Source organism: Neobacillus vireti, assembly GCF_001026695.1.
GTDB lineage: Bacteria > Bacillota > Bacilli > Bacillales > Cytobacillaceae > Neobacillus > Neobacillus vireti.
Genome location: NZ_LDNB01000015.1, coordinates 137,897 through 184,377, shown reverse-complemented (window position 1 = coordinate 184,377; position 46,481 = coordinate 137,897). Strand labels below are relative to the sequence as shown.

Sequence of the window (46,481 nt, the reverse complement as noted above, 5' to 3'; positions counted from 1 at the left end):
ATATTTGACATAACAAAATTTGGTTGAAAACATTGTTTAGCAAATTTACACAAAATCAAGGACTTGACTCAAAAAATAGACTTCTTTCTCAAAATAATAAAGGAAATTACCTGTGCCAGGCTAATCGCCTGGCTTTTAGTCTATCTAGGAGGTGAATCGGAAGGGTATACGGGTAAAAGGAGAAAAGTGACGGGTAAATCAGCAAAATAGACGTATAAATCTTGAATTTAGAAGGATAAATTCGGTAAATTATCCAATGCGACGGATAACGTAGACCCCATCCTAAAAGGGCAACTAAAATTCATAAATCAGTCACAATTAATGTCGATTTTTGCAGGAATATGAAAGATAAAAACGGAAATATGGTGTAAATAAGAAAGGAGTGGGTGTTTTTGATCGCTCAAGAAATTTGTCTAACACCGAGAATGGAAAAGCTGGAGGCTCTTATCAGGAGATTATTTACTTCTCATCCAAAATGGGCAGAGGCAGCAGCAGAATATAAAAGGAGAATGGCTGGATACCGAGGAGAGAAATCGCTGGACTTCCATTTAAGTATGCTTCCTGACACTCAATACCTTATTTTTCATGGACTTCGTTTATTATACGGGGGATTCTACTTCCAAATTGATATCCTTCTTCTATGTTCAACTTTTGCGGTAGTCCTTGAGGTCAAAAATATGTTTGGCGAAATATCTTTTGAAAAGGATTTTAATCAGACCAAATGGAAAAAAAACGGTGCAGAAGAAAGAATAAAAAACCCAGTTTTACAAGCAAAGTTGCAGGCAAGAAAGCTGCGACATTGGCTGCAGGAACACAATTGTACCGAGGTTCCAATTCATTATTTTTTTGTAAATAGTAATGAAAAAACAATCATAAAAACGGAATCTAGAAACGAACAGCTTATTCAGCACATTTGCAACAGCGAAAATGTTTTAGAGAAAATAGAACAAATAGCAAAATATTATAAAACCGATAAATTAGACAAAAAAGAGTTAAAAAAAATAAAACGACTTCTTTTAACAAACCACACTCCAGATAACCCAGATATCCTTAAAGCCTTCAATTTAACTCCAAAAGATATCCCTACCGGCGGCCAATGCCCAGAATGCAACACCATACCAATGGTTTATATAAAAGGAAAATGGTGTTGTTCAAAATGCAAAACAATCTCCAAAACAGCACATATTCAAGCCGTCAAGGATTATTTTCTTTTAGTAAAACCTACGATAACGAATGCGGAACTCTGCCTATTTCTTCATATTGACTCCCCTAATGTAGGATATAAAATCCTAAAATCGATGAATTTGCCGTACTCAGGAACGTTTAAAAACCGGGTGTATCACCAGCCTGAAAAACAATGGGACATTCCACAGCGCGGTGCCAAGTCGAGAAAATTGCCGACTTCGTTTGTATAACATGTTTGCCAAAGAAACTTTTATCAAACATAGCGTTACAATTAAATTACCATTTGGGATTTTCTTGTTACTTTCAAAAAAAACTGCCTATTTAGTAGGGCAAACTAATATTCAGACCTAGACGAATCAAACAGCCAGCAAAAAATAAATTTTGCTGGCTGTTTCTTACGCAGTAAATTTAGTAACGACAGTTTTTTTAATAAAAAACGAAACGATGATTAAAAAGCCAATCGTTACAATGCTTACCGAAGAACCGATGACGTTATTTGAATTTAACAAAAATCCAATAAAGATAACGCTCAAAGATAGAATAGCGAAAATGGTGGTATATGGGAACCATCTCACTTTAAAAGCTGGTTGGTTTTTGTATAGCGGTCGCAGCTTCAACTGTGCGGCACAAATACTAATCCAAATGAACATGACGGTAAAACCTGGAATCGTCATGAGATAGCCGATTACCTCACTTGGTGTCAGATAGGCTAAGTAAAGGCCGGCTAAAATACAGACACTCGTGATGATAATCCCAGTTAGCGGGATTCCCTTTGAGGATACTTTTGCTAACTTTTTAGGTGCAACACCGCTTTGTGCCATTGAAAACAACGTTCGTGATGTTGCATAAATTCCGGAATTTGCGGCCGAAAGCACTGCTGCCAACAGGACAAAGTTCATAATATGGGCCGCTCCTGGCAACCCGGTGCTGCTGAAAACCTGAACAAACGGACTGTCTGCACCTGTGACCTGGTCCCAAGGCATGATGCCACAAATAATGAGAATTGGTAAAATATAAAAAATGATAACGCGCCAAACAGCTCCTTTAATAATCGTTGGCAAAACGCGCTCCGCATCTTTTGTCTCAGTTACAGCTACCCCGATTAATTCTGCCCCGCCATAAGAAAACATGACTACTAAAAAGGCGCTGAACGTTCCAGCGAATCCGTGTGGGAAGAAGCCGCCATGTGCTGTGTAGTTCGAAAATGGATCGTGTACCGTACTAGGAATCAAACCAAATAGCAGCATGCAGCCCAAAATGATAAAAGCAACTAAGGCAATTATTTTAATCCCAGCAAACCAAAATTCCATTTCCCCGTAATATTTTACTTGAAATAAATTGATGCCAACGATAATAACCGCGCAGAGAAAGCTAAGTAGCCATAACGGAATCGAAGGAAACCAGAATTGCAGGAAGCTACCCGCTGCTAATAGTTCAACGACGGTTACGATAATCCAGTTAATCCAGTAAAGCCATCCGACGAGAAAGGAAACCTGGAAGCCAAATGCTTTGTTTACTAAATGTTGCACATTTAAATTTGGAAAGGCTAAGGCCATTTCCCCTAAGGCAGCCATAATAATAAATAGCAAAAGCCCGCCAATTAAATAGGCAACGACAACACTTGGTCCGGCAATATTTAACGTGTCAGAGCTCCCTTTAAAAATCCCTGTTCCAATCATGCCTGCTAAAGCGATGAACTGAACATGCCGCGGCAATAATCCCTTTTTTAATTCCTGATGCTTATTTTCCATGATGAACCAACTCTCTATTTTACTTAGACGCTTTTAAGCGCTAAAGTATTTTTATACTAATATAGCATAAATTGAATGGCTGTCAATTAGAATTGAGATTCACAATAGTTTTTTGAAAAATACAAAATAGCACGCGTTTGGCTCGCGTGCTATTTCTATGTTTATATTCAGATTTTGTAGTAGGTTTTAAGAGGACATCTTCACTTTCTTTTGTGTTGTCGTCCATTTTCCGCGGCTTGGGCTTTTGACCAAGTCATTATAGGCTAAGACATTTAAATCTCGTTGTATGGTGCGAGGAGTGATACCAAATTCCTCTACAAGTTCCTGGGTCGTGACAGTGCCGTTATTGCGAATAAACATGTAGATACATTTGATGCGGTTTAACATCCGGTTAGTCGAAGGTTTCAAAGAACCACTCCCTATCCTTTTTTCAAACCTATGGCAAAATCCTGCTACCGACAGCCTTTTTGAAGAATACTCTTCAAGAATATGTAGTTTTCTTTTCCGCGCAGCCATCTCCTTTTTGTTGGATGGAATGAAGTGAGTACTTTATTGTCTACCTCTAATCATATTGTACCCACAATTTTCAAAAATTTCTACCACTATAGTAAGAAATTAAAATAAACTTAACAATCTTATACAAAATAGGTGGATTCATCTCCTTTTTTTATTATTCTCATACTATAAGTTATGGTGTTGAATGTTTGTTTTATGATAAATTGTTTGAATTTTTAGTAAAGAGATTTCTTTAATTTTTGCATAATTGTAATTTTATTAAGAAGTTCAAGAAAAATTGCTTAGCTAATTGCAATAATGATATTGTTAAAGATGGATAAATATCTTGTTAGGGGGGGAATAAAATTGACACAGGTTAATTGGATAAGTGAAGTGGAAAAACGAAAAGAGGCCCTAATTAAGGACACACAGGATTTATTACATATTAAAAGTCTTTTGGATGAACAACATGCAACGGATGATGCACCGCTCGGGAAAGGTGTAAAAGAGGCTTTGGATTTTATGCTTGAGCTCGGTGAAAAGGATGGGTTTACCCAGAAAAACGTCGGGAACTTGGCGGGGCATCTTGAGTTTGGTGAAGGAAAGGAGCTGCTCGGAATCCTTTGCCATGTGGACGTCGTTCCAGAAGGCGATGGCTGGACAAGTGATCCTTTTGGAGCGGAAATTCGTGACGGAAAAATTTTTGCCCGCGGTGCGTTGGATGACAAAGGGCCGACAATGGCAGCGTATTATGCAATGAAAATTGTGAAAGAGCTTGGTCTGCCGCTTAAGAAGCGTGTTCGTATGATTATTGGCACCGACGAAGAAAGCAAATGGCGTTGTGTCGATCATTATTTTAAGCACGAAGAAATGCCGTCGTTAGGATTTGCCCCAGATGCTGACTTTCCAATCATTAATGCAGAAAAAGGAATTGCTGATTTTGATATGGTTCAGAAGGCGCCAGTGAAGGATTCAGCTGAGGCAAATCTAGAAGTCCAGAGCTTTGTATCCGGAAAAAGATATAATATGGTTCCAGACCACGCCAAAGCTGTCATTTCGGTTATGGCAAACCAAAATGAAGTGATCGAACAATTTATCTCTCATATGAAAGAATATGAGCTGGAATATAGTTACCAAACTGAAAATGGAAAATTAATTTTAGAAGTAGTAGGCGTTTCGGCACATGGGTTGGAACCGAGGAATGGCAAGAATGCAGGTTTGTTTTTAGCTGAATTTCTTTCTAAACGCAGTTTGGATGCAAAATCAGCTCATTATTTCCACTTCTTAACCCATTATTTCTTTAACGATTCAAGAGGTGTAAACCTGGGAGTGGCTTATTCTGATGAAATTTCCGGTGAATTAACGATCAACCCTGGAAAACTTGCTTATTCTAAGGAAGCTGGCGGCATTATCGGAATGACCTGCAGATATCCTGTAACAAACAAAATGGAAGATACGAAGGAGAAGTTGGATGCGCTTTTACTCGATGAAGGATTTGCGATTGAAAACTTTTCTGATTCTAAACCGCATCACGTCGATGAAAAAGAATTCCTGATTCAAACCTTGAAAAAGGTATATGAAGAGCAAACAGCTGAAAAGGCAGAACTTATTGCGATTGGCGGAGGAACGTACGCTCGTTCTCTGGAAGCTGGAGTGGCTTTTGGTCCGTTATTTCCCGGAAGGCCTGATATCGCCCATCAAAAAGACGAATATATGTATATTGAAGATTTACTGAAAGCTACGGCTATTTATGCACAAGCGATTTATGAATTAGCTAAAACAGAATAAATAATTCAAAGGGGAAATGGGAGCATGGGATTTGCAATATTAAACGGAAACATTATTGATCGTTCAGAAGCGAAAGTGGATGTCGAGGACCGTGGTTACCAATTTGGCGACGGGGTGTATGAAGTCATCCGTGTTTATAACGGAAAAATGTTTACCGGCGCGGAACATTTGGAGCGTTTTGGTAAGAGTTCAGACAGTATCGGTATTTCTCTCCCATACAGAACAGAGGAATTATTGGCTTTACTAGAAGAGCTGATTGAGAAAAACAATCTGCAGCTGGGGATTATTTATATGCAGCTTACGAGAGGAGTGTCTCCTCGTAATCATGCTTTTCCAATTGAGAAGGTCGCTCCTGTTCTAACAGCTTATACGAAGGAGTTCGCAAGACCTGATGAAAGCATGAAAAAGGGTGTGCCGGCGATTCTGACAGAGGATATCCGCTGGCTTCGCTGTGATATAAAAAGCTTAAATTTGTTGGGCAATTTATTAGCCAAACAAAAAGCAGCGGAAGCAGGCTGCTTTGAGGCTATCCAGCATCGCGGCGAAAATGTGACTGAAGGAAGCTCGTCAAATATCTATATCGTCAAAAACGGTGTGGTGATCACGCATGAATCCAATAATCTTATTTTAAAAGGGATTACTAAAGACGTGATTCTCGAATTGTGCTTGGAAAATAATATCCCCGTAGAAGAGCGGACCTTCACGCTTGAAGAGCTGGCAAATGCGGATGAAGTGTTCCTTTCCAGCACCACTTCAGAGGTTATGCCGATTGTGGAAATAGACGATAAAAAAGTAACCGAAGGCCAACCAGGCCCAGTAACAAAAAAACTACAAAAACTATTCCAACTAGAAATCGAAAACCAATGCGGCAAACTGAAATAAGACTAGGTGTCAGGCACCATGTGAAAAATTCACATGGTGCCTGACACCCTTTTTTACATTAAGATGGATACAATTTGGGAAACATAGACTAAAATTAAGTAAAGGAATGAGAATGATATGGAGCAGCGAAACCACTTTTTCTTTGCTGTGAAAATTCCGGAAGAAACGAAATTGATTATGAAGGATCATCTGAATCAATTAAAAGAAAAGATCCCTTTTAGCCGTTGGGTCCACCATCAGGACCTCCATATTACATTGGCCTTTCTTGGTGCTGCAGCAGATGAAAAACGTATTGCAGCAGAAAAAAACGTTAATGAGGCGCTTAAGGAGGCAGCAGCATTAACTTTGAATATTAACAAACTTGGTTTTTTCGGGATGGAGAATGCCCCGCGGGTGTTTTGGGCTGATACCGAGGAAAGCGCTGAGCTGAAGAATATCAGGGAAAAGGTGTTTTCTGCCTGCGTGAGGGCGGGATTTCAACTGGAAACAAGACCCTTCCGTCCTCATATTACCCTTGCCCGCAAGTGGAATGGAACCACTACTTTTCAAAAGGAATGGCTGGAAGTATGGCAAGAACTTCAGCCTGCACCTCTTCCATTTCAAGCAAATGAGGTCGTATTGTACCAAACGCATCTTCACCAAACACCAAAATATGAAGTCATTAATCAATTCAACTTACAGGCTTAGAATATGTTTAGATAAAGGTTGGTTTTATGAAGCACATCTACTTTATTATTAATCCAAAAGCGAAAAACGGACATTGTTTGAAAATTTGGGACAAAATTGAAGCAAGGCTAAAAATGGAACAAATTTCCTATCTAGCCTTTTTCACTGAATTTCCCGGTCATGCAAAAAAACTCGCCCATCAAATTGCCGACAACAAGAATGAAGCTGATAAAATCATTATTGCTGTTGGCGGCGATGGCACGATCCATGAGGTCATGAATGGAATAATCAAGCATAAAAATATAACACTTGGATTTATTCCCGGCGGTTCAGGCAACGATTTTTCACGGGGATTTCAGATTCCGTCAGACCCGTTAGAAGCCTTAAAGGTGTTATTAAGGCTTATGAAGCAGGAACCAGCTTTTATTGATGCCGGGAAAATGACGCTCGAAGATCAATCGGAACATTATTTTATTAACAATATGGGGGCAGGATTTGATGCAGTTATTGCTTATAAAGTTAATCATTCTCGGATAAAGGCTTTGTTAAATAAGCTATCCCTTGGCCGCCTGGTTTACGTATATTTTCTGTTAAAAGAATTATTTACTTATAAGACAGCCACAATTGATTTATCAATTGATGGGCAAAAGCATATATTTGAAAAGACATGGTTTGTAACCGTCTCCAATCAACCCTACTATGGCGGCGGTATGAAGATAGCTCCAGGAGCCGAGCCGGATGATGGCCAGCTAGATATTACCGTTGTCCACCAGTTAGCGAGATGGAAGCTCTTACTTGTGTTCATTAGTGTTTTTTGGGGGAGACACATCCATTTTAAAGAAGTAAAAACATTTAAAGGAAGGGTAGTTTCCATCCAATCGGCGACACCGTTGTATGTTCATGGAGACGGGGAACATATTGGCTATACCCCCTTAAACATAGAGATTCAGGTAAAGGGATTGCAGGTGTTAACGAGAAGAGGCCGGAAAGAAAACCTTGATTTGAAAGAGAGGGGAGCGAATGATAGCTACTGACAGAAATTTCCTTGCCTACTTGGATGAGCTGACCATCATTACGATACTGCTTCCGCTTTCATATCATCAAGGGGTGTCAGCCTCATTTTATCTCATCGATCATTCCGGGAAGAGCCCGTTGTCAATCCTTAGTATTAACCAGATTGAAAAAAATCAAAAATATATTTGCCGGCTTGAAGTTGACATTTCATTTGGTAAGCAATATTGGATAATGGATGAACATGGGGGCAAAACAGACCTGCAAATAGGTGCAGTGATTCGAACGGAGTCATTTGATCATCTATTTTATTATGAGGGGAATGATCTGGGTGTGACCTATGATGCGAATCTGACCCGCTTTAAACTTTGGGCGCCAACAGCCACTCAAGTGAAACTTAAACTATTTCTGCCCAACAGTCATTTTTCAGAAATCATCAAGATGAAACGGGAAGACTTCGGTGTATGGTCTGTTGGTATCTACCGTGAGCTAGAGTCCTTTCAATATCGTTTTCTCGTTCAAGTCAATCAGGAATGGCGTGAGGCAGTTGACCCGTATGCTAAGGCTGTGACGGTTAATGGAGAGAAAGGTGTAATTGTAAAACTCGAGAAAACCCGCAAAACGAAACCCGTGTTACCGCCTATCGAAAGTCCAGTGGATATGATTATTTATGAAACCCACATCAGAGACTTTACCATCCATGAAAATAGCGGAATCATCGATAAAGGACTTTACCTAGGAGCCGGAGAGCTGAACACGAAGGGAAAAGGCGGAGGGAAAACCGGGTTATCCTATGTAAAAGATTTAGGTATAACCCATATTGAATTTCTTCCTTTTAATGATTTTGCTGGTATCGATGAACAAGAACGAAATAAATCCTATAATTGGGGATATAATCCGCTTCACTTCAATGCTCCTGAAGGCAGCTTTTCCACAGACCCCTTAAATCCATATGCAAGAATTATTGAGTTAAAACAATTAATTGAAAAAATTCATCAGAGCGGTCTTCGCGTTATAATGGACGCAGTTTATAATCATGTCTACATTCGTGAAACTTCCTCATTTGAAAGCATAGTACCTGGCTATTATTTTCGCCATAATGAGATGGGATTGCCTTCTAACGGAACAGGAGTCGGAAATGATATTGCTTCCGAACGGAAAATGGTTAGGAAATTTATCGTTGATTCGCTTCGCTATTGGCAGGAGGAATATGGTATTGATGGCTTTCGGTTTGATTTAATGGGGATATTGGATGTAACGACTATATCGGAGGTATGTGAGAGTTTACGTCAGGGAACAATCCTTCTAGGCGAGGGCTGGAACTTGAATACCCCCCTTCCTCCAGAACAAAAAGCAATGATAGCCAATCATGCGAAAATACCCCGAGTAGCCATGTTCAATGACAAATTTCGCGATACGATTAAAGGCAGCACCTTCAATTTGTTTGATAAAGGGTTTGCCTTAGGGAATGAACATCACATTGAAACGGCACTCGAGGTCATTACAGGTAGTATAGGTTTTAAAAAGCATGAAAACCGGCTTTTTAACGAACCCTATCAATCAGTAAATTATATTGAATGTCATGATAATCATACACTATGGGATAAACTTCTCTCTTGCCTGCCAGATGCAAATGACTTAACGCGCATGAAATATCACCGCCTTGCTACAGGGATTGTCCTATTGTCTCAAGGAATTCCTTTTCTTCATAGCGGGCAAGAGTTTTTCCGAACAAAACAAGGTGATGGAAATAGCTATCGCTCCTCTAACGAGATTAATCAACTAGATTGGGACCGAAAATCGGAGTTTATTGAAAATGTAAATTATCTTAAAGGGCTGATTCAAATTCGAAAATCATTTTCATGTTTCCGAATGAGAACTGCTGGGGAAATCCGCAGCCAGATTCAACCATTATCAACAGCTCCACCGCTTTTAGGCTGCTTACTAAACAAGGACTCTAATGAGTTGATTTTGTTGATAAATCCCTCTCTTAAACAGCAAACTGTTTCCCTTCCTGAGGGAGATTGGTCCATTTTGGCTGATCACGATTATGCGGGGATTTCGTCCAAAGCCGCCACTGTAAAGGAAGAACTCACGATAGATTCTGTATCACTTAATGTTTTGCTAAAAAAATAGTTTTCCAAGATGACTTGACGAAAAAAGGCAATTGGAGATAAAATTTAATAAGATGGCTATTGTATGGAATGGTTTCAATAGCTTTTTTTTATTTTTAAAAAAGTCCAAGCTGTTGATTTGAATGTGGTAAAATTAAACCTTCGGCAGCATAGACGTTACCTCTGGATAAGATGGGCAGCGAAGCTCGTTAGAACGGCATAAATTGAAGGTGAACAATTTTGGAACATATATTAGGACAAGAATGGGAGATAATCCCTGCTGGGGGCGCAACGGGAGAGGCCTTTTATGCAAGCTATGAGGATCAAAGGCTTTTTTTAAAGCGGAATTCATCTCCCTTCCTTGCTGTTCTTTCGGCAGAGGGAATCGTCCCAAAGCTTGTTTGGACGAAACGCTTGGAAAACGGGGATGTTATCTCGGCACAACAATGGTTAGAAGGCCGTGAATTAAAACCTAATGAGATGAATCATGAGGCTGTAGCTAGGTTATTAAAGAAAATTCACTGCTCAGACCCAATGCTTGGGATGCTTAGCCGGTTAGAAACGTCCCCATTGCTTCCGGAGACTTTTTTTCAAGCTGTGGTAAATGAGTTGGATGAACAAGTGCTTTCTTTGATGGAAGTGCAAAAGGCGATGAACTTTTTAAAAAAGGAAGCTAAAAATGTTTATTGTGAGGAAAAAGTCGTTTGCCACGGCGATGTGAACCATAACAACTGGCTGCTTGCGGAAGACAACCAGTTGTACTTGATTGATTGGGATGGGGCGATGATTGCCGACCCTGCAGTTGACTTAGGATTACTGCTTTATTGGTATATCCCTGAAGAAAACTGGCAAGATTGGCTAAACATGTACGGAAAAAGCTTTACCGATCATTTAAGGTTACGAATGAAATGGTATGTTGCACTGCAAACCTTAACTTCGATTCAATGGTATAAGAGTAAAAACCGCCTGGAAGAAATGAACAAATGGATAAAGTTTTTGGGCGATATTCTTTAACTAAACTGATCAATGTTGTTTACCCATTGCGATAGATTATCTTGGTTAGATGAAATATGCTGATCTAAATCAGCAGTCTGCGCACCGTGCTGGCTGTACTGATAAACCTCCTGTAAAATGTTTTTGACATTTTCATCAACTTGAGTGTTGACCATCAGTGATTTTACAAGTCTTTCTATTTGTTCGCATTCTGCTACAGATCCACAGCAATCGGCCTGGTGGTTGTTTAAAATATCTTTTAATAAAGTAACCTGGTCATCATGACTTAACGGCATGAAAACACGCCCTTTCAACGTGGGAATTTAAAAAAGAATTCACAGTTAGGATGTGAATTCTTTTTTTTGTTTATACGTCACTTTACTTTCCAGCAAGAATTACTTGCATGGGAACAGTTTTTAGTGATATGGTTTGAACGATAATTTTTTTAGGAGTGTCATAAATGAGACTGAGGAATAAGCCTTGGGCAAAGGATAAAATAGAGCAGCATCCACAATATATTGTCGCAAATCCCGAAATGTACAGGGGAAAATGGCATGAAGTATTTGGCAACGAGCAGCCGCTTCATATTGAAGTCGGAACGGGAAAAGGCCAATTTGTCACCGAAATGGCCAAAGCGAATCCAGGCATTAATTATATCGGGATTGAATTGTATGATAGTGTCATCGTTGCGGCGTTAGACCGTTTAATTGAAGCTGATTTACCGAATCTCAGACTGTTAAATGTTAATGCAGCTGATTTAGAGAAATATTTTGCTAAGAATGACGTTGACAGAGTTTATTTGAATTTTTCTGATCCATGGCCAAAAGTCCGTCATGAAAAAAGAAGATTAACGTACAAAGATTTCTTAAAGCTTTATGAGGATATTTTGGTCGACAAAGGCGAAATTCATTTTAAAACCGATAATCAGGGTTTATTTGAATACTCCCTTATGAGCTTTTCCGAGTATGGATTATTGTTAAAGTATGTAAGCCTTGATTTTCATAAAAGTGATTATCAAGGAAACATCATGACAGAGTACGAAGAGAAATTCTCCGAAAAAGGGAATCGGATTTATCGCTGTGAAGTTAAATATCAGAATTAATTGGATGGACAGTTCTTTACCAGGACTGTCCTTTTTTGTTTTCTAAATAATCAGCTAATGGTAAAATGGGGGAAAAGAGGAGGTTGGATGATGGAGACCTTACAGATTGGGAATGTTTCACTGACATGGTTATCAGGAGGGGTAACAAACCTAGACGGCGGCGCGATGTTTGGGGTCGTTCCGAAAGGGTTATGGTCGAAAAAATACCCTTGTAATGAAAAAAATCAAATCGAATTGCCTACAGATCCAATTTTAATTCAGATGGATGGAAAGAATATATTAGTCGAATCTGGACTAGGAAAAGGGAAATTAACTGAAAAACAATTAAGAAATTTCGGTGTTGCTAGGGAATCAGAGCTTGAAGATTCGTTAGAAACATTAGGCTTGAGTGTGGAAGAAATTGACTATGTCCTTATGACTCATTTGCATTTTGATCATGCCGGTGGTCTGACAAAACTTGAAGAGGGACAATATGTATCAACCTTCCCAAATGCAAAAATTATTGCATCACAAGTGGAATGGGACGAAATGCGCAATCCTAATATTCGTTCAAAAAATACATACTGGAAAGAAAACTGGGAAGCAATTGAATCACAGGTAATCCCTTTTAAGGAGAAGTGGAATTTAGGGGCCATCACGATGATTCATACCGGCGGGCATAGTGATGGACATTCAATCTTGGTTATTGAAGACGGTGGAGAAATGTCCATCCACATGGCAGACTTGATGGCAACGCATGCCCACCAGAATGTTTTATGGGTGATGGCCTATGATGATTACCCGATGGATTCAATCGCGGCAAAGGAAAAGTGGCTGCCATATGGATTGGGGAAAAATGCCTGGTTTACTTTTTATCATGATGCCTTTTACCGGGCCGTTAAATGGGACTCTGATGGTAAACAAATAACAGAGAGCATTAAGCGGGAAAGATAAAAGCGGAAGTTTATGTTGCGCGGCGTATGGACAGGAGCGATTATTAATATTTTCTAAACTACAAAAAATAGCCGTATCATTTTAAAGATACGGCTATTTTCGTGACTATGATATTAGTTCATCTGATAAAGGGCGTATATCCAAAAGGGTTCCAGTCTGGGCATCAGCGATGAATTCAAATTGTTCATTCGAGCCGTTGTTATTTTTCGAAATGCCGCCCTTGTAAACTTTATAGTGAATTTGGTGTTTTTCATACGGCTCTTCTTCCATATGTATCCATGAACCACTAATAGGTCCATTCTGTTTAAATTGTTTCTTAACCTGCTCTAATACCTTTTCAGGTGAAACCTTTAACTTGTTATTTAGGACTTCATGAGCAGCATACCCGCCAATAATACCAGCTGCTGCACCCAAGATAAACGACTTCCAGTTCATTTGAAAACCCCCAAATATAAAATTGGAAAAGATTACATTTACCATTCTTATCTTTAGTATATCGTATTTATAAAGAAGTAGGTAATATTACTAAAAATGAAATGAAATAATGGTAAGCGGTCAAAAATTTCTGTAAAATAAACAGTATACATAAATTCAAGATTAGAAGGAGCCGCATAATGAACGAACAAACCTTAAAGCTTTTTCAAACGTTAACAGAGCTGCCCGGTGCACCCGGAAATGAGCATTTAGTAAGAAATTTTATGAGGGAACAACTTTCTCAATATTCTGATGAAATTATCCAAGATAAATTAGGCAGCATTTTCGGTGTAAAAAAAGGAAATGGATCTGGACCGACCGTTATGGTTGCTGGACATATGGATGAAGTGGGATTCATGGTGACAGCCATTACGGACAATGGCATGCTTCGTTTTCAAACGCTTGGCGGTTGGTGGAGCCAGGTTCTTCTAGCACAACGTGTCCAAGTAATGACCAAAAATGGCCCGGTTATTGGTGTCGTTGGCTCGATTCCACCACATCTATTAGACGAATCGAAGAAGAACAAACCAATGGAAATCAAAAATATGCTTATTGATATTGGTGCTGATAATCGGGAGGATGCGGAACGGATTGGAATCAAGCCTGGTCAGGCTATTTTGCCGATTTGTCCATTTACACCGATGGCAAATCCGAAGAAAATTTTAGCTAAAGCTTGGGATAACCGATACGGCTGTGGTTTAGCAATTGAGTTGCTTCAGGAATTAAAAGATGAGACATTGCCAAATATCCTTTATTCCGGGGCGACTGTTCAGGAGGAAGTAGGATTACGCGGTGCGCAGACGGCGGCCAATATGATTAATCCTGATATCTTTTTTGCCCTTGATGCAAGTCCGGCCAATGATATGAGTGGAGACAAAAATGAATTTGGTCAATTAGGAAAAGGGACATTACTTCGCATCCTTGACAGGTCGATGGTGACCCATCGTGGTATGCGTGAGTTTGTCCTCGATACAGCAGAATCAAACAATATTCCTTATCAATATTTTGTTTCACAAGGCGGAACAGATGCAGGCCGCGTTCATTTATCGAATGAGGGTGTTCCAAGTGCTGTCATCGGTATTTGTTCGCGTTATATTCATACCCATGCTTCCATCGTTCATATTGATGACTACGCAGCCGCAAAAGAACTAGTCGTTAAACTTGTCAAAGCTTGCGACCAAACAACGGTGGATACCATTAAATCAAACAGCTAATATGTTAGGGGGCATTTAAAATGCCTCCTTTTAATGTTTAAAAAGGAGATACATTTATGAAAATTATCATCGGCTCAAAAAATCCAGCAAAAATAAATGCAGTCAAGAATAGTTTTTCCCAACAAGAAGCGGAATTTATTTCGCTTGATATACCATCAGGTGTGAACGCACAGCCATTTTCGGATGAAGAAACAATCCAAGGAGCAATCAATCGAGCTGTAGGTGCATTAAATCAAGGAAGCGGCAATATTGGGATTGGTCTTGAGGGCGGCGTTCATGAAACAAGCCTTGGATTGCTTCTGTGCAACTGGGGAGCAATTGCCACTCACAACATGGAACCGATTATCGCCGGCGGTGCCAGATTCCTTCTTCCTGAGGAGATAGCTGCAAGGCTTAGAGTGGGAGAAGAGCTTGGTCCAGTTATGGATGATTACGCAAAAATGAAAAATGTTAGAAAACACGAAGGCGCGGTTGGAATTTTTACAAATGGCATGATTAACCGCATGGAAATGTTCACGCATGTTACAACACTTCTAGCAGGACAATATACCTATCGCCAAAATCAAATTAGAAGATAAATCTTTCTTTTTCGATAGCAATAATTGACAAAGGCCTTGTCATTCGAATATTCGGATGGGTATTATATGGATAGGACTTTGTTCATATTGTGAGGAGGCGGAAAATCTGAAATTCTTCAAAACTGTTACTTTGTTCATGGTATCTATCCTGTTACTAACTGCGTGTAACAATGCTTCGTTTAAAGATGAAAGTAAGGCATCGGTAAAAACAGCAAAGGAAACTTTCAATGAACAGGAAAAAAAGCCAAATCAAAAGAGTGGGAAAACTCATTTTTACTTACCTTCTGGTTACAGTATAAAAGATAAATCACCTAATAATATCATTTTACAAAATGGCGCTGACACCTATATTCTGTTCATTAATCCGCAAGAAGACAGCTCAAGTGATGTTGTTTATAAAGCAACGGTCGACCAATACCAGAAACTCGATACGAACGAGAAGTTTACAAATGATAATAAACTTGGCTTTTTAATAATAAAGCAGTTGAAGGATAACAGCTTGAATGAATTAACCATCGGTGTCGGCGGGGCAAAAATAACGACGCAAGCCAAAACAAGTAATTTGAATGATGATGCCAGAGTAATGATGGAAATTGTCAATTCAGTTGAAACCGAAAAATAAAACGGAGGGTTGCCCCCTTCGTTTTTTTGCTATGTTGGACTGAATAAGGTTAAATATAAACCATCTTTGGGAACAATGAGAGTGAACGACTGGCTTTTGTCAACAATCCCCCCTAGTGCATATCATTGGACGGTGAAGCCGCGTGACTGCTATCATTTGGGAAGAATATAACAACAATAGTGAATCGGAGGCGTTGAATTTGAAAAACTTAGAGTCAATGGAGCAATTTGAACAACTTCGTGACGGATCTAAAACGATCTTTATGTTTTCAGCAAACTGGTGCGGGGATTGCCGCTTTATCGAACCTGTGCTGCCGGAAATAGAAGCTAAATTTACTGAATATACGTTTATTCATGTGGACCGCGATCAATTTATTGATTTATGCCAACAGGTAGATGTTTATGGCATTCCAAGCTTTATCGCCTATGAAAACGGAAAAGAGCTTGGCCGCTTTGTCAGCAAAGACCGGAAAACGCAAGAAGAAATCGAAGGATTCATTTCAGGTTTAAAATAATTTAGCCTTAACCCTCTCTCTTCTTTTGAGATGAGGGTTTTTTTAATGTACAATAGAAAAAGCAGCTCCTGGAATTGGAGGATTACCAAGTGAAAATGGATAGCAAAAAAATGAAACGAGAATTAGAAGCGCGGCTGGCCGGGAAAAACAGAGTCATTTCTTACGACCGTGAAAAAGATCAGCTCCGCATTGAAAGTGAATTAGTCGGTAAAGGAATTACCATCTCATTGCCTGGAATCGTGGCTAAATGGCATGTCAATAAAGACAATGCCATTGATGAAATCGTTTATTACGTGGAGGAAGGACTCCGAGCGATGGAGGAGCCTATTCAACTGACAGACCACGAACGAAAAATATTTCCTATCATCCGCTCCACTTCGTTCCCGTCTGAAGCTGAAGAAGGGATTCCGTTTTTGAGTGAAGAACATACGGCAGAAACCAAGATTTATTATGCCTATGATATGGGTAAAACCTATCGGTTGATTGACACTAGGATGATGGAAAAAGAGGGCTGGGAACCTAAGCGGATAAAGGAGATTGCCCTTTTTAATGTCAGGTCCCTTTCAACGCCATTAAAAGAAGACCAAGTTGCCGGGAATACGTTTTATTTTCTCAATACGAATGATGGATACGATGCTAGCAGGATATTAAATAAAGGTTTCCTCGCTGATTTTGAAAAGAAAATGACGGGGACAATGGTTGTTGCAGTTCCCCATCAAGATGTGCTGATTATTGCCGATATTCAGAACGACCGAGGCTATGATGTTATGGCACAAATGGCAATGAGTTTTTTTGCCAATGGGCATGTGCCAATTACGGCATTATCATTCATATATGAAAATGGGGAATTAGAACCGATTTTTATTATGGGAAAAAATAAATAACACCTCATTCGAAAAAGGATCACAGAAAAAGTGGTCTTTTTTCCTTACCGCTACTATACAGTTAGAAGATATTTTGACTCATTCTCAAGAATTATGTCGAAAAAATAATTTTTACTGATAAAATAGATTGATAGATTAAGTAGAAAGAGTGATAGTTTTGAGTTGGATTCAAGACTTGTTCCAAAAATTCAAACGAGATGATGAAGAAAAGTACGAAGATAATAGCCTGCATAATCATAAACCTGAAAATCCCCCGTTTCTTAACCAATATGAAAGTCTAAAGGATTTAGATGCGAAAGTATCTTATCAGTATCCAAAGGGCAGTGTTCGTCCTTCTGTTGTGCCGCAGGAAAAGCAAAAAGCAATGGAAACGACAGTACGCCAAAATAGATCTAAGAAGCTTAACCAGGAAAGAAGAAAGATAGAACAACAGGAAGCTCCACCAGTAAAAAAAGAAGTGCCCAAAACGAAGTATGAACCAATATCAAGAAGCCGAGGGCCGTTTCAGCCCACTGAAATTCCCTCACCGGTTTTTGGATTCAACCGGCCGAAAAAAACAGACTCAGTCGTGGAGCATGAATTGAGCCACTTTTTAGAAGAGGATTTTGATAATCAACTGGATGAGTTAGTTCTTCAAAAAGAGTCAGCACCAATAGTTTCAGTTCAAAAAGAGCCAGCATTAATAACTCCAATTCAGGAAGAGCAATCGCTAATAGTTTCAGTTAAAGAAAAGCCAATGCCAATGACAACTCCAGTGCAGGAAGTGTCAAATGAACTGATTGTTGCAGATGAAGTAGAGGTAATTAATACAGCTACTAAAGCTATAGAAATCATTCAGAATCAAAAGATCATCCCTCTTGCGGAAGAGCTAGCTGATGCTCACAATGAAGCAATGGAAGAGGCTTCGCCTGGACTAGAGCTTGAATTGGAGTCTGAATCAAATCTTGAAGAACCCGATCCGCCAGCACCAAAGCGGTCCCATTTGCCTTTCAATGTCATGATGTTAAAGCAGGATAAACAAAAATGGGAAGAACGAAAACGAAGAAGTGAAAGGGAAGAACAGCGAGTTATTTCAACCGAAATCAAACCTGTCGAAAACGTTCAGCAGATTAATCAGCATACTCCTGACATAGTGGAGGAAATCCAGCATAAGATGGATGATGGATTATATGAACTCCCGAAATCCAGTTTGTTAAATCCGCCTGTTACCGAGGTGATGGATACCAAATGGCTGCTAGAACAAGAAGAGCTTTTAAACCTTACGTTACAAAACTTTAATGTTGGCGCAAGTGTTGTCCATGTGACCCAAGGTCCGTCAGTTACCCGCTTTGAGGTACAGCCAGAGCCGGGAGTAAAAGTAAATAAAATTACTAATTTAAGTGATGATATTAAACTAAGTCTTGCAGCAAGAGATATTCGGATTGAAGCTCCAATCCCAGGGAAACATACGATTGGGATTGAGGTTCCTAATCAAAAGTCACGGCCTGTACTCATCAATGAAATTATCCAGACAAGTGTTTTTGCAGAATCAGTTTCACCGTTAACCGCGGTCCTTGGCCTTGATATTGCCGGAAAGCCGATTGTTACTGACCTAAAGAAAATGCCGCACGGCTTAATTGCCGGGGCGACAGGTTCAGGAAAAAGTGTATGTATTAACTCGATTTTAGTAAGCTTGATATTCAAAGCAAAACCTGAAGATTTAAAGCTTTTATTGATTGATCCAAAAATGGTGGAACTTGCGCCATATAATCGCATTCCCCACCTAGTCAGCCCGGTTATCACGGATGTAAAGGCAGCAACCGCTGCATTAAAATGGGCAGTCGATGAAATGGAGCGGCGTTACGAGCTATTTGCCCATACAGGGGTTCGCGATATTAACCGGTTTAATGAACTGGCAATGCAGCATAAACGTTATTCTGATAAGCTTCCGTTTATTGTCATCGTAATTGATGAGTTAGCTGATTTAATGATGATGTCACCAGCAGATGTAGAAGAGGCCATCTGCAGGATTGCCCAAAAAGCAAGGGCTTGCGGAATACATTTAATTGTTGCAACGCAGAGACCATCAGTTGATGTAATCACCGGTCTAATTAAGGCCAATATTCCAACTCGAATTGCCTTTTCGGTATCTTCCCAGGTTGACTCGCGGACAATAATCGATATAGGTGGCGCTGAAAAGTTGCTTGGCCGCGGTGATATGCTGTTTTTAGAAAATGGTTCTTCAAAGCCTGTCCGGTTGCAAGGAACATATGTATCTGATGAGGAAATCGATCTTGTTGTTGCCCATGTTAGAGAGCAGCGGGAGCCCGAATACTTGTTTGAACAAGAAGAGTTATTGAAAAAGGCCCAAGTAACGGAAGAGGAAGATGAACTTTTCTACGAGGCCTGTGAATTTATTATTGAGCAGGGTGGTGCCTCCACCTCAAGCCTGCAGCGGCGCTTTAAAATTGGCTATAACCGGGCGGCAAGGCTAATGGATATGCTTGAAACGAATGGATATATCACCGGTGCAAACGGCAGCAAGCCGCGTGATGTATTAATAACGGAGGCCGATTTAGAAGCGATTCAAGACTAGGACTATCTAATTATCTTTAGTATTATTTATAGACAGTGACAAAGAATAAATAGTACACTGATTGAACGGATTTAACCCTTAAAGGTTATCAAATAGTTTTTCTTATGGAACAATGTTATAATAATGAAATGATTTTTATATACGTAAATAAACCTTATTCTATTTTTCAGTAAGGGTATAAATAATGTCAAATACAGACAGATATCATATACTGTTTACAGTATTACGTTCGTTGGAGGTTCTTCTATGACTATTTACCATTTTGTAGGTATAAAGGGGTCTGGAATGAGTGCACTTGCACAAGTTCTACACGATATGAAATTTGAAGTGCAAGGCTCTGATTATGAAAAGCATTTTTTTACTCAGGATGCTCTTGAACAATCAGGGATCACAATCCTTCCCTTTCAAAAGGAAAATATCAAGCCAGGATTGACGCTTATTGCAGGGAATGCTTTTCCTGATACCCATGAGGAAATTCAAGAAGCGATGAAGCTTGGGCTTCCTATTGTACGTTACCATCGCTTTTTAGGCGATTTTATGCAAAACTTTACAAGTGTGGCGATTACCGGTGCACACGGAAAAACGTCCACAACTGGACTGCTTTCACATGTAATTGAGGGAGCTAAGCCCACTTCTTATTTAATTGGCGACGGAACAGGCAAGGGTCAAGAAGGTGCGGAATATTTTGTGTTTGAAGCATGCGAATACAGAAGGCACTTCCTATCCTATTTTCCAGACTATGCCATCATGACAAATATTGATTTTGATCACCCTGACTATTTTGCCAACATTGAGGATGTTTTTTCAGCCTTTCAAGAAATGGCCATCCAAGTGAAAAAAGGGATATTTGCTTATGGTGATGATGAGCAGTTGCAAAAAATTCAGGCAAAAGTTCCTGTTTTGTTCTACGGATTTGGTGAAGAAAATGATTATCAAGCCAAAAATCTTGTCAAAACCACAAATGGAACAAGCTTTGATGTTTTTATTCGTAATACATTTTTTGATACCTTTTCGATTCCGGCCTTTGGCGACCATAGTGTCTTAAATGCACTGGCCGTTATCGGTTTATGTCATTATGAAGAAATAAATGTGGATGTCGTTAAGGAACTATTAACAACGTTCCAAGGTGTGAAACGAAGATTCACTGAAAAAAGAATCGGAACACAAATATTAATTGATGATTATGCCCATCATCCAACAGAAATTAAAGCTACCATTCAGGCAGCTAAACAGAAATATCCTGATCAAAAGATTGTCGCTGTCTTCCAGCCGCATACATTTACGCGCACCCAAGCCTTCTTAGAGGATTTTGCCGAAAGTTTACGCTTGGCGGATAAAACGTATTTATGTGAGATCTTTGGTTCGGCACGTGAAAATCATGGAAAGTTATCAATTAAGGACTTACAAGATAAAATCGCTGAATCTGAAATTATTACAGAAGAACATACATCCGTCTTAAATGAACATAGCAACAGTGTCATTATTTTTATGGGCGCTGGAGACATCCAAAAGTTTCAGGAATCTTATGAAAAACAGATGATCTAATTAAAAAGGATGCCGGCACTTTGCCCGGCATCCTTTTACTGTTGGCATAAATAAACTCCAGTGTGAATTTTTTAACACAAATGGCAGGAAAACAAGACAAAGATAGGGAACTAATATAAGATAATTAGTGTGGTTTATATCCATCTGAGATGGGTAATACATAATGATAGAATTAAGGCGGGGGTGCATTATGCAAATTATTTTATACTTAAGCGTAGCCTTGATTGCGATTGCGTTTTTAGTGCTTGTTATTTACTTAGCAAAAACGCTTAGATCACTTCAAGGTACATTGACAAGCGTTTCACAAACTTTAACAGGATTGGAAAAACAACTGGATGGTGTGACAAGTGAAACAACGTTGCTATTGCAGAAAACAAACGCACTAGCTGAAGATATTCAGCATAAATCCGAAAGTTTAAATAGTGTGGTTGATGCAGTAAAGGATGTTGGGACAACAGTCTCTAAATTTAATGGCACACTTAAGAACATTACGAATTCAGTTGATGTGCAGGTAGAGGAAAATAAGGAGAAAATTTCTCAAATTGTTCAATGGAGTAATGTCCTGCTTGAACTAAAGGACAACTGGAAGGCAAGAAAAGAAGCGAAAACTAAAATAAGCCCAGCTGAGGGCAAGAAGGTAAGAGCACATTAGGAAATTCTGGGAGGTTAGTAATTAATGGCCAATAGAGAATATGAATCACGCGAAACGAATCAAGCTCGGAATGAGGGGTCTTCCAATAGCTTTTTACTAGGAGCCCTAATCGGCGGTATAGCAGGTGCTGCTACAGCGCTGTTTTTGGCGCCTAAAACGGGAAAAGAGCTTCGAAATGCAGTAACAAATCAAGCTGGTTCTATAATGGATAAAACGATTCAATTGCGGGGAAGCGTGAAGAACAAAAGCAATGAATTAGCCTCTAAAACCTCTTCACTCTCTCAAGGGCTTGTCCAGCAATCCTCAGGGCTATTAAAGAAAGTAACAGGAAGAAATAGCAGCCAAGATGAAGCTGGGAAAGAAGCAGATGCAACCTTTATTCCAATTCACGAACCAAAAGAAAAGAAAACAATCAAAAAAACCATTTCACTCGGAACTCTAGACCGCTCCGAGATTAGAAAGAAGCTGGAGGAAGCCCAAAAAGCTTTTGACGCGGAAGAAAGTAAAGTAAAGCTTTAAAGGGAGTTTATTTGTGATACAAACGGTGGAGTGATAAAATGACTTCACCGTTTATTTTTTATTTAATGGAGGTTGTTGGGATGCTTAAGAAGGTGGATTCTGTTGAAGAATTTAATCAACTAGTGGGAACAGAAAGTAAATTTTTTCTTTTAAAACATAGTTTAACTTGTCCAATCAGTCATGCCGCATATAAAGAATATGAAAAATATGCAAATGAACACCAGGATATTCCGACGTATTACTTAGCGGTTCAGGAAGCACGTCCGTTGTCTAACGAAATAGCGGCGAAATTCCAGATCAAGCACGAATCCCCGCAAGTGATTCTTTTTTCGGGCGGAGCAGCATCATGGAATGCCTCCCACTGGAAAATAACGAATAGTGCATTGGTAAATGCCAAAATGGACACTCAATAAGACTGTACCCGCTGGCAAAGGATAAAATTACAAGCAAATGATGCACAAATTAATTGATTTAAACATAATTTAATTTAATCGAAATACACACACTTTAATACTTAAAAGCGTTTAATTGTTAAAGAAAAAGGATGACAAAGAAAATTATTTCCGCTATAATAAAGCCTAATTAAAAAAATTATAAAATTTAAAAATATTTGCTTGTAAGCTAGTATCTCATTATTTAATGGAAAAACTTTGGTATTAGACTGATTTGCAAATGAAAGGACGGGGACGATGGATGGGCAAAAATGATTTGGATCAACTAAGGGTGCGTGTCGATGAACTTAACTTGGAGCTGCTGAGGCTGATTAATGAAAGAGCAGTGCTCGTCCAAGAAATTGGACAAGTAAAAGGAAATCAAGGGGTTTACCGTTACGATCCAGTTCGTGAAAGAAAGATGCTAGAGGTCATTAAGGAGCATAATGATGGTCCATTCGAAAATTCAACCATCGATCATATCTTTAAAGAAATTTTTAAAGCTGGCCTAGATTTGCAAAAGGATGACCATGAGAAAGCTTTACTTGTTTCGAGAAAGAAGAAGCCTGAAAATACAATTGTCACCTTAAAAGGTGAAAATATTGGTGATGGAAAGCCGCATTTCGTTTTCGGTCCTTGTGCGGTAGAGTCTTATGAGCAAGTAGCTACTGTAGCCAAAACAATGAAAGAAAAAGGTCTAAAGCTGCTTCGCGGCGGTGCCTACAAACCTAGAACTTCTCCGTATGATTTCCAAGGTCTTGGGGTAGAAGGATTAAAAATCCTAAAACGGGTAGCAGATGAATTCGATATGGCTGTTATTAGTGAAATCGTAAATCCTGCTGATATTGAAATGGCGGTTGACTATATTGACGTCATTCAAATCGGAGCTCGGAATATGCAAAACTTTGAATTACTGAAAGCTGCCGGGGCCGTTAACAAACCTGTTTTATTAAAAAGAGGTATTGCCGCAACAATCGAAGAATTCATTAATGCTGCTGAATACATTATGGCACAAGGGAATGGACAAATTATTCTGTGTGAGCGCGGGATTAGAACATACGAGCGAGCAACAAGAAATACCCTTGATATTTCAGCCGTACCAATTTTAAAACAAGAAACACACTTGCCAGTCTTCGTTGACGTTACACATTCAACTGGCAGGAGAGACTTACTGCTGCCAGCAGCGAAGGCCGCTATTGCTATCGGAGCAGACGGAGTTATGGCTGAAGTCCATCCAGACCCTGCTGTTGCCCTTTCCGATGCCCAGCAGCAAATGGACCTGAACCAATTTGACACGTTCTATAATGAATTGCTGGCATCGCACTTTGTCCGGATTTAAATAACCGTGGAGATCTTATTAAAAGGCAGTGTTAAAGAACATTGTTGATTTTGAGCACAATGTTGATTGGAGTGGAAGGTGCAAGACTCCTGCGGGAGCAGCGGGACAGGTGAGACCCCGCAGGCGCTTGATTCTCCGAGGAGGCTCACCGCCCGCCCCGCGGAAAGCGAAGCACCTGGAACGGAAATCAATATTCATTTTTAACACAGCCCAAAAAAAACCTTCTGCTGTCTTTATGCAGGAGGTTTTTTTAATAAAATTTCGGGAAATTACGAAAAATGTTGACAAATGCAATTGCGGCTTTAATCTTCTTATCGTATGATTAAATATATATCAGTTTGTATATTTCCTCACAATGAGTAGATTTATATTAAATGTTGTAAAATAAAGAAAACAATGTATGTTTTAGGAGAGTGTTATTAGTGAATATAACTATTTATGACGTTGCAAGGGAAGCCAATGTTTCGATGGCAACCGTTTCCCGTGTAGTAAACGGGAATCCAAATGTAAAACCAGTTACCCGCAAAAAGGTCTTAGAAGTCATCGAAAGATTGGGCTACCGTCCGAATGCTGTTGCCAGGGGTTTAGCAAGTAAAAAAACGACAACTGTCGGTGTTATCATTCCAGATATCTCAAATATCTTTTTTGCTGAATTAGCCCGCGGAATTGAAGATATTGCTACGATGTATAAATACAATATCATTTTGAGCAATTCTGATCAAAATAAGGACAAGGAATTTCATTTGCTTAATACGATGCTGGGCAAACAAGTGGACGGGATTGTCTTCATGGGAGGAAATATTTCCGCGGATCATGTGGAAGAGTTTGAAAAATCGCCTGTACCAATTGTTCTTGCTGGATCTATTGAAGAGTCGAATCAGATACCTTCTGTAAATATTGATTATGAACAAGCTGTTTTTGAATCTGTTAATGAATTCATTGAAAAAGGACATAAGAATATTGCCTTTGTTGTTGGGCCTCTTCATGAGCCGAAAAATGCCCTGAAAAAACTCAAAGGGTATCAAAGAGCATTGCAAGAAGCAGGGCTCCCTTATAATGAAGAGTTGGTTGTTGAAGGTGACTATACGTATGACTCCGGCATGGAAGCAGTGGAGAAATTACTTGAAGCATCAGAGAGACCAACGGCTATTTTAGTGGGCGCTGATGAAATGGCATTGGGAGTTGTCCATGGGGCAGAAGATAAAGGCTATACAATTCCTGATGATTTTGAGGTGATCACTTCTGATAATACAAGGCTGTCGTTGATGGTACGCCCACAGCTGACTACTGTCGTTCAGCCGTTATATGATATTGGAGCCGTTGCTATGAGGCTGTTGACTAAATTAATGAATAAGGAAAAAACAAGCGAACACATTGTTGTTCTGCCGCACCGAATTGAACACCGTCAATCCACGAAGTAATTTGAAAAGCAATGAAGACACTATGTCCTCTCTTGTTGGATATTAATGAAAAGGGCTGCCAATAGTATTGGCGGCCCTTTAACTTGATTGACTTTTTTTCTGATTGCGAATCGGGTACAGTGCTTTTTCAAGTGTGATTAAATTCTTTTCTGTTATTTCCGCTTTCCTAGGGATAGGGGGATACAAGGTCTCAGGATCATCCCATTCCTTTGGCAATGTTACAGGTGATTCCTTTTGCCAGTAATCTACCCAATCAGCAGGTAAACTGCCATAACAATTTGGGTTTTCCGTCATTTCTAACCAAATGTGGGCCCATGCCCTCGGCACAACCCTCCAAATATCATAACCGCCGCCGCCGACCGCAATCCATTTCCCCCCGCAATATTGATGGGCAATTTCATGGGCGAGCTTTGGAATTTCCCGGTAAATCTTCATCGTGGCTGATAAATGTGTTAAGGGATCATAATAATGGGAGTCAGCCCCATTTTGCGTCAAAATCACATCCGGTTTAAAAAACTCAGCTACTTCTTTAAGGGCTTGTGTGTAGGCATACAGCCACGATTCATCTTCAGTAAAGGCATCAACGGGAATATTAAAAGAATAGCCGTAGCCTAATCCCTGGCCCCTTTCATTGATGTTTCCGGTTCCGGGAAATAAATACCTTCCAGTCTCATGAATCGACAGTGTGCATACGTTAGGATCGTCATAAAAGGACCATTGGACACCGTCACCGTGGTGTGCGTCAGTATCGACATATAAAACACGGGCATGGTATTTTTCTTGAAGATATTTAATCGCTACTGAACTATCATTGTAAATGCAAAACCCTGAAGCTTTTCCGCGAAAGCCGTGATGTAAGCCGCCGCCGAGACTGAGCGCGTGCAGAGCCTTGCCAGTCATCACCTGATCGACCGCTGTCAGTGTCCCGCCAACTAACAAAGAGCTTGCCTCATGCATTTTAGCAAATACGGGGGTATCTTCAGTACCCAAGCCATAGTTCTCGGCAATTTCTTTTGGAAGCTGTCCCTGGCCTGCTTTTTTTACTGCCTCTATGTAACTTGGATCATGAATGAGTGCCAGCTCTTCTTCTGTTGCCATTCTTGGCGCGATAATATGCTCTGCATCTAATCCATTAATTTTATTTAATAAGTCTACTGTTAGTTTTAGCCGGAATTGATTGAAAGGATGATGACTGCTGAATTTATAACTTAGCTGTTCTTCTGAGTAAATAAAGGCTGCAGGATCTTTCATAAAGAAATCTCCGGCAGATTTGGCCAAAGGACATGATGACCGGCCATTTTAAGTTCGTGAATTAATCCGGTGGGATTCATTAATTGGACTCTAATGACAAGGATTTTATATTGCTCATCCTGTTTATCCGGGTAAACCAGCACACTAAGAATATTCGCTTTTCGCTTCTGAATGATATCGGCAATCTTACTGAGAACACCTGAGATATTCGGAACCCTTAGTTCAATTTGCGATCCCGGCTGATGGGCGCCTGTTAACTCGACCATGGTTCGTAGTAAATCTGTTTCAGTTATAATTCCGATTAATTTCTGGTCCTTTATGATTGGAAGTGCACTGATTTTATGTTCATAAACGATTGCTGCAACTTCCTCAACAAAATCAAGTGGGTGTCCTGTAATAACATTGCGCTCCATAATCACTTCAAGCGGTTTTTTCAAATCGTCCGGATTGTCATTCGTCCGGAAAGTCGATGGTGTTGCCTCTTTTAATCGGGAAATGGTGACAAGGCCGACTAAATTTTTTTCATCATTGACAATGGGAATATGGCGAATATTATTGGTCTCCATTGCTTGGATTGCATCAGCAATGGTGTTTGTCGGTTGTAACGTTACTACATCTGATTTCATTATTTCTTCTACAATCATTAGGAAATCCCCCTAACTTAATAAATTTCAGGCGAAATAAACAGCATTAATACATGAACCGATTCATAAAGCGGAGTCGGTCAAATTTTTGCACGGTATCAGGATCAATCCGTTTTCCAATTCGAGCCATAAGGCAGTTAGCCGGATGTGAGCATATTTCGGGATCATCTGTTGCATACCATTCTAAGCCGCCAGCATTCATCATTTTCTCCATTACCTTCCGATATTCCCACACATTTAATTTGGTGTTTTTTAAATCCCAATGCCAATAGTACTCTGTTGTGATGATAAGATAATCTTCCATCGCATCATCCATCATCGATACGATTAATAGATTCTTCCCGACAGCACAGCCCCTGAATTCTGGGATTACCTCAATTGCTCCGAGTTCGATTAAATTATCCATTTTTCCTTCAGACCAGCGCTCTAACGGGTCTGGATAAAGGTATGTAACATAACCAACGATGGTATGCCGGTTTCGTGCGATAATAATCCTGCCTTCTTTCAGTTTCGCTATCCCAATTAATGCCTGGTGCTGTTGGGCAGGAGGGCGAAATGCGACAAGGTCTTCATGAAATTCGTATGCTGCTAGTTTATCTGAAGAAATAGGACCTTCAATGATTAAGTTCCCATGAGGAGTTTTCAATTGTTTAGCATTATAAGTCTTTTTGTGTTCCATACGGTCACCCACCCGGTAAGATCGTTTGTGTTTCAATTCTATTATACATAAAAACAAAAAGAAAAAGTTGACTTTACAAAATTTTCGGTGTTATTAAAAATATTAAAATAACAACGGATGTATTTTTAAAATTGTGAATAGTTACTATTTGTACTATAATAATCTCATATTCTTCAAGAGGGGGAGATTGGAATGAAAGTGGAAGCGTTGCCTGTTGTGCAGGGGGAACATAATTTACGCAATTATGAAGAGATGTACAACCAATTCGACTGGAAAGAAACCGAGAAGGTATTCTCTTGGTGTGAAACAGGGCTTGTTAATTTGGCATATGAGGCCATTGACCGCCACGCTCAAACCTTTCGAAAAAATAAGGTTGCCTTATACTATCGTGACGCATCAAGAAATGAGAAGTATACCTTTAAGGAAATGAGAGACCAGTCAAACAAAGCTGGTAATGTGTTAAAGAATTATGGTGATGTAGAAAAAGGTGACCGTGTATTTATTTTCATGCCTCGTTCTCCAGAGCTTTACTTTACAGTTTTGGGTGCGATTAAGCTTGGGGCAATTGTCGGTCCATTATTTGAGGCTTTTATGGAAGGTGCTGTCAGAGATCGTTTGCAAGATAGTGAAGCTAAGGTATTAGTTACGACCCCGGAATTGCTGGAACGTGTTCCAGTAAATGAATTACCCGCATTAAAGCATATTTTCCTTGTCGGCAAAAATGTAAATGAAGAAGGTCCTTATATTAATTTCTTGAATAAATTTGCAGAGGCAAGTAAGGAATTAAGAATTGAATGGGTGGACAGGACAGATGGTCTGATTCTGCATTATACATCTGGTTCTACTGGGAAACCAAAAGGAGTACTGCATGTACATAATGCAATGATTCAGCATTATCAAACAGCAAAATGGGTCCTTGACCTAAAAGAGGAAGATGTATACTGGTGTACCGCCGATCCAGGCTGGGTTACCGGGACTTCTTACGGAATATTTGGCCCTTGGTTAACGGGAACATCTAATGTGATTATTGGCGGTCGCTTTAGTCCTGAGGCCTGGTATCAAATGATTGAAGAATTTGGGGTTACAGTTTGGTATAGTGCTCCGACCGCTTTCAGGATGTTAATGGGTGCAGGTGATGAGGTTGTTAAGAAATTCGATTTAAGCAGCCTTCGACATGTGCTGAGTGTCGGCGAACCGTTGAATCCAGAAGTAGTGAAATGGGGAGCAAAGGTATTTAATAAACGAATTCATGATAACTGGTGGATGACTGAAACAGGTGCCCAGCTGATTAGTAACTATCCTTGCATGGAAATTAAGCCTGGTTCGATGGGGAAACCAATTCCAGGGGTGGTTGCTGCTATTGTTGATAATCAAGGCAATGAACTCCCGCCGTATCGAATGGGGAACCTTGCAATCAAGAAAGGCTGGCCATCAATGATGAATGCGATTTGGAATAACCCGGAGAAATATGAATCTTACTTTATGCCAAATGACTGGTATGTCTCCGGAGATTCCGCCTATATGGATGAAGACGGGTATTTCTGGTTCCAAGGACGGGTTGACGATGTCATCATGACGTCCGGTGAGCGTGTTGGACCATTTGAAGTAGAAAGTAAGCTTGTTGAGCATCCTGCTGTTGCAGAGGCAGGCGTTATCGGAAAGCCGGATCCGGTTCGCGGTGAAATCATTAAAGCCTTTATTGCCCTGAGGGACGGTTATGAACAGTCAGATGAACTTAAAGAGGAAATCAGGCAATTTGTTAAAAAGGGTCTAGCTGCCCATGCAGCGCCTAGGGAAATAGATTTCCGCGACAAACTGCCGAAGACGAGAAGCGGCAAAATTATGCGCCGCGTCTTGAAGGCTTGGGAGCTTAATTTACCAGCAGGCGACCTTTCAACATTAGAAGATTAATATCAAAAATAAAACCGCGCCTGAGCTGGCGCGGTTTTATTGGTATTATGGTGTTGTTGTTACAGGTGTTTCAGTAATGTCAGGCGCAGGTTTTGCTGCTCCGACCTCAACAAGATTCGAAGGAGCAGATTCGTTACCAGCGATGTCAACTGCTGTTACATAATAAACACCGTTTCCGGCTTTATATGAAAGACTTGAACCATTGATCACACTCGCGACTTTAGTTGAAATTATATTACTTTGGTAGACTCTGTAGCCTACAATATCATTATCTGGTGCAGCTGACCAAGTTAATGTATTACCTGAAGATGTTAAACGAACACTATCAGGCTTCTTCCCATTATCGACCATTTTGGCGTCAGGAACGAGAATTTTCGCCCAACGATCTTTCTCAGGAATAAGCTGTCTTGTATTTTTGAAATTCTTTCCGACCATTCGAGTAATAAAGTCCGGGTTTAAGATAAGACCAAACTGGGAAAACTCTTTTGGGGTAGAATCTAACGCTAAATATCTTTTGCCGCCAATCGTGACAAACTTACCTTCAATCAAGCTATCATCAATTTTCGTCGGTACATCTTTGACGTTAAAGTAATCACTTTCGATTAAGCCGGCCTTTGAACAGGCATCGGACGGAAGCATCCCTGAAACAGCACAATAGGAGCGTTTCACGATTCCTTCAGGCATGGTAAATGTTTCTTTTGGCGCCACCAAATCCGGCCTGATTTTATAAGCTGCATTCATTAATTCAGCCCAAAGGTTATTTGTCCGCTGGCTGTAGGACAGCATTCCTTTAGACTGCAGCGATTTTGGTGTATCGTAACCAGTCCAAATACCAAAGGTTACGTTTGGATTTGTCGCAACAAACCAAGAATCCGTATATTCATTACCAGTTCCTGTTTTGCCGGCCCAATCAGCTCTAAAATTCAATTTACTATTGATCCCGGCGGCAGTTCCCGTTTTAATAACATCGCGCATCATATCTAGCGTGATATAAGCTGTTTGCGGTTTGAAAACATCCACTGGCTTCACTTCGTGCTGATAGATCATCTTGCCGTTTTTATCAACAATTTTATCAATCAAATAGGCATCAATAAATTTCCCATTATTTGCAAAGGTACTAAATGCATTTGTATTCTCCTCAATGGTGACGCCTTTTCCCAACGACCCGATAGCAGCAGAAGGGTTTGTATAATCTTGCTTTAAAAGAGAAGTAAATCCCATTTTTTCTAAATACTTTGCCGGTTGTTGATCAAGAATATCTTTGTATAGTTTTACAGCAGGAACGTTATAGGATTTTGCAAGTGCATAGCGAGCAGAAACTAAACCGCTATAGCGGTAGTCATAGTTTTGCGGCCATGGTTTACTTCTAGTAGGATCCAAATATAATTCAACATTTGGCAGCGGTGTTCCCGGTGCCGCTTTACCTAATTCGATTGCGGGTCCGTAGACAAGCAGCGGTTTCATCGTGGAAGCATTTGGCCTGTAAGCACTAGTTGCATGATTAAGCTGTTGTTTGTTGTAATCCCTTCCGGCAACAAAGCTTATAATCTTCCCGGTCTTATTCTCGATTAGTTCTGCTCCAACCTCGACAGGCTCCATAATCGTTTTCTTTTCTCCAGTTTCCGGGTCTAACACTTCTTGAGGTTTATCTGCTCCATAGTATTTATAATTGTCTTTTACTAGCTGCATCACGTCGTAAATCTCTTTATCAATTGTCGTATGAATTTCGTAGCCATTTTGATGTAAATTATGGTTAGCTAACGTTTTGTATTTGTAATAAAGATTATCATCATTTTTTAAGTCTTTTTCTGAATAGCCGTCCTTTTGAGCTAGCACGGTAGTCAGTGTGTCGATGGCGCGCTTTTCAATTTCAACCGTCAGCCAAGGGTATTTTTCAAGCGGATTTGCAACCGGCGCGATAAAGTCCTTGGTGATATCATAGGCAGATGCCTCGGCGTACTGCTGCTGGTTTATATACCCGCCGTCAAACATACGTTTTAATACCGTTTTCATTCGGCTAAGCCCTGGTTCAAGGTTGTTCTTAATGGTCCCGTCTCTCGTAAAAGGGGTATATCCGAATGGACTTTGCGGGAGCCCAGCGATGAAGGCTGATTGTGCCAAGTTTAATTCACTGGCTTTCTTGCCGAAAATCCCTTTGGCAGCCGTTTGGACACCGGCAATGTTTCGTCCGGATGAGTTTCTTCCAAAGGTTGAAACATTCAAGTAAGCTTCAAGAATTTCTTTTTTGTCAAAGAACTTCTCTAATCGAAGGGCAAGTAAAATTTCATTGGCTTTCCGTTGAAATGAAACCTCGTTTGTTAGGATTTGGTTTTTTATTAATTGCTGTGTTAAGGTACTGCCGCCTGTTTGAACGGAAGAGTTGGATACTTCCTGGAAGACGGCGCGAAAAACAGCTTTAGGAACGACGCCATTATGTTTGTAGAAATATTCGTCTTCGGTAGCGACAACAGCGTTAATCAAATCCTTCGATACTTGATCAAGCGTCACTTCTTCCCGTTCAAGATCGGTTCTAAGTTTACCAAGATAAACATTATTTGAAAAATATAATTCCGATGTTTCTGTGTAATTATAAATATCCTTCTTCATACTTTCGTATGAGCGTACAGGTTCATCCTTTACAAGCGAGGCGAAATAGCCGGCCCCTACCCCTGCACCGAATGAGCCTCCAATAATGACAACGGTCAATATAAGGAGGAATAAGTTCCAAAAAACTTGATATGTGATTCGTGCACTTTTCACCGTTTTTTTATGGGTAAACAAGTTAAGTGCGGATTTAGCTTTTTCCAACCATGCTTGTAATTTTTCATTATTCAAAAGCATCACCTCTTTTAAAATCACATCCATTATAGCATACAGACGCTATAAAAAACTGACAAACTTCTACATTTTTCTGATATTTCCAGTTTGTGTTTGACAGTTAGAAGAAAATATGATAAAAAAACTATAAGTTAATTTTATATTAAAGCGATGAAGGGAACCAATTGTAGTTCTTCTATCCCTGTTTAAAGAGAGCCAGGCGGTGGTGGGAGCCGGCACAAATAGAAGAGTGAATTACATCCTCGAGCTTTCTCTGTGAATATTATTATTAGTAGCAGTGAACGGTGATAACCGTTATTTTTTTTAAGTTGGAGGATTATGTTCTCAAGCTGGGTGGTACCGCGTTAAAATAACGTCCCTGCATTTTTGCAGGGACGTTTTATTATGGATTTGGAGGGATAGTAAATGGATTTATTACAGGATTTAGCATGGAGAGGGATTATTTATCAGCAGTCAGACGCCGAAGGGTTAAAAGAGCTTCTAGATACAGAGAAAATCTCACTATATTGCGGTGCCGATCCGACGGCGGACAGTTTGCATATCGGGCACTTGGTACCGTTTTTGACATTGAGAAGATTTCAACAGCATGGTCACCGACCTATCGTATTAGTCGGCGGTGCAACAGGGTTAATTGGTGATCCAAGTGGAAAGAGTGAAGAGCGCAATCTTCAAACCCTTGAGAAGGTACAAGAAAATGTTGCCGGCATCCAAAAACAGTTAGCGGCAATTTTTGAATTTGAGGGTGAAAATGGCGCGACAATGGTGAATAACTACGATTGGGCAGGATCGATGGATATCGTTACTTTTTTACGTGACATCGGCAAGCATATCGGTGTTAATTATATGCTCGCTAAAGATACTATTGCCTCAAGGCTTGAAACAGGTATTTCTTTTACTGAATTCACCTATACCATTTTACAAGCAATGGATTTCAATCATTTGTACCAACACCATAATTGTAAACTGCAAATCGGCGGCAGTGACCAATGGGGTAACATTACCTCCGGGTTGGAATTAATTCGAAAAATGCAGCCTGAAGGGGCAAAGGCCTATGCTTTAACCATTCCGCTCGTGACAAAAGCGGATGGGACAAAATTTGGCAAGACAGAGGGCGGCGCTGTTTGGCTTGACCCTGAAAAAACTACACCATATGAGTTTTATCAGTTCTGGATTAATACGGCCGATGCCGATGTTATCAAATACTTAAAGTTTTTTACTTTCCTTTCACATGAGGAAATCGAGAAATTAGAAACGGCTGTTGCAGAAGAACCGCATCTCCGTAAAGCGCAAAAGGCATTAGCAGAAGAGATGACGCGTCTTATCCACGGCGAGGACTCATTAGAGCAGGCGATTAAGATTTCGCAAGCATTATTTAGCGGTAATGTGAAGGAGCTAACAGCTGCAGAGATTGAACAAGGCTTTAAAGATGTTCCGGCCTATGAGTCAGCTGATGAGGAAAACCTGGTCGACCTTTTAGTTGCGGCAAAAATTTCGCCATCGAAGCGCCAGGCGCGTGAAGACATTACCAATGGAGCGGTCGCAGTAAATGGTGAGAAAGTAACGGACACCAACTACAGCTTGGTAGAAACGGATAAAATCGAAGGAAAGTTTACCATCATTAGAAGAGGAAAGAAGAAATATACGTTAATTAAATATTAATTAATCAGGGCTTTGGATTTCCAAAGCTCTTTTTTACTAGACCTTCTTTAATACAAAAACCCCCGTGCCAAATTGGAACGGGGGTTTTCTGAAAGATTAACGTGAGTAGAACTCAACGATGAATGTTTCGTTAATTTCAGCAGCAAGCTCAGAACGCTCTGGTAAGCGAGTGAACGTACCTTCTAATTTGTCAGCATCGAACGATACATAATCAGGAATGTAATTCGTTACTTCGATTGCTTCTTTAATCACATCAAGGTTACGTGATTTTTCACGAACGCTGATTGTTTGACCAGGAGCTACACGGTATGATGGAATATCTACGCGAGAACCATCAACTAAAATGTGACCGTGGTTTACTAATTGACGAGCTGCACGACGAGTGCGGGCAAGACCTAAACGGTAAACTAGGTTGTCAAGACGTGATTCAAGAAGAATCATGAAGTTTTCACCGTGAACGCCGCTCATTTTGCCAGCTTTAACAAAAAGGTTGCGGAATTGACGCTCAGTAACTCCGTACATGTGACGAAGTTTTTGTTTTTCTTGTAATTGCAATCCGTATTCAGAAAGCTTTTTGCGTTGGTTTGGACCATGTTGTCCAGGAGCGTAAGGACGCTTTTCTAATTCTTTACCTGTGCCGCTTAGAGAGATTCCAAGACGACGAGAAATTTTCCAGCTAGAGCCAGTATAACGAGCCATGAATGACTCCTCCTTCGTGTTTTTATTTTGGTAAAATAAAAACCGTTAAGAAACACAATAACAGTCATTTTGTTTTCATGCACCATCGCCCTAGCAGCGGAGGGTTACTCGATGCACCATCACAAAGATGTGAGGAACAAAATGAAGCAATTAAGTTTATTCTTATAGGCTGCAATATTTTACACAAAGAGTATTATATAATTTTTATTCCCATTTAGTCAAGAATATTTTTGCCTTCTTTAAGATTGTCCTCTATCAAATAAAATATTTAGAAAAAAGTAATAAATTATTCAAAAAAACCTTCCAAAAGCATGCCATTATTAACTATAATTGGTTTGTGATGTATATATCTGGAAGCAACGGTAGAATGATTGAATGCTTTTAAAAGGAGATCTAATTTTGGAAGAAAATAAATATAAGAAATTATTTCATATAACCGAAAAACTTCATTCGTCCCTGGATGTGAATAATCTGTTAGGTGAATTATTCGTTATTCTTCAAGAAGTATATCCTGACTTTTCGTATTACTTACTTCTTTCACAGGATACTCACAGCCACAATGACCTTCCGATTATTGATCTTGACTATGATAGTGAAAATTTGACAGCGATTAATGCCTATGTATCGGGGGATATCCAATTAGAGAATTCCAATGTTGGCAACCATGCCATTCTCTATGCACCATTAAAAGGGAGACAGGGGGTATACGGTGTATTGCAGATAATTGCGCCAACTTCTTCAGAGTTTCCCATTAATGAGGTAGAATTTATTACATTATTAGCAGGGTGTGCGGGAAGCGCGTTAGAAAATGCTCAGCTTTACCAACAGTCAAGGAGAGCGGTATCTGACTTACAATTAATTAACGAAACCTCGCACCGTTTAAATTCTAACCTGCGGTTAACCGAGACCATGACATTTATGTCGGAACAAATCAAGACTTCATTTGATGCGGAAGAAGTTGGTTTTTTTCTATTTTCCCATGATCAAGGAAAGGTGAGAGTACTTTCAGGCTCCACTCCTTATTTTTTCAGCAAACAGGCTAGAACCTATATTGACTACATAAAGGAAAAGATTCAAAAAGGAAGCGGCCCACTGTTTATTGGAGATATAAACCTTCCAAATATAACGAGCTTTCATTCCATAATGGCCGTACCTATGATTCAAAGACAAAAATTAAAAGGGTTTTCGATTATTATGCATCAAATGCCTTATTTCTTCTCATTCGAGACCTTTAAGCTGCTTCAATCACTATTACATCATTCATCATTAGCCCTTACCAATTCTTTGCTTCGAGAGGAATTGGAAACATTGGTCATTACCGACCATCTTACAAAGCTCCACTCTCGGAAGTTTTTGGATGAAAAAATCCAGCGTTCGATGAAAATGGATGAAGAAGGCACCTTTATTCTCATTGATATTGATAATTTCAAAGAAATCAATGATACCTTTGGACATCAAATTGGAGATGAATTGCTTATTCAGCTAGCCGATTTAATTAAACGGAACATTCACGGACGGGATATAGGTGCCAGGTGGGGCGGGGAAGAACTGGCCATCTATCTACCGATGGTTCCCTTGACCACCGGGACAGCAATAGCAGAGAGATTAGTTGAAAAGGTTTCAGAAAGCACGAATCCGCCTATTACAGTATCATGTGGTGTTTCTTATTGGAATAAAGACCACCTTGATTCTTATCAATATTTATTTAAAAGAGCGGACGAAGCTATGTATACCGCCAAAGAAACAGGAAAGAACAAGGTTATAATCCAAGGAGACTATATAACGGTATGCTAGGCGCTCATTTCTATGGGTGCCCTAACGATATGTCGGCAATGTCATATTTTATCAGTAATCTTGGTAACGCTCACAAATGGGAGGAATTCACATTGGAGAAGAAGAAGTCGCGGTTTGAAACGGAAGTTATTCATGCAGGCTATTCTAACGATGAACACCAGGGGAGTTTAGTTCCGCCCTTGTATCAAACATCAACGTTTACCTTTGCAAATGCTGAACAAGGGGAAAGAAGGTTTGCCGGAAAGGAAGAAGGCTTTATTTATTCCCGTTTGGGCAATCCAACCGTGAAAATACTTGAAAACAAGATAGCCGTTCTTGAAAAAGGAGAAGCAGCGTTAGCTTTTTCGTCAGGGATGGCTGCCGTAAGTGCTGTACTAATGGCCTTAACAAAAACGGGTGATCATATCCTTTGTTCTCAGGGAGTTTATGGTTGTACATTTGGGCTGATGGAACTGCTAAAGGATAAATATGGAATTGGACACGACTTTTCGCTAATGGATTCAAAAGAAACACTAGAAAATGATATTTTGCCTAATACAGCTTGTATTTATATCGAAACGCCAATAAATCCTACGATGAAGCTTGTCGACCTGGAGATGGCTGCAAGGATAGCGCGTGAAAAGGGAATACCAGTTGTTGTAGATAATACCTTTTGTTCACCGTATTTACAAACGCCAATCGTATTAGGCTGTGATATTGTTATTCATAGCGCAACAAAGTATATATGCGGCCATGGAGATGTCATTGCCGGGCTGGTGATCGGAAAGAAGGAATTTATTGAAACTGTGTCCCGAACGACCCAAAAGGACATTGGCGGCATTATCTCTCCCTTTGATGCTTGGCTATTGTTAAGAGGAATAAAAACACTTCCAGTTCGGATGGATCGCCATTCAGCAAATGCAGCTCATCTGTTTGAATTTTTGAGAAAACACGAAAAGGTCGACTCTATCTATTTTCCAGGCGATCCCGAACATTTGGATTATGGGATTATGAAAAAACAAATGAAACAACCAGGGGGACTCATTTCTTTTACAATAAAAGGAACAAAGGAAACTGCTCAAAAGTTTATCAATCACTTACAACTGATAAAAATTGCAGTTAGTCTTGGCGATGCTGAGACATTGATTCAGCATCCCGCAACAATGACTCATGCAGTTGTCCCTGAGGAAGAACGGAGAAAAATGGGAATTGAGAATACCCTGCTCCGTCTCTCGGTTGGCCTTGAAGCATGGGAGGATATTAGAGAAGACCTAGAGCAGGCATTTGATAAAATATAACGAAAAACTCGCCGTGAGAGGCGAGTTTTTTTATAAGTGTTCGATAAGGACAGCTGTGAATTCTTCGAGCTTTTGTTGATCCAGTTCATCAAAGCGGTTTGTTTCTGGTGAATCGATATCTAATACACCAATTAATTGGCCGTCTTTTACTAGTGGAATGACGATTTCGGATTGGGAGGCAGCGTCACAAGCGATATGGCCTGGAAACTGATGTACATCTTCAACACGAATCGTTTCCTGTTTCAAGGCAGCGGTACCGCAAACCCCCTTGCCAACAGGAATGCGGATGCAGGCAGGAAGCCCTTGAAATGGTCCCAGTACTAGTTCTCCATTTGTATCCATTAGATAGAATCCGACCCAGTTAATGCGATCAAGAAACTGATTCAATAGAGCAGAAGCATTACTGAGGTTAGCAATTTGGTTTTTCTCGTCATGAATAAGTGCATGCAATTGCTTTTTCGCGAGCTCATAATTTTCTTCACGGTTTCCGGTATACATTTCGACGTTAAACATGGTATTTCTCCTTTTTTCTTATACTTTATTAATTATCTTATCAGAAATAGAAGAAAATGAGCAGACTTTGTCGATATTTTCATGAAGGAATCAGCAGGGACACAAAGAATCATTATTTAAGGGATAACTGAAGGGGGCGAATGAATGAAGGAGAATGCAAAAGAAGCAATTGTTAAGGCTGCTATTTCGTTGTTTAATTCAAATGGGTATTCGGGAACGTCGATTAGGGATATTGCCAGTTTAGCAAATGTAAATCCAGCAGCTATTGCCTACCATTTCAAGAATAAAACAGGTTTGTTAGAATTTTGTTTTATGCATTTTTTTGAACAGTACATCAGCAAAATAGAAGAAGCATACGCTTTCATTGATCGAGGGGCAAAAGAATGTTTAAAGCGAATTGTAGCAGATTTGCTCTTTTATCAGAGTGAAAATATTCAGTTAACCAGCTTTGTATATCGGGAGATGTCGATAGAATCACAAGTTGTCAGAGAAATCATGTCAACATATTCATTGAAGGAAAAATACTATTTCCAGAAGATATTTGAAAGGGGCTTCGAATGGAATGAATTCCGCCCACACTCCATTCCCTATTTAATAATCCAGCTAAAAGGCCTATTGATGATGCCATTTATGAACACAAGTTACATGAGAGAGGTCTTGTACGTTTTTCCAAATGAGCAGTTCTTTCAGCAAAAATATTTAAAAGATATTCACTTATGGATTGATAAAGCCCTCTGCTCGGACATACCAATAAAAAAGGGAGCAATAATAAAATAGCGGAAATCGCTATTTTTTTTTGGCAAAAATGAGTTCAATTCTAGAAAAAGTAAGGATTTTAAACAAACGATAATTTTATTTTACAAAAAAATTGAAAATTATAGTCAAAAATTGTCGTTTACATGGTATCATAAAGGCATTGAAGCGAAACTTAACTAATTAATATAATAGATGAAAATCATATAATTGAATCAATGTTTTTGGATATAGGGGGCTTACAAGTGATTAGCTATTTCATTGGATTTTTCATCCTCGTACTTGCCTTATTTGTATGGGGATATTTAATAAAGAAAAAATATTTTAAAGAAATGGACCGGTTGGAAGCGTGGAAAATCGATTTAATGAACCGGCCAGTACTCGATGAAATGTCGAAGGTAAAGCAGTTAAATATGACTGGCCAAACGGAAGAGCTTTTCGAAAGCTGGCGGAATAAATGGGACCATGTTGTTACCGTACAGCTTCCTGATTTAGAAGAGATGCTTTTTGATGCAGAAGAGTACATAGATCGGTATCGATTCAAAAAAGCGAAAGATGTCCAACAGGCAATTCAAGCTAAACTACAAGAAACAGAGGAACAGATAAAAAGGATATTGGAAGAGCTGCATGAGTTAGTTGGCAGTGAGGAAAAAAACCGGGTTGAAATTGAGGAGCTAAAAGAACTCTATCGAGAATCGAAGAAGATGCTTCTGGCACACCGTCACAGCTTTGGTAATGCTGAGAAACGCTTAGAAGCGCAGCTTAGTGAAGCGGCGCAAAAATTCCAAGAATTTGATGAAAAAACCGAACTCGGTAATTATCTTGAAGCACGAGAAGTGGTTTTACTAATGCAAAACCAGCTTGGAAAGATTAAAAAACATATGGATTTGATTCCGCAGCTCTTAATTGAATGTCAATCACTACTTCCTAATCAGCTGGCCGAGTGTTTAGACGGACACCGTGAACTGACAGAACAGGAATATTATTTAGATCATTTAAATTTAGGTACGGAAATTAAGCGTTTGGAAGAAAATCTTGCCGAGAATTTGCGATTAATTGAAGCAACAGAAATTGAACAAGCAGAGGAAGGAATTAAGGAAATAAAACAAAGAATTGATATCCTTTTTGACCACTTAGAAAAAGAAGTTCACGCAAAGCATTATGTAGCAAAGAATGAAAAGGTAGCCTATGATCTTCTAACTGCTGCCCAGGAGGAAAATGAAAATCTTTCAAATGAAATAATCCATGTTCAGGAAAGTTATCAGTTATCTGACAGTGACTTTGAAACACAAAGGAATCTTGAAAAGGAACTTGGCACTGTTTATAAACATTATGATATTCTGATTGAAAAAATAAAATTGAATACAACAGCCCAAAGCGTGATTGGCGAGGAACTAAGTGCAATTAAAGAACAGCTGGATATCATCCGCGAGGGGCAACAGGATTTTGCATTAAAACTCCAAGCGCTCAGAAAAGATGAATTAGAAGCAAGGGAAACAATTAAAGAGCTTACAAAAAAGGTAGGAGAAACAGTTCGGTTTGTTTCTAAGAGTAATGTCCCTGGACTGCCTGCTGATTATAAATATTTATTAGAGGATACAAATGAAAGTATTCAAAATGTTAGATATCAGCTGGAAGAAAAGCCATTAAATATTTCTGCCCTCAATCAGTACTTAGAAATTGCCGAGTTAACTGTTGAAAAACTTGTGAATACTACCTTTGAAATGATTGAGAATGTCACGCTTGCTGAGAAAGCCATTCAATATGGCAATAGGTATCGCAGCCGTTATCCTTCCATTGCAAAAGGATTATCAGAAGCAGAAATAGCATTTAGACAATATGATTATCAAGAAGCTTTGGAACAGGTCGCAGCCTCATTAGAGGGAATCGACCCGGAAGCCTTGAAAAAAATAAAAGCTAGTATTGAAGCGTAATAACAAAAGGAAACTCGCCGCCGGCGAGTTTTCTTTACTTTTTCAATTCAACAAGTTTATGTTAAGATTTATTTTTGAAAGTGCGATTTTCTTGGAGGAGTAAGAATGATTTATTTTGATAATAGTGCAACAACTAAACCATATAAAGAGGTATTAGACTCCTTTCTGACGGTTTCTAGTGAATATTTTGGAAATCCCTCCTCACTCCATGGTTTAGGGGGGCAAGCCGAAAAGCTCCTTTCACAGGCGAGGGAACAAGTGGCCAAGCTGCTGGCAGTGAAACTGTCCGAGATTTATTTTACCTCCGGCGGTACTGAAGGGAATAATTTAGCGATAAAAGGTGCTGCATTGTTAAATAAGAATCGAGGCCGGCATTTGATTACATCAAGTGTTGAGCACCCATCGGTAAGGGCAGCAATGGAGCAGCTTGAGCAGGAAGGCTTTGAGATAACGTATTTGCCTGTTGACGCGACGGGAAGAATTTCAGCCGCTGACGTTGAAAAGGCAATCAGAAAAGAGACCATCTTAATCTCGATGATGCATGTAAATAATGAAGTGGGAACTGTGCAGCCGATTGAAGAGGTTGGAAAAATAGTGAAAAATTATCCAACCATTTTATTTCATGTCGATGCAATTCAAAGTATTGGTAAAGTTCCCTTTTCTTTAACCGAAAATAACATAGATTTTTGTTCTATTTCCGGGCATAAATTTCATGGTTTAAAAGGAACAGGTGCCTTGTATATTCGTGAAGGTGCAAGAATTGCTCCATTATTTTCCGGAGGCAGTCAAGAACGAAAAATGCGGAGCGGCACCGAAAATGTAGCGGGAGCAGTTGCGCTTTCAAAAGCACTTAGAATGACGATGGAGAAAAGTGCAGCAGGTACCGAGAGAATGAAGAAAATCCAGAGCATGTTAAGAACAGGGTTGAATAGAATCGAAGGGATCACCATAAATACCCCCATTGAAAATGCAGCACCGCATATTTTAAATTTTTCACTAAATGGGTTGAAATCAGAGGTGTTTATCCATGCACTTGAGCAGCGGGAGATCTTTGTCTCGACGACAAGTGCCTGTTCTTCAAAAAAGAAATCACCAAGTAAAACGCTTCTCGAAATGGGTGTCCCAGAAAGTGCGGCTGAAAGTGCCGTCAGGATAAGCCTTTCTTTTGATAATACGGAAGCTGAGGCGGCGACCGTTATCGAGGCGATTGAAAAAACGGTAAACCAACTACGAAAGGTTATGAATTAAATGAACTATGACCGTATACTAATTCGTTATGGAGAAATATCAACAAAAGGCAGAAATCGCAATAAATTTGTTGAAAAGTTACGAAAAAGTGTAAGAATCGCTCTTGCTCCCTTTCCGAAAATAAAAGTAGAGGCAAGCCGCGACAGGATGTATGTGTTATTAAATGGAGAAAATGGTATAGAAATCATTGAAAAATTACAGACTATATTTGGGATTCAGTCCTTCAGCCCGGCAATAAAGGTAGCTAGAGATGTGGAATCGTTAAAACAGGCCGCACTTCAATTAATTCAAACCCTCTTTAGGGAGGGACAAACATTTAAAGTAACCACTAAAAGGTCTGATAAAACATATGAACTAGATACGGATGGTGTCAATCAAACGATTGGGGCACATTTATTAAAAAATATTCCCGGCATAAAAGTAGATGTAAAAAATCCTGATATTAATTTGCGGGTTGAGGTCAGAAAGGAAGCCATTTATCTATCGTGCGAAACCATTCAGGGTGCCGGCGGTCTTCCCATTGGCTCAAGCGGCAAAGCAATGCTAATGCTTTCTGGCGGCATTGATAGTCCGGTTGCTGGCTTTTTAGCAATGAAGCGCGGTGTTGAGATTGAAGCTGTTCATTTTTTCAGCCCTCCTTTTACCAGCGAAAGATCAAAGGAAAAGGTTATTGATTTAACGAAGAAGCTGGCGGAGATTTATGGTTCAATCACTTTGCACGTTGTACCATTTACAGATATTCAACAAACCATACGCGAACAAATCCCGGAAAATTATTCGATGACAACAACCAGAAGAATGATGCTGCGAATCACGGATGAAATTCGGAAGAACCGTGAAGGGCTGGCAATTATAACGGGAGAAAGTCTCGGGCAGGTGGCCAGTCAAACGCTTGAAAGCATGTATACGATTAATGAAGTGACGAATACGCCTGTATTACGCCCATTGATTACGATGGACAAGACAGAGATCATTAAGATTGCACAAGAAATTGATACGCTGGAAATATCAAACAGGCCATTTGAGGACTGCTGCACCATCTTTGTTCCAGCCTCCCCAAAAACGAAACCCAAAAGAGAAAAAGTAAATCACTATGAAAGCTTTTTTGATTTTGAACCAATGATTCAAACAGCTGTCCAGGAGATCGAAACACTTGTGATTAAATCGGACACTACGGACACCGAAAAGCAATCAGAATTTAATGGGTTATTTTAATGGTTTGTTAAAGTCATTGTTGATTTATAACTAAGTTGATTGGAGCGGAAGGCGCGTAGACTCCTGCGGGAGTACGGGGCAGGGGAGACCACGCAGGCGCCAAAGCGCCGAGGAGGCTCCCCGGCACGCCCGCGAACCGCTCGCGCCTGAAGCGGAAATCAACAGCCTAATTTAACAGGCCATGTTAATAAAGTAAATTTTGAACTTTTTGTGAACAATTACCAGTTGTGAGATAGAATGAAGCTCTTCAATTTTACACATTCTATACTCACAAGGAGGTGATATCACATGGCAGGCAACAATTCAAATCAATTATTAGTTCCTGGTGTTGAACAAGCTCTTGACCAAATGAAATATGAAATTGCAAACGAATTTGGTGTAAATCTTGGAGCAGACACTACTTCACGCGCTAACGGTTCAGTTGGTGGTGAAATCACTAAGCGTTTGGTTCAAATGGCTGAGTCTCAATTAGGCGGCGGATTTTCTCGATAATAAAAAATAAATACAATGGCTACAGAGAGTGCGGAGGGTTCCCTCCCACTCTTTTTTGTTTTCGTTTTTATAAAAGAGGTATATAATTAGCATCAGGTACTAGGAGTAAATAAAAATTAAATCATATTTTAAAATTTTTATTTAATTCTGTATAATTAAACTAATAGAAATATATCGAGGAGGAGAACCATGAAACGCGAAGAATTAATTGCACCTGAAAAGTATAATCTTGTTTCTGAAATGGAGCGTTTTGCTAAGGAACCGAAAAGAGTAGCATTAAAATGGGAAAATGAGGTAGGTGAAACAAAACAAGTTACTTATGAGAATCTAATGAAGCAGGTTAATCAAGCGGGAAATGTTTTCTCCCAAAATGGTTTAAAAAGGGGCGATGTCGTTCTTATTATCGTTCCACGTCTTATAGAAGCGTATGTTGTTTATTTGGCAGCTTTAAAAGCAGGCATGGTTGTAATTCCAAGCTCAGAAATGTTAAGGGAAAAAGACTTGCAGTACCGTATTACTCACGGTGATGTTAAAGCAGTAATAAGTTATTATCCATATGTTGATCAATTTGAACATATTACCGAAACACAACCTCTGATTAAATTTACGATTGGAGCAGAGGAAAAAGGCTGGATCTATCTGGATGCTGAAATGGAAAAAGCTAGTACCAAATTCGCGATTGCTGATACGAATAGCGATGATATGGCCTTTTTATCTTATACTTCTGGAACAACAGGCAATCCAAAAGGTGTTGTCCACACACATGGCTGGGCGTTTGCTCATTTAAAAACAGCGGCACCCAAATGGCTTTGTATTGAAGATGGAGATACGGTTTGGGCAACCGCAGGTCCTGGCTGGCAAAAATGGATTTGGAGTCCATTCTTGTCCGTTCTTGGCTCCGGGGGTACTGGCTTAGTCTACAACGGAAAATTTAATCCGAAAAAGTATTTAAGCCTGCTCCAAAAATACGATGTCAACGTCCTTTGCTGTACGCCTACGGAATACCGGTTAATGGCAAAGGTTGACAACCTCGATGAATATCAATTGCCATACCTGCATAGTGCTGTCTCCGCAGGTGAACCGCTTAATCGAGAGGTTATTGATATATTTAGGAAGTATTTTCATATCGATGTCCGTGATGGCTACGGTCAAACAGAAAATACCTTACTTGTCGGTGTAACAAAAGGAATGGAATTGAAATCGGGTTCAATGGGTAAACCGACACCGGGGAACAGAGTAGAAATCATCAATGATGAAGGCCGGGTATGTGCCGTTGGTGAAGTGGGAGATATTGCCGTTCATGTGGAAACACCAGCGTTATTTAAAAAATATTATAAAGATCCGGAAAGAACAGCGATGCAGTTCCGCGGTGATTACTATGTAACTGGCGATAAAGCCAAGATGGACGAGGATGGATATTTCTGGTTTGAAGGACGTAGTGATGATATTATTATCAGTTCCGGCTACACGATTGGACCGTTTGAAGTTGAGGATGCGTTAGTTAAACATCCGTTTGTAAAAGAATGTGCGGTGGTGGCAAGCCCTGATGAAATTCGCGGTTTTATTGTTAAAGCGTTTGTGGTCTTAAAGGAGGAAGTCGACTCTAATGACCCTGACTTAACGAGAAACCTGCAGGATCATGTCAAATCCCTTACAGCACCATATAAGTACCCAAGAAGAATCGAGTATTTGACTGAGCTTCCAAAAACAACCTCAGGGAAAATCCGCCGGATTGAACTGCGGCAAAAAGAAATGGCATCAGTGAAACAAGTATAATTTTTATATGAAGGCAGGCGGTGCTTACCGTCTGCTTGTTTATTATCGATTTCAGAGTGCCCGTCGAGGTGAAAAAAGCGAGTTAACGGGCACTGTGGCTGAAGTGCCCG

41 protein-coding genes and 1 other annotated feature are annotated in these 46,481 nt (G+C 39.8%); of the genes, 31 read left to right on the top strand and 10 right to left on the bottom strand.

Translation table 11 applies throughout. The features are described 5' to 3' along the window. Positions 1 to 392 precede the first annotated feature (392 nt). Complete coding sequence (locus AA980_RS20085) at positions 393 to 1,415, top strand: nuclease-related domain-containing protein (protein ID WP_024026708.1); 1,023 nt, start codon at positions 393 to 395, stop codon at positions 1,413 to 1,415. A 165-nt stretch (positions 1,416 to 1,580) separates the two neighbouring features. Here the strand turns inward: AA980_RS20085 and AA980_RS20080 are convergent, their stop codons facing one another. Beyond that, on the bottom strand, positions 1,581 to 2,936 hold the full coding sequence (locus tag AA980_RS20080) for an amino acid permease (RefSeq protein ID WP_024026707.1): 1,356 nt from the start codon (positions 2,934 to 2,936) through the stop codon (positions 1,581 to 1,583). A 186-nt stretch (positions 2,937 to 3,122) separates the two neighbouring features. Then, a complete protein-coding gene (locus AA980_RS20075) occupies positions 3,123 to 3,344 on the bottom strand; it encodes a DeoR family transcriptional regulator (protein WP_024026706.1) in 222 nt (73 codons plus the stop codon). A 453-nt stretch (positions 3,345 to 3,797) separates the two neighbouring features. Here AA980_RS20075 and pepV point away from each other — a divergent pair, with 453 nt between their 5' ends. The 6 genes from pepV to AA980_RS20045 all read left to right on the top strand — a co-directional run bounded on the left by pepV (position 3,798) and on the right by AA980_RS20045 (position 10,906). Continuing rightward, complete coding sequence (gene pepV / locus AA980_RS20070) at positions 3,798 to 5,219, top strand: dipeptidase PepV (protein WP_024026705.1); 1,422 nt, start codon at positions 3,798 to 3,800, stop codon at positions 5,217 to 5,219. Positions 5,220 to 5,243: 24 nt separating this feature from the next. Beyond that, entirely contained in the window at positions 5,244 to 6,101 is an 858-nt protein-coding gene (gene dat / locus AA980_RS20065) for a D-amino-acid transaminase (protein ID WP_024026704.1), read from the top strand. A gap of 117 nt (positions 6,102 to 6,218) precedes the next feature. Continuing rightward, a complete protein-coding gene (gene thpR, locus AA980_RS20060) occupies positions 6,219 to 6,788 on the top strand; it encodes an RNA 2',3'-cyclic phosphodiesterase (RefSeq protein WP_024026703.1) in 570 nt (189 codons plus the stop codon). A gap of 26 nt (positions 6,789 to 6,814) precedes the next feature. After that, positions 6,815 to 7,801 carry a diacylglycerol/lipid kinase family protein gene (locus tag AA980_RS20055; RefSeq protein ID WP_024026702.1) on the top strand — a complete coding sequence of 329 codons (987 nt, stop codon included), beginning with the start codon at positions 6,815 to 6,817 and terminating at the stop codon, positions 7,799 to 7,801. Next, positions 7,788 to 9,914, top strand: coding sequence for a type I pullulanase (gene pulA / locus AA980_RS20050; protein ID WP_024026701.1), 2,127 nt, complete (start codon positions 7,788 to 7,790; stop codon positions 9,912 to 9,914). The genes AA980_RS20055 and pulA overlap by 14 nt, the downstream gene beginning before the upstream one ends. A gap of 218 nt (positions 9,915 to 10,132) precedes the next feature. Next, on the top strand, positions 10,133 to 10,906 hold the full coding sequence (locus AA980_RS20045; protein ID WP_024026700.1) for a phosphotransferase family protein: 774 nt from the start codon (positions 10,133 to 10,135) through the stop codon (positions 10,904 to 10,906). Here the strand turns inward: AA980_RS20045 and AA980_RS20040 are convergent. Further along, positions 10,903 to 11,181 (bottom strand): YtzH-like family protein, encoded by a 279-nt coding sequence (locus tag AA980_RS20040; protein ID WP_024026699.1) that lies wholly within the window; start codon positions 11,179 to 11,181, stop codon positions 10,903 to 10,905. The genes AA980_RS20045 and AA980_RS20040 overlap by 4 nt on opposite strands. A gap of 164 nt (positions 11,182 to 11,345) precedes the next feature. Between AA980_RS20040 and trmB the strand changes: the two genes are divergently transcribed. Both trmB and AA980_RS20030 read left to right on the top strand, forming a co-directional pair. After that, complete coding sequence (gene trmB, locus AA980_RS20035) at positions 11,346 to 11,987, top strand: tRNA (guanosine(46)-N7)-methyltransferase TrmB (RefSeq protein WP_024026698.1); 642 nt, start codon at positions 11,346 to 11,348, stop codon at positions 11,985 to 11,987. Between the two features lie 90 nt (positions 11,988 to 12,077). Beyond that, positions 12,078 to 12,920: a YtnP family quorum-quenching lactonase gene (locus AA980_RS20030; RefSeq protein ID WP_024026697.1), complete on the top strand. Its 843-nt coding sequence runs from the start codon at positions 12,078 to 12,080 to the stop codon at positions 12,918 to 12,920. Between the two features lie 105 nt (positions 12,921 to 13,025). Here AA980_RS20030 and AA980_RS20025 read toward each other — a convergent pair whose 3' ends face one another. Then, the gene (locus AA980_RS20025) at positions 13,026 to 13,355 is read right to left on the bottom strand and encodes a PepSY domain-containing protein (RefSeq protein WP_024026696.1); all 330 of its coding nucleotides are present in this window, start codon (positions 13,353 to 13,355) and stop codon (positions 13,026 to 13,028) included. A gap of 179 nt (positions 13,356 to 13,534) precedes the next feature. Here AA980_RS20025 and AA980_RS20020 point away from each other — a divergent pair, with 179 nt between their 5' ends. The 12 genes from AA980_RS20020 to ccpA all read left to right on the top strand — a co-directional run bounded on the left by AA980_RS20020 (position 13,535) and on the right by ccpA (position 25,688). Beyond that, positions 13,535 to 14,608 (top strand): M42 family metallopeptidase, encoded by a 1,074-nt coding sequence (locus AA980_RS20020; protein ID WP_024026695.1) that lies wholly within the window; start codon positions 13,535 to 13,537, stop codon positions 14,606 to 14,608. A gap of 56 nt (positions 14,609 to 14,664) precedes the next feature. Beyond that, a complete protein-coding gene (locus tag AA980_RS20015) occupies positions 14,665 to 15,186 on the top strand; it encodes a DUF84 family protein (protein ID WP_024026694.1) in 522 nt (173 codons plus the stop codon). A gap of 136 nt (positions 15,187 to 15,322) precedes the next feature. Then, complete coding sequence (locus AA980_RS20010; protein ID WP_034723126.1) at positions 15,323 to 15,808, top strand: hypothetical protein; 486 nt, start codon at positions 15,323 to 15,325, stop codon at positions 15,806 to 15,808. Between the two features lie 199 nt (positions 15,809 to 16,007). Further along, positions 16,008 to 16,322, top strand: coding sequence for a thioredoxin family protein (locus tag AA980_RS20005; RefSeq protein WP_024026692.1), 315 nt, complete (start codon positions 16,008 to 16,010; stop codon positions 16,320 to 16,322). Between the two features lie 95 nt (positions 16,323 to 16,417). Beyond that, positions 16,418 to 17,206, top strand: a complete 789-nt coding sequence (locus tag AA980_RS20000) for a DUF1444 domain-containing protein (RefSeq protein WP_024026691.1) — start codon at positions 16,418 to 16,420, stop codon at positions 17,204 to 17,206. A gap of 364 nt (positions 17,207 to 17,570) precedes the next feature. Continuing rightward, entirely contained in the window at positions 17,571 to 19,781 is a 2,211-nt protein-coding gene (locus AA980_RS19995; RefSeq protein WP_407937474.1) for a DNA translocase FtsK, read from the top strand. Between the two features lie 246 nt (positions 19,782 to 20,027). Next, the gene (murC, locus tag AA980_RS19990) at positions 20,028 to 21,326 is read left to right on the top strand and encodes a UDP-N-acetylmuramate--L-alanine ligase (protein WP_024026689.1); all 1,299 of its coding nucleotides are present in this window, start codon (positions 20,028 to 20,030) and stop codon (positions 21,324 to 21,326) included. A 190-nt stretch (positions 21,327 to 21,516) separates the two neighbouring features. Then, positions 21,517 to 21,978, top strand: coding sequence for a DUF948 domain-containing protein (locus AA980_RS19985; RefSeq protein WP_024026688.1), 462 nt, complete (start codon positions 21,517 to 21,519; stop codon positions 21,976 to 21,978). Positions 21,979 to 22,002: 24 nt separating this feature from the next. Next, positions 22,003 to 22,497: a YtxH domain-containing protein gene (locus AA980_RS19980; protein ID WP_024026687.1), complete on the top strand. Its 495-nt coding sequence runs from the start codon at positions 22,003 to 22,005 to the stop codon at positions 22,495 to 22,497. Positions 22,498 to 22,577: 80 nt separating this feature from the next. Then, entirely contained in the window at positions 22,578 to 22,910 is a 333-nt protein-coding gene (ytxJ, locus tag AA980_RS19975; RefSeq protein ID WP_034723124.1) for a bacillithiol system redox-active protein YtxJ, read from the top strand. 280 nt (positions 22,911 to 23,190) lie between these two features. Then, on the top strand, positions 23,191 to 24,267 hold the full coding sequence (locus AA980_RS19970; protein WP_024026685.1) for a bifunctional 3-deoxy-7-phosphoheptulonate synthase/chorismate mutase: 1,077 nt from the start codon (positions 23,191 to 23,193) through the stop codon (positions 24,265 to 24,267). Positions 24,268 to 24,689: 422 nt separating this feature from the next. Beyond that, entirely contained in the window at positions 24,690 to 25,688 is a 999-nt protein-coding gene (gene ccpA, locus AA980_RS19960) for a catabolite control protein A (protein ID WP_024030764.1), read from the top strand. 78 nt (positions 25,689 to 25,766) lie between these two features. Here ccpA and AA980_RS19955 read toward each other — a convergent pair whose 3' ends face one another. The 3 genes from AA980_RS19955 to AA980_RS19945 are packed head-to-tail and all read right to left on the bottom strand — an operon-like array spanning position 25,767 to position 28,262. Next, on the bottom strand, positions 25,767 to 26,939 hold the full coding sequence (locus tag AA980_RS19955) for an acetoin utilization protein AcuC (protein WP_024030763.1): 1,173 nt from the start codon (positions 26,937 to 26,939) through the stop codon (positions 25,767 to 25,769). Next, positions 26,936 to 27,583, bottom strand: coding sequence for an acetoin utilization AcuB family protein (locus AA980_RS19950; protein ID WP_024030762.1), 648 nt, complete (start codon positions 27,581 to 27,583; stop codon positions 26,936 to 26,938). The genes AA980_RS19955 and AA980_RS19950 overlap by 4 nt, the downstream gene beginning before the upstream one ends. A 46-nt stretch (positions 27,584 to 27,629) precedes the next feature. Then, positions 27,630 to 28,262 carry an N-acetyltransferase gene (locus AA980_RS19945; protein ID WP_024030761.1) on the bottom strand — a complete coding sequence of 211 codons (633 nt, stop codon included), beginning with the start codon at positions 28,260 to 28,262 and terminating at the stop codon, positions 27,630 to 27,632. 192 nt (positions 28,263 to 28,454) lie between these two features. Here AA980_RS19945 and acsA point away from each other — a divergent pair, with 192 nt between their 5' ends. After that, positions 28,455 to 30,173, top strand: a complete 1,719-nt coding sequence (acsA, locus tag AA980_RS19940) for an acetate--CoA ligase (protein WP_024030760.1) — start codon at positions 28,455 to 28,457, stop codon at positions 30,171 to 30,173. 45 nt (positions 30,174 to 30,218) lie between these two features. On the opposite strand, the gene AA980_RS19935 is transcribed toward acsA, so the two are convergent. Continuing rightward, positions 30,219 to 33,014: a transglycosylase domain-containing protein gene (locus tag AA980_RS19935; RefSeq protein ID WP_034725062.1), complete on the bottom strand. Its 2,796-nt coding sequence runs from the start codon at positions 33,012 to 33,014 to the stop codon at positions 30,219 to 30,221. Positions 33,015 to 33,152: 138 nt separating this feature from the next. Continuing rightward, positions 33,153 to 33,374 (top strand) — a binding site (T-box leader). A gap of 42 nt (positions 33,375 to 33,416) precedes the next feature. Here AA980_RS19935 and tyrS point away from each other — a divergent pair. Continuing rightward, positions 33,417 to 34,670, top strand: coding sequence for a tyrosine--tRNA ligase (tyrS, locus tag AA980_RS19930; RefSeq protein ID WP_024030758.1), 1,254 nt, complete (start codon positions 33,417 to 33,419; stop codon positions 34,668 to 34,670). 96 nt (positions 34,671 to 34,766) lie between these two features. Here tyrS and rpsD read toward each other — a convergent pair whose 3' ends face one another. Next, positions 34,767 to 35,369, bottom strand: a complete 603-nt coding sequence (gene rpsD / locus AA980_RS19925; RefSeq protein ID WP_024030757.1) for a 30S ribosomal protein S4 — start codon at positions 35,367 to 35,369, stop codon at positions 34,767 to 34,769. 399 nt (positions 35,370 to 35,768) lie between these two features. Between rpsD and AA980_RS19920 the strand changes: the two genes are divergently transcribed. Together AA980_RS19920 and megL are read left to right on the top strand one after the other, a co-directional pair. Then, positions 35,769 to 37,163: a sensor domain-containing diguanylate cyclase gene (locus AA980_RS19920; RefSeq protein ID WP_024030756.1), complete on the top strand. Its 1,395-nt coding sequence runs from the start codon at positions 35,769 to 35,771 to the stop codon at positions 37,161 to 37,163. 92 nt (positions 37,164 to 37,255) lie between these two features. Further along, a complete protein-coding gene (gene megL, locus AA980_RS19915; protein ID WP_024030755.1) occupies positions 37,256 to 38,440 on the top strand; it encodes a methionine gamma-lyase in 1,185 nt (394 codons plus the stop codon). A 30-nt stretch (positions 38,441 to 38,470) separates the two neighbouring features. On the opposite strand, the gene AA980_RS19910 is transcribed toward megL, so the two are convergent. Continuing rightward, positions 38,471 to 38,953: a GAF domain-containing protein gene (locus tag AA980_RS19910; protein ID WP_024030754.1), complete on the bottom strand. Its 483-nt coding sequence runs from the start codon at positions 38,951 to 38,953 to the stop codon at positions 38,471 to 38,473. A gap of 144 nt (positions 38,954 to 39,097) precedes the next feature. Here AA980_RS19910 and refZ point away from each other — a divergent pair, with 144 nt between their 5' ends. The 6 genes from refZ to mbcS all read left to right on the top strand — a co-directional run bounded on the left by refZ (position 39,098) and on the right by mbcS (position 46,371). Further along, positions 39,098 to 39,730 (top strand): forespore capture DNA-binding protein RefZ, encoded by a 633-nt coding sequence (gene refZ, locus AA980_RS19905; RefSeq protein ID WP_024030753.1) that lies wholly within the window; start codon positions 39,098 to 39,100, stop codon positions 39,728 to 39,730. A 221-nt stretch (positions 39,731 to 39,951) separates the two neighbouring features. Then, positions 39,952 to 41,640, top strand: coding sequence for a septation ring formation regulator EzrA (ezrA, locus tag AA980_RS19900; protein ID WP_024030752.1), 1,689 nt, complete (start codon positions 39,952 to 39,954; stop codon positions 41,638 to 41,640). Positions 41,641 to 41,745: 105 nt separating this feature from the next. Then, positions 41,746 to 42,888 (top strand): cysteine desulfurase family protein, encoded by a 1,143-nt coding sequence (locus AA980_RS19895; RefSeq protein WP_024030751.1) that lies wholly within the window; start codon positions 41,746 to 41,748, stop codon positions 42,886 to 42,888. Then, positions 42,889 to 44,103, top strand: a complete 1,215-nt coding sequence (thiI, locus tag AA980_RS19890; protein WP_024030750.1) for a tRNA uracil 4-sulfurtransferase ThiI — start codon at positions 42,889 to 42,891, stop codon at positions 44,101 to 44,103. 288 nt (positions 44,104 to 44,391) lie between these two features. Beyond that, complete coding sequence (locus tag AA980_RS19885; protein WP_024030749.1) at positions 44,392 to 44,595, top strand: alpha/beta-type small acid-soluble spore protein; 204 nt, start codon at positions 44,392 to 44,394, stop codon at positions 44,593 to 44,595. Positions 44,596 to 44,784: 189 nt separating this feature from the next. Then, positions 44,785 to 46,371, top strand: a complete 1,587-nt coding sequence (gene mbcS, locus AA980_RS19880; RefSeq protein WP_024030748.1) for an acyl-CoA synthetase MbcS — start codon at positions 44,785 to 44,787, stop codon at positions 46,369 to 46,371. Positions 46,372 to 46,481: the final 110 nt, after the last annotated feature.

Excerpts from the sequence above, each read along its gene's own strand:
- AA980_RS20080 (WP_024026707.1), bottom strand. The coding sequence starts at position 2,936 with ATGGAAAATAAGCATCAGGAATTAAAAAAGGGATTATTGCCGCGGCAT.
- dat (WP_024026704.1), top strand. The coding sequence starts at position 5,244 with ATGGGATTTGCAATATTAAACGGAAACATTATTGATCGTTCAGAAGCG.
- thpR (WP_024026703.1), top strand. The coding sequence starts at position 6,219 with ATGGAGCAGCGAAACCACTTTTTCTTTGCTGTGAAAATTCCGGAAGAA.
- AA980_RS20055 (WP_024026702.1), top strand. The coding sequence starts at position 6,815 with ATGAAGCACATCTACTTTATTATTAATCCAAAAGCGAAAAACGGACAT.
- pulA (WP_024026701.1), top strand. The coding sequence starts at position 7,788 with ATGATAGCTACTGACAGAAATTTCCTTGCCTACTTGGATGAGCTGACC.
- AA980_RS20040 (WP_024026699.1), bottom strand. The coding sequence starts at position 11,181 with ATGCCGTTAAGTCATGATGACCAGGTTACTTTATTAAAAGATATTTTA.
- trmB (WP_024026698.1), top strand. The coding sequence starts at position 11,346 with ATGAGACTGAGGAATAAGCCTTGGGCAAAGGATAAAATAGAGCAGCAT.
- AA980_RS20030 (WP_024026697.1), top strand. The coding sequence starts at position 12,078 with ATGGAGACCTTACAGATTGGGAATGTTTCACTGACATGGTTATCAGGA.
- AA980_RS20025 (WP_024026696.1), bottom strand. The coding sequence starts at position 13,355 with ATGAACTGGAAGTCGTTTATCTTGGGTGCAGCAGCTGGTATTATTGGC.
- AA980_RS20020 (WP_024026695.1), top strand. The coding sequence starts at position 13,535 with ATGAACGAACAAACCTTAAAGCTTTTTCAAACGTTAACAGAGCTGCCC.
- AA980_RS20015 (WP_024026694.1), top strand. The coding sequence starts at position 14,665 with ATGAAAATTATCATCGGCTCAAAAAATCCAGCAAAAATAAATGCAGTC.
- AA980_RS20010 (WP_034723126.1), top strand. The coding sequence starts at position 15,323 with ATGGTATCTATCCTGTTACTAACTGCGTGTAACAATGCTTCGTTTAAA.
- AA980_RS20000 (WP_024026691.1), top strand. The coding sequence starts at position 16,418 with ATGGATAGCAAAAAAATGAAACGAGAATTAGAAGCGCGGCTGGCCGGG.
- AA980_RS19995 (WP_407937474.1), top strand. The coding sequence starts at position 17,571 with ATGGAAACGACAGTACGCCAAAATAGATCTAAGAAGCTTAACCAGGAA.
- murC (WP_024026689.1), top strand. The coding sequence starts at position 20,028 with ATGACTATTTACCATTTTGTAGGTATAAAGGGGTCTGGAATGAGTGCA.
- AA980_RS19985 (WP_024026688.1), top strand. The coding sequence starts at position 21,517 with ATGCAAATTATTTTATACTTAAGCGTAGCCTTGATTGCGATTGCGTTT.
- AA980_RS19980 (WP_024026687.1), top strand. The coding sequence starts at position 22,003 with ATGGCCAATAGAGAATATGAATCACGCGAAACGAATCAAGCTCGGAAT.
- ytxJ (WP_034723124.1), top strand. The coding sequence starts at position 22,578 with ATGCTTAAGAAGGTGGATTCTGTTGAAGAATTTAATCAACTAGTGGGA.
- AA980_RS19970 (WP_024026685.1), top strand. The coding sequence starts at position 23,191 with ATGGGCAAAAATGATTTGGATCAACTAAGGGTGCGTGTCGATGAACTT.
- AA980_RS19955 (WP_024030763.1), bottom strand. The coding sequence starts at position 26,939 with ATGAAAGATCCTGCAGCCTTTATTTACTCAGAAGAACAGCTAAGTTAT.
- AA980_RS19950 (WP_024030762.1), bottom strand. The coding sequence starts at position 27,583 with ATGATTGTAGAAGAAATAATGAAATCAGATGTAGTAACGTTACAACCG.
- AA980_RS19945 (WP_024030761.1), bottom strand. The coding sequence starts at position 28,262 with ATGGAACACAAAAAGACTTATAATGCTAAACAATTGAAAACTCCTCAT.
- acsA (WP_024030760.1), top strand. The coding sequence starts at position 28,455 with ATGAAAGTGGAAGCGTTGCCTGTTGTGCAGGGGGAACATAATTTACGC.
- AA980_RS19935 (WP_034725062.1), bottom strand. The coding sequence starts at position 33,014 with ATGCTTTTGAATAATGAAAAATTACAAGCATGGTTGGAAAAAGCTAAA.
- tyrS (WP_024030758.1), top strand. The coding sequence starts at position 33,417 with ATGGATTTATTACAGGATTTAGCATGGAGAGGGATTATTTATCAGCAG.
- rpsD (WP_024030757.1), bottom strand. The coding sequence starts at position 35,369 with ATGGCTCGTTATACTGGCTCTAGCTGGAAAATTTCTCGTCGTCTTGGA.
- AA980_RS19910 (WP_024030754.1), bottom strand. The coding sequence starts at position 38,953 with ATGTTTAACGTCGAAATGTATACCGGAAACCGTGAAGAAAATTATGAG.
- refZ (WP_024030753.1), top strand. The coding sequence starts at position 39,098 with ATGAAGGAGAATGCAAAAGAAGCAATTGTTAAGGCTGCTATTTCGTTG.
- AA980_RS19895 (WP_024030751.1), top strand. The coding sequence starts at position 41,746 with ATGATTTATTTTGATAATAGTGCAACAACTAAACCATATAAAGAGGTA.
- thiI (WP_024030750.1), top strand. The coding sequence starts at position 42,889 with ATGAACTATGACCGTATACTAATTCGTTATGGAGAAATATCAACAAAA.
- AA980_RS19885 (WP_024030749.1), top strand. The coding sequence starts at position 44,392 with ATGGCAGGCAACAATTCAAATCAATTATTAGTTCCTGGTGTTGAACAA.
- mbcS (WP_024030748.1), top strand. The coding sequence starts at position 44,785 with ATGAAACGCGAAGAATTAATTGCACCTGAAAAGTATAATCTTGTTTCT.